General features: G+C 61.3%; 58 protein-coding genes. 24 read left to right on the top strand and 34 right to left on the bottom strand.

Annotation, left to right across the window (positions count from 1 at the left end):
* Positions 1-210 precede the first annotated feature (210 nt).
* From LGM71_RS29665 to LGM71_RS29705, 9 genes are all read right to left on the bottom strand, one after another.
* Positions 211-675, bottom strand: coding sequence for a hypothetical protein (locus LGM71_RS29665; protein WP_226117963.1), 465 nt, complete (start codon positions 673-675; stop codon positions 211-213).
* A gap of 81 nt (positions 676-756) precedes the next feature.
* Complete coding sequence (locus LGM71_RS29670; RefSeq protein ID WP_226117965.1) at positions 757-1,575, bottom strand: PRTRC system ThiF family protein; 819 nt, start codon at positions 1,573-1,575, stop codon at positions 757-759.
* Positions 1,575-2,210: a PRTRC system protein A gene (locus LGM71_RS29675; protein WP_226117967.1), complete on the bottom strand. Its 636-nt coding sequence runs from the start codon at positions 2,208-2,210 to the stop codon at positions 1,575-1,577. Before LGM71_RS29675 ends, LGM71_RS29670 begins: the two co-directional genes overlap by 1 nt.
* Positions 2,207-2,935, bottom strand: a complete 729-nt coding sequence (locus tag LGM71_RS29680; protein ID WP_226117969.1) for a PRTRC system protein B — start codon at positions 2,933-2,935, stop codon at positions 2,207-2,209. The genes LGM71_RS29675 and LGM71_RS29680 overlap by 4 nt, the downstream gene beginning before the upstream one ends.
* Before the next feature lie 11 nt (positions 2,936-2,946).
* Positions 2,947-4,089: a PRTRC system protein F gene (locus tag LGM71_RS29685; protein ID WP_226117971.1), complete on the bottom strand. Its 1,143-nt coding sequence runs from the start codon at positions 4,087-4,089 to the stop codon at positions 2,947-2,949.
* Positions 4,090-4,188: 99 nt separating this feature from the next.
* Positions 4,189-4,407: a PRTRC system protein C gene (locus LGM71_RS29690; protein ID WP_226117973.1), complete on the bottom strand. Its 219-nt coding sequence runs from the start codon at positions 4,405-4,407 to the stop codon at positions 4,189-4,191.
* Between the two features lie 11 nt (positions 4,408-4,418).
* On the bottom strand, positions 4,419-4,868 hold the full coding sequence (locus tag LGM71_RS29695; protein WP_226117975.1) for a PRTRC system protein E: 450 nt from the start codon (positions 4,866-4,868) through the stop codon (positions 4,419-4,421).
* Between the two features lie 81 nt (positions 4,869-4,949).
* The gene (locus LGM71_RS29700; protein WP_226117977.1) at positions 4,950-6,620 is read right to left on the bottom strand and encodes a PRTRC system ParB family protein; all 1,671 of its coding nucleotides are present in this window, start codon (positions 6,618-6,620) and stop codon (positions 4,950-4,952) included.
* 229 nt (positions 6,621-6,849) lie between these two features.
* Positions 6,850-7,887 carry an N-6 DNA methylase gene (locus tag LGM71_RS29705; protein WP_226117979.1) on the bottom strand — a complete coding sequence of 346 codons (1,038 nt, stop codon included), beginning with the start codon at positions 7,885-7,887 and terminating at the stop codon, positions 6,850-6,852.
* A 617-nt stretch (positions 7,888-8,504) separates the two neighbouring features.
* Here LGM71_RS29705 and LGM71_RS29710 point away from each other — a divergent pair.
* Entirely contained in the window at positions 8,505-8,825 is a 321-nt protein-coding gene (locus LGM71_RS29710; RefSeq protein WP_226117981.1) for a hypothetical protein, read from the top strand.
* Between the two features lie 24 nt (positions 8,826-8,849).
* Positions 8,850-10,076, top strand: coding sequence for a DUF1173 family protein (locus tag LGM71_RS29715; RefSeq protein ID WP_226117983.1), 1,227 nt, complete (start codon positions 8,850-8,852; stop codon positions 10,074-10,076).
* 164 nt (positions 10,077-10,240) lie between these two features.
* Here LGM71_RS29715 and LGM71_RS29720 read toward each other — a convergent pair whose 3' ends face one another.
* Complete coding sequence (locus LGM71_RS29720) at positions 10,241-10,690, bottom strand: hypothetical protein (RefSeq protein ID WP_226117985.1); 450 nt, start codon at positions 10,688-10,690, stop codon at positions 10,241-10,243.
* Between the two features lie 121 nt (positions 10,691-10,811).
* On the opposite strand from LGM71_RS29720, the gene LGM71_RS29725 reads away from it, so the two are divergent.
* The gene (locus LGM71_RS29725) at positions 10,812-11,273 is read left to right on the top strand and encodes a hypothetical protein (RefSeq protein ID WP_226117987.1); all 462 of its coding nucleotides are present in this window, start codon (positions 10,812-10,814) and stop codon (positions 11,271-11,273) included.
* A 119-nt stretch (positions 11,274-11,392) separates the two neighbouring features.
* A complete protein-coding gene (locus LGM71_RS29730; protein WP_226117989.1) occupies positions 11,393-12,064 on the top strand; it encodes a Lar family restriction alleviation protein in 672 nt (223 codons plus the stop codon).
* A gap of 231 nt (positions 12,065-12,295) precedes the next feature.
* Here the strand turns inward: LGM71_RS29730 and LGM71_RS29735 are convergent, their stop codons facing one another.
* Positions 12,296-13,438: an integrase domain-containing protein gene (locus tag LGM71_RS29735; protein WP_226117991.1), complete on the bottom strand. Its 1,143-nt coding sequence runs from the start codon at positions 13,436-13,438 to the stop codon at positions 12,296-12,298.
* Between the two features lie 1,161 nt (positions 13,439-14,599).
* On the opposite strand from LGM71_RS29735, the gene LGM71_RS29740 reads away from it, so the two are divergent.
* From LGM71_RS29740 to LGM71_RS29755, 4 genes are all read left to right on the top strand, one after another.
* Entirely contained in the window at positions 14,600-15,604 is a 1,005-nt protein-coding gene (locus LGM71_RS29740; RefSeq protein WP_012367198.1) for a PRTRC system protein D, read from the top strand.
* A 9-nt stretch (positions 15,605-15,613) separates the two neighbouring features.
* Complete coding sequence (locus LGM71_RS29745; protein WP_226117993.1) at positions 15,614-15,946, top strand: hypothetical protein; 333 nt, start codon at positions 15,614-15,616, stop codon at positions 15,944-15,946.
* A 121-nt stretch (positions 15,947-16,067) separates the two neighbouring features.
* Positions 16,068-16,223 (top strand): hypothetical protein, encoded by a 156-nt coding sequence (locus LGM71_RS29750; RefSeq protein ID WP_226117995.1) that lies wholly within the window; start codon positions 16,068-16,070, stop codon positions 16,221-16,223.
* Positions 16,220-16,462, top strand: a complete 243-nt coding sequence (locus LGM71_RS29755) for a hypothetical protein (RefSeq protein ID WP_012367201.1) — start codon at positions 16,220-16,222, stop codon at positions 16,460-16,462. Before LGM71_RS29750 ends, LGM71_RS29755 begins: the two co-directional genes overlap by 4 nt.
* An 82-nt stretch (positions 16,463-16,544) precedes the next feature.
* Here LGM71_RS29755 and LGM71_RS29760 read toward each other — a convergent pair whose 3' ends face one another.
* The 6 genes from LGM71_RS29760 to LGM71_RS29785 all read right to left on the bottom strand — a co-directional run bounded on the left by LGM71_RS29760 (position 16,545) and on the right by LGM71_RS29785 (position 20,666).
* Positions 16,545-16,769, bottom strand: a complete 225-nt coding sequence (locus LGM71_RS29760; protein ID WP_041490331.1) for a hypothetical protein — start codon at positions 16,767-16,769, stop codon at positions 16,545-16,547.
* 93 nt (positions 16,770-16,862) lie between these two features.
* Positions 16,863-18,008: a primase-helicase zinc-binding domain-containing protein gene (locus tag LGM71_RS29765; RefSeq protein WP_226117997.1), complete on the bottom strand. Its 1,146-nt coding sequence runs from the start codon at positions 18,006-18,008 to the stop codon at positions 16,863-16,865.
* Between the two features lie 405 nt (positions 18,009-18,413).
* On the bottom strand, positions 18,414-18,980 hold the full coding sequence (locus LGM71_RS29770) for a single-stranded DNA-binding protein (protein ID WP_226117999.1): 567 nt from the start codon (positions 18,978-18,980) through the stop codon (positions 18,414-18,416).
* A gap of 11 nt (positions 18,981-18,991) precedes the next feature.
* Entirely contained in the window at positions 18,992-19,783 is a 792-nt protein-coding gene (locus LGM71_RS29775; protein ID WP_226118001.1) for a hypothetical protein, read from the bottom strand.
* Positions 19,771-20,220 carry a hypothetical protein gene (locus tag LGM71_RS29780; protein ID WP_226118002.1) on the bottom strand — a complete coding sequence of 150 codons (450 nt, stop codon included), beginning with the start codon at positions 20,218-20,220 and terminating at the stop codon, positions 19,771-19,773. Before LGM71_RS29780 ends, LGM71_RS29775 begins: the two co-directional genes overlap by 13 nt.
* Positions 20,221-20,339: 119 nt before the next feature.
* On the bottom strand, positions 20,340-20,666 hold the full coding sequence (locus tag LGM71_RS29785; protein WP_226118004.1) for a hypothetical protein: 327 nt from the start codon (positions 20,664-20,666) through the stop codon (positions 20,340-20,342).
* A gap of 427 nt (positions 20,667-21,093) precedes the next feature.
* On the opposite strand from LGM71_RS29785, the gene LGM71_RS29790 reads away from it, so the two are divergent.
* The 8 genes from LGM71_RS29790 (at position 21,094) to LGM71_RS29825 (ending at position 27,315) form a co-directional block, all read left to right on the top strand.
* Positions 21,094-21,789: a nuclease-related domain-containing protein gene (locus LGM71_RS29790; RefSeq protein WP_226118006.1), complete on the top strand. Its 696-nt coding sequence runs from the start codon at positions 21,094-21,096 to the stop codon at positions 21,787-21,789.
* 229 nt (positions 21,790-22,018) lie between these two features.
* Complete coding sequence (locus LGM71_RS29795) at positions 22,019-22,456, top strand: hypothetical protein (protein ID WP_226118008.1); 438 nt, start codon at positions 22,019-22,021, stop codon at positions 22,454-22,456.
* A gap of 4 nt (positions 22,457-22,460) precedes the next feature.
* Entirely contained in the window at positions 22,461-23,711 is a 1,251-nt protein-coding gene (locus tag LGM71_RS29800) for a hypothetical protein (protein WP_226118009.1), read from the top strand.
* A gap of 51 nt (positions 23,712-23,762) precedes the next feature.
* Entirely contained in the window at positions 23,763-24,965 is a 1,203-nt protein-coding gene (locus tag LGM71_RS29805) for a FlhC family transcriptional regulator (RefSeq protein ID WP_226118010.1), read from the top strand.
* On the top strand, positions 24,952-25,131 hold the full coding sequence (locus tag LGM71_RS29810) for a hypothetical protein (protein ID WP_226118013.1): 180 nt from the start codon (positions 24,952-24,954) through the stop codon (positions 25,129-25,131). The genes LGM71_RS29805 and LGM71_RS29810 overlap by 14 nt, the downstream gene beginning before the upstream one ends.
* Before the next feature lie 12 nt (positions 25,132-25,143).
* A complete protein-coding gene (locus tag LGM71_RS29815) occupies positions 25,144-25,509 on the top strand; it encodes a hypothetical protein (protein WP_226118015.1) in 366 nt (121 codons plus the stop codon).
* A gap of 172 nt (positions 25,510-25,681) precedes the next feature.
* The gene (locus LGM71_RS29820) at positions 25,682-26,083 is read left to right on the top strand and encodes a hypothetical protein (RefSeq protein WP_226118017.1); all 402 of its coding nucleotides are present in this window, start codon (positions 25,682-25,684) and stop codon (positions 26,081-26,083) included.
* Between the two features lie 233 nt (positions 26,084-26,316).
* A complete protein-coding gene (locus tag LGM71_RS29825) occupies positions 26,317-27,315 on the top strand; it encodes a CAP domain-containing protein (RefSeq protein ID WP_226118019.1) in 999 nt (332 codons plus the stop codon).
* A 782-nt stretch (positions 27,316-28,097) separates the two neighbouring features.
* Here the strand turns inward: LGM71_RS29825 and LGM71_RS29830 are convergent.
* The 14 genes from LGM71_RS29830 to LGM71_RS29895 are packed head-to-tail and all read right to left on the bottom strand — an operon-like array spanning position 28,098 to position 42,706.
* Positions 28,098-29,315, bottom strand: coding sequence for a hypothetical protein (locus tag LGM71_RS29830; RefSeq protein ID WP_226118021.1), 1,218 nt, complete (start codon positions 29,313-29,315; stop codon positions 28,098-28,100).
* 9 nt (positions 29,316-29,324) lie between these two features.
* Positions 29,325-29,918: a type 4 pilus major pilin gene (locus LGM71_RS29835; RefSeq protein ID WP_226118024.1), complete on the bottom strand. Its 594-nt coding sequence runs from the start codon at positions 29,916-29,918 to the stop codon at positions 29,325-29,327.
* Positions 29,919-29,926: 8 nt separating this feature from the next.
* Positions 29,927-31,060 (bottom strand): type II secretion system protein, encoded by a 1,134-nt coding sequence (locus LGM71_RS29840; RefSeq protein WP_226118026.1) that lies wholly within the window; start codon positions 31,058-31,060, stop codon positions 29,927-29,929.
* Positions 31,057-33,306: an ATPase, T2SS/T4P/T4SS family gene (locus tag LGM71_RS29845; protein ID WP_226118028.1), complete on the bottom strand. Its 2,250-nt coding sequence runs from the start codon at positions 33,304-33,306 to the stop codon at positions 31,057-31,059. The genes LGM71_RS29840 and LGM71_RS29845 overlap by 4 nt, the downstream gene beginning before the upstream one ends.
* Complete coding sequence (locus LGM71_RS29850; RefSeq protein ID WP_226118030.1) at positions 33,303-33,881, bottom strand: hypothetical protein; 579 nt, start codon at positions 33,879-33,881, stop codon at positions 33,303-33,305. The genes LGM71_RS29845 and LGM71_RS29850 overlap by 4 nt, the downstream gene beginning before the upstream one ends.
* On the bottom strand, positions 33,874-35,205 hold the full coding sequence (locus LGM71_RS29855) for a hypothetical protein (RefSeq protein WP_226118032.1): 1,332 nt from the start codon (positions 35,203-35,205) through the stop codon (positions 33,874-33,876). The genes LGM71_RS29850 and LGM71_RS29855 overlap by 8 nt, the downstream gene beginning before the upstream one ends.
* A 4-nt stretch (positions 35,206-35,209) precedes the next feature.
* A complete protein-coding gene (locus tag LGM71_RS29860) occupies positions 35,210-36,820 on the bottom strand; it encodes a type II secretory pathway protein (protein WP_226118034.1) in 1,611 nt (536 codons plus the stop codon).
* Between the two features lie 5 nt (positions 36,821-36,825).
* On the bottom strand, positions 36,826-37,332 hold the full coding sequence (locus LGM71_RS29865; RefSeq protein ID WP_226118036.1) for a toxin co-regulated pilus biosynthesis Q family protein: 507 nt from the start codon (positions 37,330-37,332) through the stop codon (positions 36,826-36,828).
* A gap of 2 nt (positions 37,333-37,334) precedes the next feature.
* Positions 37,335-37,757 carry a lytic transglycosylase domain-containing protein gene (locus LGM71_RS29870; protein WP_226118038.1) on the bottom strand — a complete coding sequence of 141 codons (423 nt, stop codon included), beginning with the start codon at positions 37,755-37,757 and terminating at the stop codon, positions 37,335-37,337.
* Complete coding sequence (locus LGM71_RS29875; protein ID WP_226118148.1) at positions 37,754-39,040, bottom strand: TrbG/VirB9 family P-type conjugative transfer protein; 1,287 nt, start codon at positions 39,038-39,040, stop codon at positions 37,754-37,756. The genes LGM71_RS29870 and LGM71_RS29875 overlap by 4 nt, the downstream gene beginning before the upstream one ends.
* Positions 39,037-39,846 carry a transglycosylase SLT domain-containing protein gene (locus LGM71_RS29880; RefSeq protein ID WP_226118040.1) on the bottom strand — a complete coding sequence of 270 codons (810 nt, stop codon included), beginning with the start codon at positions 39,844-39,846 and terminating at the stop codon, positions 39,037-39,039. The genes LGM71_RS29875 and LGM71_RS29880 overlap by 4 nt, the downstream gene beginning before the upstream one ends.
* Entirely contained in the window at positions 39,843-41,102 is a 1,260-nt protein-coding gene (locus LGM71_RS29885) for a TrbI/VirB10 family protein (protein ID WP_012367228.1), read from the bottom strand. The genes LGM71_RS29880 and LGM71_RS29885 overlap by 4 nt, the downstream gene beginning before the upstream one ends.
* 9 nt (positions 41,103-41,111) lie before the next feature.
* Positions 41,112-41,993 carry a TrbG/VirB9 family P-type conjugative transfer protein gene (locus LGM71_RS29890; RefSeq protein ID WP_226118042.1) on the bottom strand — a complete coding sequence of 294 codons (882 nt, stop codon included), beginning with the start codon at positions 41,991-41,993 and terminating at the stop codon, positions 41,112-41,114.
* A complete protein-coding gene (locus LGM71_RS29895; protein WP_124664105.1) occupies positions 41,990-42,706 on the bottom strand; it encodes a type IV secretion system protein in 717 nt (238 codons plus the stop codon). Before LGM71_RS29895 ends, LGM71_RS29890 begins: the two co-directional genes overlap by 4 nt.
* A 314-nt stretch (positions 42,707-43,020) precedes the next feature.
* On the opposite strand from LGM71_RS29895, the gene LGM71_RS29900 reads away from it, so the two are divergent.
* From LGM71_RS29900 to LGM71_RS29910, 3 genes are all read left to right on the top strand, one after another.
* Positions 43,021-43,539 (top strand): hypothetical protein, encoded by a 519-nt coding sequence (locus LGM71_RS29900; RefSeq protein ID WP_226118044.1) that lies wholly within the window; start codon positions 43,021-43,023, stop codon positions 43,537-43,539.
* Between the two features lie 220 nt (positions 43,540-43,759).
* Complete coding sequence (locus tag LGM71_RS29905; RefSeq protein WP_226118046.1) at positions 43,760-44,320, top strand: hypothetical protein; 561 nt, start codon at positions 43,760-43,762, stop codon at positions 44,318-44,320.
* A 1,467-nt stretch (positions 44,321-45,787) separates the two neighbouring features.
* On the top strand, positions 45,788-46,669 hold the full coding sequence (locus tag LGM71_RS29910; protein WP_175712526.1) for a replication initiation protein: 882 nt from the start codon (positions 45,788-45,790) through the stop codon (positions 46,667-46,669).
* Between the two features lie 111 nt (positions 46,670-46,780).
* Here the strand turns inward: LGM71_RS29910 and LGM71_RS29915 are convergent, their stop codons facing one another.
* The 3 genes from LGM71_RS29915 to LGM71_RS29925 form a co-directional block, all read right to left on the bottom strand.
* A complete protein-coding gene (locus LGM71_RS29915) occupies positions 46,781-47,812 on the bottom strand; it encodes a ParB/RepB/Spo0J family partition protein (RefSeq protein WP_226118048.1) in 1,032 nt (343 codons plus the stop codon).
* The gene (locus LGM71_RS29920; RefSeq protein ID WP_175712524.1) at positions 47,809-48,468 is read right to left on the bottom strand and encodes an AAA family ATPase; all 660 of its coding nucleotides are present in this window, start codon (positions 48,466-48,468) and stop codon (positions 47,809-47,811) included. Before LGM71_RS29920 ends, LGM71_RS29915 begins: the two co-directional genes overlap by 4 nt.
* A gap of 965 nt (positions 48,469-49,433) precedes the next feature.
* Entirely contained in the window at positions 49,434-51,266 is a 1,833-nt protein-coding gene (locus tag LGM71_RS29925) for a phage integrase family protein (RefSeq protein WP_226118050.1), read from the bottom strand.
* A gap of 473 nt (positions 51,267-51,739) precedes the next feature.
* Here LGM71_RS29925 and LGM71_RS29930 point away from each other — a divergent pair, with 473 nt between their 5' ends.
* The 5 genes from LGM71_RS29930 to LGM71_RS29950 all read left to right on the top strand — a co-directional run bounded on the left by LGM71_RS29930 (position 51,740) and on the right by LGM71_RS29950 (position 56,540).
* Positions 51,740-52,018 (top strand): HU family DNA-binding protein, encoded by a 279-nt coding sequence (locus tag LGM71_RS29930; RefSeq protein WP_226118052.1) that lies wholly within the window; start codon positions 51,740-51,742, stop codon positions 52,016-52,018.
* A complete protein-coding gene (locus LGM71_RS29935; RefSeq protein WP_226118054.1) occupies positions 52,015-53,172 on the top strand; it encodes a PDDEXK nuclease domain-containing protein in 1,158 nt (385 codons plus the stop codon). Before LGM71_RS29930 ends, LGM71_RS29935 begins: the two co-directional genes overlap by 4 nt.
* Before the next feature lie 110 nt (positions 53,173-53,282).
* On the top strand, positions 53,283-53,702 hold the full coding sequence (locus LGM71_RS29940) for a hypothetical protein (protein WP_226118057.1): 420 nt from the start codon (positions 53,283-53,285) through the stop codon (positions 53,700-53,702).
* A gap of 991 nt (positions 53,703-54,693) precedes the next feature.
* Positions 54,694-55,929: a hypothetical protein gene (locus LGM71_RS29945; RefSeq protein WP_226118059.1), complete on the top strand. Its 1,236-nt coding sequence runs from the start codon at positions 54,694-54,696 to the stop codon at positions 55,927-55,929.
* Between the two features lie 218 nt (positions 55,930-56,147).
* The gene (locus LGM71_RS29950; protein WP_319000405.1) at positions 56,148-56,540 is read left to right on the top strand and encodes an AraC family transcriptional regulator; all 393 of its coding nucleotides are present in this window, start codon (positions 56,148-56,150) and stop codon (positions 56,538-56,540) included.
* Positions 56,541-56,661 lie beyond the last annotated feature (121 nt).

The raw sequence follows: 56,661 nt of genomic DNA on the forward strand, positions 1-56,661 counted from the left end.
CGAGAAACAAGATCAGTGTAGGACTACGCGCCAGCGCCGCGCGCCGAAATCGTCGCGAAAACCGCCCCGCTTTCCTCTGGACGAAAAAAAAGCGCCTGCCCGATCACTCGGGAGGCGCTTGTCTGCAGATGGATTAGAAAGCGCAACGCACGAGTGTCGCCACGCCGGTAGTTAAGGACGATGCCACCTCGAACGGACGGCGGCACCTCGTTACGACTCGCTCACCTTTAGCAGGTTGAGCGACCAAAAAGCCAGCACTGCCCCCATGAGAAAGACCGCGATACAAACACGCGGGTCATTCACCATGAGGCCATCGACGAAAGCCAACGCGCTCAGGAACGGTTTGAGCGTGTAGTCCTTCACTCCCTTTCGCACATGCGGCATGTACTTCCATTCGGCGCCCGTGGTCACCGCACGCACCAACCGCTCAACTCCACAGAAGAGCGAGCCAACCGCGACCGCGCCGAACCAGAGCGGAATCCATTTCGTTCCACCATCCCACCACGTCACGTAACGATAGACAGGCTCGTTCTTCAACACGGCAGCCACCTCCGGATGGCTCCCGATGGCAGCCAGCAGCGAGCCAAAGAGAAACATCGGGAAGACACCGTACAGCAGCACCACCAGCGCTCCCGCGGCCGATTTGGCATCGCGGTCAAACAACTTCTTGAACATCGAAATACTCCTGTATAGGCATCGTCCAGTTTTCAGGATCGACATTGAAATAAACCGTTCCCCATAAGGCGAACGGCATGTTTAGGCATCAGCTTTAGCCGTCGGGAGCTTGCGTGCCCGTGGCTTCTTCTGGGGAGGCGCGTCGTAGCCAAAGCGCGCCCATGCAGCAGAATCAATCGGTATCGGGCTTGTGCGGCCCGATTCCAGGTTCACGAAGGTGCCCGAGTACTTCAGCGAGCCCGTCCGGTATAGCGTCCAGAGCAGGTTGTAGGCCTGTACCGAAATCGCCTGATTGATGACCAACGACTGCTTGCGCAGCGCGTCGGCCATCGAGCACGACGGTGTGTCATCGCCCTTGTCGTTCTTCGCGTTCAGCAGGTCCGGGAAAAGGTCGCCCACATGGGGCAACCGGTCGTGCCGGGCCTTACCGAATTCGCCGAGAATGACCTGGCCACGATTCGTCTCGTTGCCGCAGTCGAGGTAGTAGTGACAACTCCCCCGCTTCGCTGCCTGCACAATGGCGTGCCGCGCGCGACGTGAGTCGACGCAACCCACCACGATGTCGGCGACGATCCGCACCGACGAATCGACACGCCGCGGCTCCGCAACCCAGTTGGTCCCCATCAGGTTGTTGAGCCGATTCACGAGCAGCAGCGCCTTGTAATGTCCGACGTCATTGGGATAGAACCCCTGCCGCCCGACATTTGTCTCACTGACGGTGTCGTCGTCGTACACCGTGCACTCGATCCCGCCAGGGTGGCCGAGCTCGATCATCGCGTGATGCAGCCGCGCGAGACTGGGAAGAAATGCGCTGCCGGTCCCGCCGGCGCCGACCACCACGACGCGCCACGGCCGGCGGATCATGTCGGCCGTAATATTGTGAGTGATCGCCTCGCTCATCACATCACCTCCATCGTCAACGCGACCGCCCACGACTCCGGCACGCGTTCGAACTTCTCGAAGATCCCCTTCGCGCAAAGCCGCAGCGCGACGGACGGCGTACGATCGCAATGGCCCAGCACGAGCGCAAACTTCACGTCATGCTGGTCATCCTTGTTGTCCGTGCGCGAGAAGAACGCGGGGCCCGTGCCATGGGAATGACAATCCACCACCAGCCATTCGCCGTCCGCAAGCCGCGGCCGCTCATAGACCAGATGCCCCGGCCCGTGCGACAGCGAAGGCAAAGCAACGATGCGGAACGTCAAGGTCACGCTGTTCCAGACGATCCACGCACCGACCTCATTTGGCACCGCCGCCCGAGCCATCGCATGAAACTCCGCGACGAGCGCGGCCGGAATCTGCCCGCACAAGAGCGCCGTCGTCTCTTCGACCTTCCCGTACGGGACAGCTGTCGAGACTTCGTACTGCGCGATGCGACGCACCGCGCTCAGCCAGGGGCGCAGGACTTCCAGATAGACGCCGTCCGATGCGATGAGCAGGCGCTCACCCGAACGCGTCATCGGGACAACGGCCTCCCGCGACGGAACCATCACCGACGGGAACGACTGCTGGAGAACGGTATCGAGCGGATTCATGCGACCCTCCCGACTTGGCCGTTCACCAGCTGCTCGAGCGTCCGTTTCATAGGCACCAGCGCGTTGAGCGGAAACGTCTCGCCGAACTTGCCGTCGAGCATGTCGCGCCAGAACGCGTACTCGCCGTCCTTGTACTCGATCCGTTTGCCGCCGGCGTTCGGATGCGTGAAGGCCGAATCGAAGAACCCGGCTTCCCACCCATCGATTGACGCCACATCCACACGCTTCGGCACTTGCGCACTGCCGATGCAGATCCGGCCCATGTCCCACGTGTTGAAGTACGGCGGTTCGAACAACGGCGTCTCGCGAACGGGGCGATCGCTGCATGCCACCGCGAACACGCGAAAGCCCTGATTCGAGGCCTGGAACACCAGCCCCGGATGCGGCACCACGGCGCTTCGCTTGCCAAGGTTCTCGCATTCGAAGAACACCCGGCGCATCGCTGGCGGACACCACCACGTGACTGCATCAGGCGAGACCCCGAGCACCGTCGGCGGCAAAAACTCCGCCCGCGGTGCGACGTGCTCCGCGAGCTGCAGCAGCGTTTGAACAAGTACCTTCCGGTCAAGCGGCCGACCGGCACCAATGATGGGCCGGCCGCTTTGGCGGTCAGCGATGACAGCGTGGGCTGTCGCAAAATGCGCACCGTCCTTGCCTGTATAGAGCAACAGCGCTTGCGACAATGCGACATCAGACCCGGTTCGACCGGTCGCGATACCAGACATAACAAACTCCATTAAGTGGGATGACTCACCAGCGCAAGAAGCCGGTCAAGGTGAGTGAGAATGCGAAACGCCAGTGCCAGGTCGGCGTACTGGCGGCGGATAGCCTTCGGAGTCGACGCCAAACGGGAAAATCCGCTGTAGGTGGTCGCATCACCGGATTGGGCTTCATTGTCGAAATGACAATCGAGAAGGTCGCCGACAAACTGGTTGTCCTCGACGATCACCGAGCAAAGCGCGTAAACCGGATTTGCGTTGTAGCTCACGTGAAGCAGATCTCGCGTTCGGCTACGCCGCATCAGTGCGCGGAGCTTGAGCACCTCGGTGCAGACGCGCCGGGGCATGCCCCTGCTGCGAGCGCGAAGCCGAAGCAGCTCCGGGTCCGTCAGGGCGCGTCGCTCACGCCATTCGCCGCCGCCAAATACACACGGATCAGCGTCATCCGGACAAAGCTGTGGCCGAACAACCGACGGCAGATACGCATTGCGCGTTTCAGTGTCGTCGTGGAAACGCTCCTTCAGCATTTCGTCCGCGTCCTCGTCCGAAATGTCCGGATCGCCGTCCCAGTACCAGCACGAAAATTCGTACATGAACCAGTCTGGCAGGCGGATGAACATCGTCCGAGCCGATGCGCGATACAACGCGGCCATCACCGTCCGGAAGAGCAACGGGTGGACCGACCGCAGTGTCGCGATCGCCCCTTCAAGGGAGTACACCCACTCATCTTCAAGGCCGAACCCGAAAAACAGCGGCGTCGGATCTTCATCGTTGTTCCCGTTACCGAGGCCATCGAGCACATCGCGAACCGCAAGCGCGTCGAACAGATGCGGCGTGAATCGGAGCCGGGAAAACCGCCCATGCTGGCGTTGCGTCCACGCATGAAACGCCTGCTGAAACGCGTCGCCGGCGTCGGCCGGATCGTGAACGTCGCCGGCTCGCAGCGGCCCGTACTGGAAATGCTTCAGGACCAGATCCGACAGGTGCACGTCTTCGCGCCACTTCAACCGCACCGCCCCCGGCACCTCCGTCGAGAAGGACGGAAGCGTCAGAAGATCAGAGGCAGGTCGACGTCGGGCAGCGGCAGCGCGTGGCGGTTGCCAGGTCGCGGCCGAGCCAGCTGCGACGCTTGAATCAGGGAGTGCAGGATCGAAGAACATTTCCGCATTTCCTCGTCATATAAAAAAACCGGCCTTTCGGCCGGTTCCTGTTGGTTGAAGCCACCATCCGGATCGGATAGGGCCTTGAGCAGAGCGTCCTTACGCATGGGCGCCTTTGGCGCCTGCCGCGCGAACGAACGTGTAGGACATGACCTCACCCTTGATTTGCGGGCCGTCGACGGCGGCCGTCGTCAGCTCCGGATACTGGGCGGTGTACAGATCCCGCACCTGATCGGGCGAGAACGCCACGCCGGGATCCATCAAGGCCATGCCGTTGTAGAGGAATTCACGAACAACCGCTGCGATGCTGATCGACATGACATATCTCCTTAATCGAGCAAGGACGCGAGATCGGTGCCGGCCGGCTTCGACTCGGCATCGGAGGCCTGCGGCGCCGACTGTGTCGGCTGAGTGCCGTCGTCGTTGTCGTCGTCCTCATCTTGCGGGCCGCTTGCTGCGCCGGCCGCCGGCACCTTCGAACCCTGGGTCAGGGCCTTCTGCGCCTTCGTCACCTGCGTAGCCTTCTGCTCGTCCAGGATCGCGTTCGTCGCCGCTACCTGCTCCTCGAGCGACTTGTGCGCCGCCGAGTACGAGGTGACCGCCGCGGCGAACCCTTCATCCAGCTCCGCAGCCGTCGCCTTCAGAATGAGCGGTTGACGCAGCGTGGCGTCCTTCCCGCCTTGCGGCGTCAGGAACACCACAATGTTGTCGCCGTCCATCGCGAGAGACAGCGTCAACTTACCAGCCGAACGAATCAGCGGTTCAAGTGCTTGAAACATGAAAATCTCCGGAAAATGAAAAAGCGCCGCACGACGGCGGCGCAAATGAAGGGAGGGAACGGCGCACGGCCGCCCTGTATGTCAGAACTTGAGAACCTTCGGGATCTTGCCGGCGTACTCGAAACCGCTGACGTTAAGCAGCGCCTCGATCACTTCCGACTTCGACTTCGAGAACACCTTCTTGAAGTCGTCGCCCATCGCGTTGCGCAGCCCGATTTCGTCGGCCACGACCATCATCTCGGCCTTGGTCAACAGTTCGAGGAAGGTCTTGTCGAGCTTCCAGTGCTTCGTCAGATCCAGCTTGTGTTGCTTGCAAAGCTGCGTCAGGTAGGACACCTCGAGACCTTCGATCGCGGAAAGCAGCATGCCGGTCACGAGATCTGCCTGTTGCTGCTCGCTCGTCGCTTGTACCAGATCGACCGCCTTCGGAAGATCGCCAGACGGCACCTTTTCCTCGGTCATCTTCTCGAACACGAGCCGGAAGGTGTCATCCTTGATCTGCCGGGCGTATCCGGCCAGGACGATCGCGATCAGGTACTGACGTGCGAGCACGCCGTTCGTCCCGATATCGCGGCGAAGTGCCTTGCGCCAGACGGCGACACGGTATTGCTTCACCTTGTCGGATTCCGCGACGACCGTGACGGCTGCCGGCTCGGACTTCGATCCGCCCGCCTTCGCGGCGCCCTTGCCGGTCGCGGCCCCCGCATTCGCGGTTGCCGCAGGCTGCTTCGCCGCCTTCGCCGCTTGAATCCGTGCCGCAACCTTCTTCATGTTGCACACGGTATCAAAGCACTGACCGCGAAACACCTTGCCGATGGAATCAGGCAACGCGCTCACCGCAGCACCATAGTTCTGGCACGAGTGACAGGCCTTCGCCTGGTCTTCGCCCACGCCGTTTGGACCGTCGACCGCAATTTGCACACGGGTGTGGTTGTCGCCGGGTCGCACGATCCGAACGAGCGGATACTCGTCGCGAACGCCGGTGGCGATCACTTCGAGTTGTTTCTCGGTCTTTTCGTTGTAGCAACCGCGGTTGGTGCAGTTGCCGTCCGCGATCGACTCGCCAAACAGTGCAGACTGCGTGGACGAGTTGTGCGGACAGCTGGTGCACTCTTCCTTGTCGAAGATCGCCGCGTTTAGCGAGCACGACACGGACTCGACCAGCTTCTTGACGTCGGCCACCGACCGCTTCTCAGCGACGATGACGGGCAACACCTTGTCCTGACTTTCTTTTGAAATTGCTGCGAGCAGCTCGGCGTGGCCGAGATTGATCTTCCGCGTATTGAGCGCTTCCAGCACACTCGCGCTGCAGTTCATGAGAGCGAGCCGGCTGTTGAGCGTCGGAAGGCTCCAGCCGATGCGACGGGCGGCATCTTCCCGGTCGCCCTTGCAGCGGCCGACCATCTTGGCCGCGGCGACCGCCTCTTCGCCAGGTGACATGTCCGCACGCTGGATGTTTTCCACCAGCGCGATTTCCTCGGCCTCGATCTCGTCGACGTACTTGATCGACACCGGCATGTCATAGGTCTCGCCGTGAACGTCCATCGCGGCTTTGTACCTGCGTCCGCCGGCGATCAGCTGAAACGTATCGTCGTCGAGCGGACGCACGAGCACGGGTGTATCGACGCCGCGCGCGCGGATGGACGCTCGCATCTCGTCCATCTCGGCGTCATCGAAGTAGGTTCGAGGGTTCGGACCGAGGACGATGCGACCGAGCGGAATGGTGGGTTGTTGAAGGTTGGCGTGTTGCATGACAGGTTCTCCAGAGTGGGAACCTGCCCCCTGTCGGGAGTGGTTCCCGATGGGGTTGATAGGCAATGAATTGCCGGCGGGGCCGGCGGGTCGATGCGTCAGTGACGCGTTGGATGGGACAACGATACCGCTCGAAATTCACGCCGGAGAGGAGAAAGCCCGGAATTTCGGCTCAGCTTTCAAAGAAAGGCCCGATCACAAGGATCGGGCTGGGTTCAAGAGATGGCCGCTAGAACAACGTCATCTGGTCGATCGCCGCAAAGATCGCGGTGGGACCCGTCTGCTCGACAGCGTCCTCGAACAGGTCGAAGATCGTCCGTCGGTCATACGTGCGTGCCGCAATCGCTTCCGGCTCCGCGACGGCAACATCGTTGTCGCCACCAACCAGTGGCCACGACGCGGCGGACTCGAGTGCCTCAACATCTGTCGGCTGAGGCTCGCGCGCATCTTCAGTCGGCGGAGTGACCGCCGCGGGCGCCTCGATGGCGAGCGCCGCTTCGGCCAGCTCGCGCTCGCGTCGACGCAGTTTCCATCGCCAGCCGCCCATGATGTGAGCCGGCGTATACCAAACGCCCCATACCTCGCCGGTGAGCGTGTTACCGTGCACGATGATCGCGGGGATATGCAGCAACGACAGCTGCAGATAGGTCATGTGTACGCAGACCGGGTCGATGTCGACGCAGGTCGCATGCATCGTCTGCTGATAGTTGTGACCCGCGGCCGCGAGCGACTCGGCCGTCGCGATGACCATGCCGCCGGCGCCGCACGCCGGTTCCTGCATCCGCACGAATCCGTGCTGCTGAATGTGCGGCTGACCGTCGCCGGTCGTCAGCATGGCCATCAGGCGCGACACGTGATACGGAGTGAAGAACTGCCCGGCCCGGGCGTTCCCCAGCTCCAGCATCATGTAGGTCTCGCCGAGAACGTCCGTCATTCCGTCAAAGACGGGTACCGAATCCGCTCCAGCTTTCTCGCACACCTGCATCCGATGCTCGAAGGACAGCGTCAGCGCGCCAAGCATGCGGGGAAACCGCTCGACGTCTTCACGCTCGTACTTACCGACGATTTCCAGGTAACGCTTCTCGCGCGCCTCGAACTGCGTGCGATCGACGCTGTTGCTGATCGACAGCGCGGCCAACTCGACGAAGTCGGCAAACACCGTATGCGTGTGCTGGCCGTACGAGAAAGCCTTGATCATTTGCACAAACTCGCGCTGATACGGGTCCGCGGTCTGGTCGTGCTTGCGTTCCGCGCTCTTGCGGCTCATGCAAGCACCCCGCAGGCGCAGATATGCAGATTGGACATGATGCTCTCCAGGATGAACGGGAGAGCACACCCGACGGGAGTGGTCCCGTCTGGGTGATATGGAAGGCCGCCGGCGGCGGACTCGTTCGATGCGTCAATGACGCGGTAGGTGGAAAGATCGTATCGCGTGTTCGCTCGTCACTGGCCGGGCAATGGGCGGGATATCGCACGGGCTTTTGCCAGCCACGCGTAGGGCAACGCGAGCAAGATACTCACAATTTCGCTGAACAACGTTGTGGAAAAGTCCCGGACGACCGCGCTGGGCATGACGGAGAGCCGCCTGCACATTTTTTAGGCAAACGCCATCCAGCTCAACCGGTTGATGGGGCAAACCCAGAAAGCTCGAGAAAAACGTATAGCTTTTGCAGCTTCAGCTGCCCTCCTATGACGGTACCGAGAAAGCTGACCGAATTGATGAGGCTTTCCGACTGAGCCCGTGGTGGCCACTGATCACAATCGAACTGGCAGCCAGTTACCTCAACGTTTCGTTCCGAGCAGTAACCATATTCCGATAGCCCGGCTGATCCACGCGCCAGCCGGCTTGCCTTCGGGAATCTCCAATCCGAGCCCTTAACCATCATGCATCGTCTTGTTCCAATCACGATCATCGTCATGCTAATCGCCGACCTTGTCATGGTATTCACTCGGCTCAGCGCCTACACCAGGATGATTTGCGGATGCGCATTGGCAGGAGTGTTCGCCTGCGGGTGGGCGATCGGGGAAATTCTTCGACTCATTGGACATTGGCGCGACCAACGCGACGCCAATGAGAAAATGCTCATGGAGCAGCGCTTCCCTTTTTGCCACGTCACCCGCCTGTCGAGCGGCCAATGGTTCCTGACCGAGAAGGCGACCGGTCGCGAATACAATCCGTCCGAACCGGCCAAGCCCAATGCGTGATGACCGATTCATCTGGAGCTCAACATGACCGATGTTTCCTTCGCCGGCGTGACCGTGCCGCTCGAGGATGTGCAGGAACAGCCCGCGAGTTTCGTGCGTCGCCTCGAGCAAGCCAAGATCAATCCCGGGCACGCGCACTGCCTTTGCCGAGGCGCCGGCTCGCCCCTCCGACTCCAGATCCGCCGGTATGGCAACTTGCTGCATCTCGCCGGCTGGCCCGAGGAAGGGCCGTTGCACGACCGATCGTCGTGCCCATTCCACAAAGATCCGACCGCCGGCGGAGCTGACGGCGGCCAAACTCTGCCCGGTATTGTCGCCACACCGATGGGATTGCGTGCGAAGCTCGACGTCGCATTGACGCAGCGCGAGGTCGGCTCGGGATCGAAAGCGGCGCGAAGCGGCAGGTCGACCGGCACCTCGCGACGCGCCGCGCCACTCCTCGGCTTCCTCCAGGCGCTATGGCAAGTCGCTGGACTCAATCGTTGGTCGGGCACCGAGCGCGTGCGCAACTGGGGCGTATGCAATGCGCGCATCCTCGCCGGACTGGGAGACGCGGTTGTGAACGGCGTGCCGGCCGATCAGGTGCTCCACGTGATGCGGCGGTTCCAAGAGGCGGACCGCGACGCGATCAACGCCGAGTTCGACGCCTTCCTCTCACGCGTGGGTCACCGGGACGGCGCGAACCATCGCGGCATCGTCGTCGGGGAAATCGCGGAGATCGGCACGACACAATACGGACGCTCGATTACGTTGCGCCAGAGCGCAAAACGCTATTACGCGAGCAGCGAGTTGGTCGCCCTCGCACAGAACAGATTTGCGCATGCGTGGCGCGCTCTGGGCGACCGCAACGCCAGAGTCGTCACGATCCTTGTCATCGAGCGAACGCCGAAGGGCCACCACGTGGTGCTGAACTTTGCCGCGATGCTCTGCTCGGCGACGTACATCGCCTGCGACTCCATCCACGAGGTGGCGATGGCGAATCGCCTAGTCGCTGAACACCGCGCCTTCGACAAACCCATCCGGCTGGAAGATGGCGCGGCGATGTTGCCCGACTTCGTGCTCACGGACACGCCGACGCCGACCCAGGTTGAGGTCTATGGCATGAACGGACAGCCCGACTATGAAGCTCGGAAGGCAGCCAAGCGCGCGCGGCGACTGCGCGACGGGATCCCGGCCGTCGAATGGAACATCGAGGACCCGCTCGAGTCGGTAACGCTCCCGCCGACCGCGCAACGCCGCCCGGCCGCCTGAGCACGGCCCATACGAAAAAAAGAACCCCGCCTTGGATCCCAAGTGCGGGGCGAGGTGGAGTACAACGAGGAGGAGGAAATCCCTATTCCATCCGGGTTTACGGCACGGTTCCCCGGGAGCTTGAGCATCCGGAACCGCCACGCGTCACCCCTTCATTGTTCTGCCTAGGCCGCGAGCGGCTCTTGCTCGCTCAGCGCCCCGGACGATTTACGCCAATATGCATTCACCTGCGCAACGATCCGGGCCACCGTCGCGCGCGGCGCCCGGCTCATTTGCCGATCGTAGAGCGCAAGCAACCCGCCGATCGCCCCTGCCGAGGATTCCGTTGTCACCGCACATCGTCCAGCGATCACCGCATCCGAGTCGATTTCGTTGATCGCATCCTGCGCTGCGGCAAACGTCGCCCGGCTCTCGCTTCCGTCACCTACCCCAGCCTCCAACAGAAAGTGCGCAGCGACAAGCGCATGGGTCAGCACAGCCAGCGTATGGCGATCGCCCTGACCCGCCCGCAGCGTGCTCAGCGCGAGATAGCACTCGAGTGCTATCCCGTCCCGATCCGCGGAAGGGATGGGCAGGAGATCGGACTTGGATCGGATCGCGGATTTCGGCTTCATGGAGGAGGCTCAAGCTGTTGTAATGTCCCGTGATTACGGCATCGCGCCGGGCACGCTTTAGCCGACCGGCGGCGACGAACCTTGACATTGCCCGGCGAACGGCAAGATGGATGCATGCTCAATGCCCATGGAGGCCGATATGCAAGGCAAATCACTCTTTCTCGACCGCGCAGTCTGCCGTTCACACGACTGGGCGCCGCGTTTTCCCGCCCTGTCAATGGCATGCCGCGAAGCCGGCTCGATCTCGCGCGGCCGCCAGGTGGTGGTCGCGGCCGCCGATGATGACGGCATTCGATGCACGTTCTTCACGAACCTCGGCGCGGTGCTGGAATTCAGTGCGACGTGGGCCGAGCTGGAGCGGGCGCGCACCTGGTGGCATTTTGTTCGTCAGTGGAATTTCTGGATCGTCGATCAGCCGGAATCGATGCGCCGGATTTTCCCTCGCGCGCCGAGCGACGAGCGCACCGTGACCATCATTCGAACGACCGTTACCCGACACGATACCGACGATTATCTTCGGTATCTGGAGCGCGTCGAAGCTGCCGCGCGCAGCACGGCCGTCTGGTCGCCTGCAACCGCCTGAGAGCGCATGTTGCCGAGTCGTGAATCTAATATTGGGGACAATCTCTGTTTAATTCCCCTTTGTCTGTCACACAAAAGCGGCAATAATGCGCCGGTCACGACCTTATTTTCATATTACAAATGTTGGAGCAGCTTTATCCCTGCGACCACTGCGGAGGGCGGGCCACGATCGGGCGATCGCAACGGCTGATCGATTGCCCGGAGAACCGCGCGTTTGATTTCAGCCAGTTCGGTCGCTTTGGCGGGCCGCCATGCCTGGGAGACGTGCTGCCGCGCCCGCCCGAAGCACCGCTTACCGAAAAGCTCGTCTGCATCCATTGCACCGGGTGCGGCTTGTCAACGCAGTGGGAACCGATCGGCGATGACGAGATCGCGGCCAAGACGCGCTGCGCGGAAACGTGGAACCGGCGCCTGAGTCGCCTGAAGGCGGACGAGAACGATCTGCAAACGCTTGTCGAACGCGAGCTCGGCGCATGCGATGCGCAGTTGGTCCTCGATCTGTTGTCTCGTGCCGAGGGCGACTGGGCATCGCTCGGCCCCGTCTTCAAGATGCTCGCGCAACGCGTCGTCGACGCTGCCGTCGTGACCCTCGACACGTGGCCGATCTCCCCGGTTCTCGAAGACGCCGCGCGATACCGGAAGCTCGTCCAGCTCGCAAAGTGGGTGGAAATCGACGGCCACGACTACGTCCAGTTCCCGAAGATTCCGTCACCGACCGAACACATGGACTTCCTGTTCGAAGACCGGATCGCGATGGCCGTCGACGCGATGCCCGATCGGGATCGCTGGTGAAAAAAAAGCCGGCGCGAGCCGGCTTGAAAAAAGTTCTAGCCATATCCGAGGGCCGAGCTAGAACCTGAGAGACAAGTCATCTTACCGAACGTGCCATCGGCCCAGCAGGCATAACACACCCTATTTCACCGCCCATTTCTCGCGCAACTCCATCGATTGCGGCGCTCGGTGGCTCGTCGATCCTCAGAGCGACGTACGTGCGATCCTCTACAACGGCGCCCTCGTCGGCGCTTACTTCCGATCCTGCGCCGACGCGAGCAACCGATAGAGCGCTTGCCTTGAAATCCCGAGCGCTGCCGCTGCATGACTTTTATTGCCGGCGGCGGCCCGCAACGCGGCCTCAACCGCATCCACGGTCGGCAGTTGCTTGCGCATTGCCTCCTGCCGCGCGAACGTCGACAGATAGGCATTCGCCTTCGATTCGCGGCTATGCCCCGCGGCCGCCACGACGCGGCGCTTCGCCTCTTCGTGCACCTGGGGATCGGGCCGCACCGACGCTCCCTTGATCGGCGCCGGGACCTCGGCGAATTGCTCGTACAGCGTCTGCAGGTATTCGTGACGCAAGCCGTGGCTCGTAATCCCTAGCCCGCTCTTCGTCACCCCATGCTTGCCGAGCACGTAGTAGTACCAATCTCGCCACTGCTTGAGCGTGCGGCCGGCCGGGATCGTCGACCCCGATGAACCATTACTGAGCCGAGCCGCCTCCTCCAGAATCGAGATCTTCCGCTCGATCGGCACTTCACGCGGCCGGCCACCCTTCGTGCCACGCGTAACGGCCAGTGTCTGCGGATTGCGCACCGCCTCAAGCGGTCGCAGCATGAAACTCTCCTCGACCCGCAGCCCGAATGCCGCCTGCAGCTTGAGCTGCACCGCCGTGTACGGGCAGGTCGCCGCGATTTCGTCGATCTTCGCTACAGCGTCCACATCATGCGCCACCCACGACTTGTCCTCAGTCGCCACATAGCTGCGCACCAGGCCCGCCGCTCGCCGGTCCACGTAATCTCCGAGCGTGCCGACCAGATTGGTCTTGCCCATCCACAGTGCGATTGCGCGCAGGTAGGTGAGCTTGTTCTCGATCCGACCACCCGACTGTCCCGCATCGACCCACCGCGTGACGAGATACTTCACGTGCTTTTCCTTCAGCGACCACGGGCTCTGCAACGCGAAGCCGCCTTCGCGCAGCTCAACGAACGCCTTGCACAGTGCAGCTGCGCGGTTTTCCTGCGTCCTGATCGAGAGTGCGCGGGTGCTGATGCGTGTGGTGCTATGGATAGCTGCGACGTGCTGATCGAAAAGCGCCAGCAGCGCGTCGCGAAACTCGGGCGGCAGTCGATAGCGGCCCACAACCGCTCGAACGTTCAGGATCACTGCCATGCATTTACTCCTTGCGGCCGACGCCGCACCTTCGTTGATTCGTTGCCGCAGCGCGTTCGCGGCGCCCCTACCTGACGCCGTGCCCGATCACGTTGCAGCTCATCCCGCTTCGCGCAATGCGCGGTTGCCGGATTCCGCCGGCTCGGTATTGCGTCTTCCTGTCCTTTAGCGATTTCCATCCGATCAGCCCGGTGCATGGGAAGTACATGCACGCCGACTGTCCAACCTGCTGCCTGAACAACTCGCCTCGCGCTTCGCGCAAGACGTCGCCATTCGCGCGCGCCCTCATCGGTCGCGCTGCGCGGAGAAGCTCCGCCCGGGTACAGCTTCGTGGCTACCCTGCAAGCCGACGCGCTCGCGTCGCGACACCCACCGCTTTCGCGTATGCGGACGCCGGGTTGAATGCCGGGTAATTCGTGTTGAGACCTTTCGGGCACGGCGGCTCAGACCGTTTTTTCTTCCTGTCAGGGAATCGCGATACCGGGCTTTTGCCGGTCGCATGATCTCCCCCACCCCCAAGCACACTCATGTCGGCCGCGGTGTATCGGGCTTCCTGAGTGCACCCAGCATCGATCGCTGAAAGGGTGTGTTCAGACACGCACGAGTGCTCGTAAAGCGTCCGGTGTCCGGGGCTCCACTTGTTCTCGTGCTGTCCTGTGGCGACAAACCGTCGCCGATCGTCTGGATATCGCACTGTCCAGCGGTCCTCACTGTTGACCGCTGTGTACTTGATCTAATTCACAAAAAGGCCGCTTCGTTGTGCGGCCCGAACACTTGACTGCGTTTGGGGGCCCGTTGCGGGCCAAGAGGACGAGCGAGTGCCTTGCACTCGGTTTCGATGCGTCGATGACGCGGTAGGTGAAAAGAAGAATAGAGCGATTTGCCCCGGCTCACCGGCCGAAAGCTGACGGGAACCGGCGCGCTTTCCGAAACTTGACTTCGCGCATCGCTCGATAGACTGGGTTCAGCAATCTCGGACTTCAACTCGGAGTTGTGGGCGACTCACTGCGCAAACTCCCAGATCAAGTCGGACTTTGGCGACGCTCATTCGACAAAGTCCGACTTCATGTCCGACTTCGCTTTCTCGCTGCGCTCAATGTCCGACTTCATGTCCGACTTTGATTTGTGGCACCGCCCCATTCGTCCCTATAGGAGTCGCCTTTGAAAACCGCAGTCTTCGCCGTCGATGTCGGCTATGGCAACACGAAATACGCTCACCGCGCCGCAAGTGGAACGATCGCGACCGGCATGTTCCCGTCGCTGACTCCCCTCGCCGCAAGCCGCACGCTATCGGGCTACGGCGAGAGCGTACTGACCGCGCGTAAGGTCTCGACGATCGTCATCGACCAGGTCGAATACGAAGTCGGGCCCGATGTGCCGCTTACCGCCGCCTATGGCAATACCGGCCGAGCACTGGCAGACGACTACGTGCTGTCCGACAACTATGCCGCCCTCTTGTTTGGCGCGATCCACTTTTCTGGCGTCACGCACATTGAACGGTTGGTGCTCGGCCTGCCCGTCCACAACATGAAAAAGTACTCGGCCGAGCTGAAGGAACGATTCGCCGGGGAACTGGATTTCGGGGCTGGCCGGGTCACGGTCGACAAGGTCGTGGTGATCCCACAGCCGCTCGGCTCGCTGGTACTCGCGTCGAGCAATCGGCAGCACGAGTTCGGGCGAGACGTCGCCCACCTCGTCGTCGACGTCGGCTACTTCACGACCGACTGGGTGTATGCGAACGGCTTCACGATGGATGACAACCGCAGCGGCGGCATGCCGGGCGGCGCATCGCAGATTTACCAGCGCATCGCCAGCCTCGTCGCGCGCGACCAGGGTGACGAAGTCGAAGACATCGAACGTATCGATAAGGCATTGCGGGAGCAGACGCCGTTCTTCTTCTACGGAACCAACATTGATCTCGCGCCGTACCTCGAGCAGGCCCAACCGCTGATTTCGGGCGTCGTCAAGGAAATGCAGAACAACGTCGGCCGCTTGCCGAACGTTCGGTCGATCATTCTTTCCGGCGGCGGCGCAGCGCTCTACGCGGCGGTCATCCGACGCGCGTTTCCGCGTGTGCTGATTGAGGTGATCGACGCGCCGTGCCTCGCCAACGTGCGCGGCTTCCTGATGGTCGGCGAAGCCGGCCTTGCCCGCGAACGTCGCTAAGGAGACGGCATGAGCGACAAGATCGAGATGACTGTCACGATCAATCCGCTCGTGTCGCCGCTGCTCTTCGAGCGACTGAGCGCGTGTACGTCGGCCCGCCATCGCGCCGCGATTCTGAAATCGCTGGCGGAGACCACGCTACGTCAGGAGCTGACCGGATACGTTCACGCGCCTGCTCAGACGAAGACGCAAGCGTATTCGCCCCCTCCCGCGGCAGGGGCGCGCGCGGCGGGGGGCATCGACAACGAGGGATTCCAGGTGCTTCGGGTGGATGACTCGGGGCACGAAAGCGCTGGCTTTGGCGACGAGCTTGGCGGACAACTGGCGGGCTACTTCGAATGACAGGGCCGCCGCAGCACGCTACTGCAGCTTGACTTTGGGTTGGAACTGCGAAGATGGATACATAACACCGGTGTTCATGGCGCGCATCGCGCTATGCACCGGTGCATATAGGATGCACACCATGCTGGAACTCATCGACTGGATTCGTCACGGCGAGCTGATCCACAAGCTATCGTCGCCGTACCTCTGGCTCAGCTTTGTTGCAATGCGCATCGCGATCGAATACTTCCTCGCGGGGCTCGCGAAGATGGAACATGTCTCGGGAGATCACGAATGAACAACAAGGTAATAGCGATCGCGACGGAAGCTCACCAGTTGTACAAGCGCTTGCCGTTCCTGGTCCGACGCATCATCCTGGCATACGCATTCGCCTTCGTCTGGTTCTTCGGCATCTTCCTGCATGCGCGCCACTTTGGGAGTCTGGCCGAGCCGTTCCTCATCGGCGGAGCGATTGGCGCGGTATGGGCTTCGGGTGCCTATAAGCTTTTCCTGCTGGTCCTCCGGATCGTGCTGTAGGTTCAGGAAGCTCGTTGCCGATGCAGAATCCATGGACGAAAAAAAAGCGGCTCACCAAATGGTGAGCCGCTTCGCTTCAAGTTCAATGTCTGCGACTGGCCGCCTTTTGCGCGAGCCATGCCATACAGAAGTCCACAGCCGGTTCGAACGGCTCATCCCGCAATACATAACGGGCCTCGCCCTCGCACTTCCGGTCGATGACGTCGAACGCTTGCGCTTTCGACAACACCGTCGGCTGCCCGCCATTCGCCGCACCCGTGGTTGCGACGATCTCGAACTCTCCCAGCAACATACGAAAGGCCATCATCAGTCTCCGAATGAGGCCCGGCGCAATACGGCCCGGTGGGGACGTATCCCCACCGGGCAAACAAACCAATGCCGGCGATCGCCGGCGTTCAAGTCAAACTACACGGCACACTTTGCTTCCATCCGCGAGCGCGAGATTCCGCCGACGCGCCTCATCGCGCATCGCCCGTCTCGCGCGCGCCCGCTCGTAACGTTGCGTCCTGCGCTTGTACTGCTGAGCCCACACGTCGCAGAAATCCACACCTTCGACCACCGAACGGACGATCGAGACGCGCTTTCCGAGGCTACGAACGCGATCAGCAAGGATATTGGCGTGATGCTCGCCCGGCCGATAGCCGTGGCGCGCATCGACCCGGTCACGGTCGGCGTAGATGATCACGTGGTCGTAATCGTCCCAACGGATGTCGGCACGCTCGAGGCCGCCGCAGTTCAGCAGGCTGCGAACCTCGATGCGATTCTGATACCGCGCGACCACCGCGAACCCCGTCTCCGAACCCTCGACCAGCGCGAGGGTCCGCGACCGTGTCGTGTTGAGCAGCACCGACGAACCAAAACTTCCGTCGGGCGCGCTCATCTCCAGCTTGGCTCGCTGCTTCCCTTTCTTCGTCAGGAAGGGAACCTTTGTGCCATCAGCCGTGAGATAGGTCCGATGAAGGCGACGCGGCTTTCCAGCCAGCGAACGCGCGCGCAGCAGCATGACGGGAAACTTTCCTTGCTTCTTTCCCGATGCATCGACGTACTCCATACCGGGGTGGTAGCGCACATCTTTCCCGATCCATTCGATCTGCAGCCCGGGAATCCGCGTCGACAAATACGTCCATACCGGCGACTCCGCCGTGACCGGCCCAGCACCATCCCATGCGACCTGCATCTCGCGACACTTCTGCTCGTCGCTTTTCTCAGGCCGGACCGGGACAGGTTTCACCTTGCGTGCCACCTCGACGGGAATGCCACCGTTATAGTTTCCGGTCTCGAGCTCGTAGTAGATCTCGCGATACGGCTTTCCCGTCACCTCGTGGATGAGCTGCACGCCCGTGCCACCCTTCGCACAGCGGGCGCAGTACCAGCCGCCCTTCGGATCCTTCTCGGGCGAATAGAGCCGAAACGTCTCCTCGCCTTCACACAGCGGGCACGCCCACCAACGCTTCTTGGCATCCCCCAGATAACGACTGTCGAGGTAATGCGGAAAGATGTTTGACCAGTTCAGGTCCTCGAGAACCAGCTTCTTCAGCTCTCGCATGATTCAGCCTCCTTTTGCGCTCTGGCAAAAACGTACGAAGCAGCTGCCCCATCAATCGATGCGGAAGCAACCACCGGTGGATCAAGCGCCCTCTCACATCTCACGCCCCCCCCGCTGTCGCGTCGAATCGACGTGACATGGAGAGCACTGCGCTGCGCGAAAGGTGAAGCCACTTCACATTCATAGGCACTCTCCTGTTTGGATTGCGGTTTTGGTCGATGCCTGAGACAGGCGCGGAAACGCTTGCTCAACCAAGCCGCGCGAGCGCGTCGGCTTGGTTCAGCAACGTCGTGGGATGAACAGAGGGGAGGAGAAGGTTCGCGTGTGATGTGCCGCGAGGCACATCACACGCGAAGGTGAGAAGAAACGGGAGACGTGTAGACGGATCGGTGAGGGTTTCCGGGATCAGATCGCGGCCCACGCTTTGCGCGGGTACCACGATTCGAACGGAATATCGTCGTCCATCTCATCGAAGCCGCCACCACCACCGTACGACCTCGTCTGATCCGGCGGGGGAGCCGCAGGCCGCGGGCCCGAGCCATTCGTGCGAGCCGGCGCGCGCGCCGCATTGGCCGGAGCCTGTCGGCGTTCGCCCTGCTCGAATCCGTCGTCGCCGCCATCACGCTGCGCGTTTCCGCCGCGGCCGCCGAGCATCTGCATCTGGTCGGCAACGATCTCGGTCGAGTAGCGATCCTGGCCGTCCTGGCTTTGCCACTTGCGCGTGCGGATCCGACCTTCGATATAGACCGACGAACCCTTCTTCAGGTACTCGCTGACGATTTCGGCGAGACGGCCGAAGAACGCGACGCGGTGCCACTCAGTCATTTCCTTGAAGTCACCACTCGCCTTGTCCTTGTAGCGATCGGTGGTTGCGAGACGGATATTCGCCACGGCGTCGCCGCTCGGCAGGTAACGGACTTCCGGGTCAGCGCCGAGATTGCCGACGAGGATGACCTTGTTGACAGATGCCATCTAAAACTCCTTTATTGAGTAATCGACCAGAGCCACTTGTCCCACATGACTTGCTGGCCATTCACGATCTTGGGTGAACCATCCGATCGCATGGCCGGCACCTTGATTTTCCTGAGACGCTTGACGCTCACGGTGTCGCCAAGGCGGCAACCACATTCCGAGATTGCTTCTTTCAAGCCCTCGCCTTGCAGCGTGCGTTCACCATACGACGTATCGAGACGGATCGCGAAGGACTTGTAGAAGCGTGAGCCGTTCGAACGACGGTCGGGGAATTCGTCCTCGCCCCACCAGGTGATGCGACCGACCACGGCCGCAGACTTGGCGGATTCGTCGCGGCGCGGTCGCGCCGGACGTCGGGACGAGTCGCGCGGGCGCTCGAGCTCATCGGCCGGCGCCACCTCCATCGGCGCAGCCTCGGCTGACGACACATTGGAGCCGGTTGGCATTTGGATACCGGCCGCACGCCGAATGGCGGTTGCGATCGCATCCTTCAGCGCAGACCGGTGCTCAGCCCGCATCGCCCAGTGCGGTTCAAGGTCCGGCAGGATCTTGAGACCGAACATCGTGTCGCCGGTGTGATCGTCGAAAGCCGGTTCGAATTCGACGATACAGTCGCCCTCGTCAACGAACAGGTGGGGAATGCCGTCGATCGTGACGTGGGTCTCGTTCGACGCGCCCTTTCCGACCACGCGCTCGCGATCCGGTGTGCACGCACCCGGAGACGACGGCTTGATCTGCTTGCGCCCTTCGCCTGGGAACGCATTTGCGAGCACGCGTGTGATAAACATCGTTACGCTTGCCATTGCGCCTCCAGGGACAGTTGCCCGCTACACCAGCGGCTAAGCCGCATGTAATCGAAGTTGAGCAACGGGTTATCTCGGATCACGTCCTGCATCGAGCGCGACCGAATCCGGCCGAGCGAACAGACGAGCGGATACGGGATCGCGCCGGACCAGAGTTCCATGATCCATCCGAGCGTCGCGTAGTAGTCGGCCTTGTCGACGGGACGATTGCACAGTCGATCCCGGAGGATCTCCGCACAATCCATCAGTGCTTCCGGCACGCTGTCACCGTGGCGGCTGTCGACCGCGAGGAAAAACACAGCTTCGGCCAGCTGCTCGCGAACGTGCGGTGCCCACTGGGATGGGTCGGGAAGCGGGTCGGGTTTCGGTGGGGGGATAACGATCGGCGACGCGTCGCCGAACATGTCGAGCTGCCAGGCAGCCACATGCGGTTCCATGAGAATGCTCCGGTCGTGCCGGGCAACCTCATCTCCGGAAACCGGGAACGGGGTTCCCGGCGGGGGTGAGGCGTTGACCGCGCGAATTGCTTCGCACGGTCAACGGAACGGCAGGCGCCTTACTTGGTACCCGTCTTGATCGGAATGACGACAGCCGATTTCGCATACTGCCGCTTCGGTGTCGATTCGGCTGCGTCGTTCGCCGCAGGTACTTTTGCGGCGCGATGCAACTGTTGAGCAGCGTCCGATGCAGCCGGACGTTCGGCAGTTTCGGGCGTTTGCGCCGCCCGGCAACGTTTGTCGAATTCAGCCTTGGCCCAATGGGCAACCGCCAGCATCACAATGCCGGCAACGAAGAACGACGTGGTCGCGACATACACCACCAGGCAAAGCGCCAGCAGCTTGAACGGCGATCTGAACGCGCCCTTGAACAGTAGCGTCAACATCTCTCTCTCCAGAAAGGTTATTTACAGAAGGTTGTCCGGACAACGTCCGGCGGTTTCGATGCTCGAGACGAGCAAGGAAATCGGCGCGAAGCGCTTTCGTGCGCGGCCGTCAGGCCCGCGCACGAAAATGCTCGGCGTCGATCAGAAAAAGATGCGGGTTGGCCGCAAGAGGCAAGACCGATAGGTCCGGGAGGTCGATGCGTCGGGGAAACGCGTAATAGGCCTAGCGTATCGGGTTCGCATGCGGCGGGTCGTCCGAATGCTCGGCAATCGCGTACAGCTTTGGCGGCCCGCAGCCAGTTCAACCGGTTGAGGGGCTTAACCCGGAAAGCTCCAGAAAAACGTATAGCTTTTGCCGGTTCCGAGGACTTGACTTCGCAAATCGCGCGGCAGACTGAAAGCGTCACTTCACTTCAAGGCGCTCATCATGTCTTCCATTCTGATCTTCGCGTTCATCGGCTGCTCGCTCTACATGGCGTTTCGCAAGCGGCGCCCCACTCGACCGAGCAAGCCGCCCGTGACGCGCAGCCACGCATCGGGCGACGCCGGCGAAGCACGCGTGCGCACGGAACTCGAACGCGTGCTCTCGTGGCTCTGCGGCGACGATTACTACGTGCATCCGACGGCGCTGCTGCTGAATCACGCGCCCGGCACGGACTTTCCGACCGCCGAGGTCGACCATCTCGTCATCGCGCCATTCGGGATTTTCGTAGTCGAAACTAAACACTGGGCCGTTCGCGTCGCACCAGGCAGCGACGCGACCACGTTGTTGTGCCATCTGCCCGGCGGCGGGCTCGAGGAGCGGCGCTCCCCGCTGAACCAGAACCGGTCAAAGGTTGCATTCCTGCGCAGCATGCTGCCCGCTATGTGGGACGTTCACGGTGTCGGCGTGTTTTCCAGCGACGTCTGCACGTTGTCGCCGGCGCTGCCCATCGATCTTATTCGCGCTGCGGACCTGGGGCACTGGCTGCGCGAAAAGAAGAATCGACACGCGCTCTCCGGCCGGCCTTCGATCAAGGTCCAGCGTGCCCATGACGCCATTCGCCGACTCAGCGTTGACGATCCAACGGGGGCGGCTCTCGAAATCCATCGCCGCAAAATTCAGCAATCTTTACCGATATGAGGAAGTGCTCCTAATGTTTCGGTCAATTCTGCCGACAAATTCATAATACGTAACAATTCGAGTCCGTTTGAAAGCGGGGTGGTTTCGTGCAGCTTTTCGCCAGGACTTCGTGAAAACGCGGCGTATGCTGGGTTCGCCACCCGCCCAAACTACTTGTCGCCATTGACGCGCAGCCGAGGAATCCGACTGCGCCGGCAATGGCTCCAACCGGACATTTCGGAGAGGAACTGTGTCCAACCATCCGTCCAAGAAACCCGGCCTCGACGAGGCATCTGCATCGACCCGAGAAGACGCGCGCAGTCCCCTCGACCCCCGATCGGGTCGTGATGCGACTGTACAACGCGAACAGCAAGAGGCAGCCGGCCCGTCTTTGGTGAGTCTCTCCAACGATATCCTCAGCGGCGTAATCCGCCATAGCGAGGACGTGGCGTCGATTCTGGGTAGCAAGCTGCAGGAGTACCTGCGCATCGGCTACCACTTCTCCGCCATCCGTGATGCCATCGTCAGTGGTTACGTGGCGCAGCATGGCAATACCCCAGCGACGCGCGAAAGCGCGCGGAAGGTCGCCTACGACTTTCTGACGCGGGAATTCCACAAGCCGAACGCTACGGTTCGGCTCTATATCCGCTGCTACCAGAAGCTGGCGAGCAACATCGCATTGGGGTGAACACGTGTCCAAGAATCTGCCCAAACCCATCCAGTCTGACGACGATTTCAACCCGACCGTTCCTGATGGTGGTCGCACGCCTGCCGACGACGTCGAATCGAGTGCCGATCTGACAGCGAACTTCGCCCACATTCCGACCCAGCTCGAGCTCGGCACCGCCGCACGCGAAATGTTCGCCGGCCTGCCCGACTCGCTGATCCGCACGATCATCGAGGAAAGCGAGGAAGTCGCGCACTCGACACGCAAGATCCTGCTTGAGCACATGCGAATCGGCGGCAACTTCGTGCACATTCTCACGGGCGTCGTAGGTCATGAGGTAACGCACAAAGGTGACACTGTCGCCGTGCGGAACCGCGCGAAGGAACTCGTCTACGACTACCTGACGAAAGTGTTTCGCAAGTCGAAGTCGTCGGTTCGGCTGTACATCCGCTGTTACGAGAAGTTCGCGAACAACATGCGCGCCGTCGAGATCCTTTCGCACAGCGACATGGCGCTACTGGTCGGTAACGACATTGGCAACGAAGTGGTCGACATGGTCATCGACGCCAAAAGCGAGAACCCGAACCTGAGCAAGCGACAAGTCGAGCAGCTCATCGCGAACTATCAGGACAAGCTCGCCGAAAAAGCCAACCAGGTTGAGATGGTCACGACCGACCTCGCGAACACCGTCGGCCGGCTTGATGACGCCCAGGCGGAAATCGATCGCCTTGCGGCGGAACTCGATCGAACGCGGCAAGAGCAGGCTCGCGAGCGAGAGAGCTCGCAGGCCACCTCCGTCGAGTTGGCGAACGTCAGCAAGCAGGTCAGCACGCTGCAACACGAACTGGCGAAGCGAGAGCACGAAGTCAAGCAGATCACACATGACCTTGCCCACCTGAAGGCCAACCCGCTGAAGGAACAGGTCCCGGTCCCCACGGTTCCTGATGAATTCACGAATCTCGAGGATGCGCTCGCAACCAAGCTGGCTGAAGTGAAGGAAGCGCGCGCCAGTCTCGAATCCATTCAGGCAGAAAAAGAGGCGCTCGAAGCCGAACTTCAGCAGCAAAAGGCGGCGCTCGAGGCTGGTGAAGCACTGGAAAAGAAGGTCCGGGCGCTGATCGAGAAATTCGGCGCATTCGCCCAGGACTATCACAGCGCGCAGTTGCTGGCGACCGCAGACGGCCGTCCCGCGCGCTTCCAGCCGCTGTTTGCGGCGCTCGGCGACCTGATCGGCAAGTTTCATGGGGAAGTGATGGCTGCGACACGCGCGGCATGATGGTTCGGGAGCGGCCGCTCCCGAATTGGCAGGGAAACGAGAGAAATACAAATGGAAAAAAAGAATGTCCGGGAGACCTACCGGTCCGTCGAACGCCTTTACGTGCCTCAATGGCTGACGGAACGGATCCAGGTCACGAATTTCGATCTGGTCGACCACATGAAGTGGCTGCTCCAGAAAGATGGTCGGTTTAACGAGATCCTCGCGGTCGAGCGCAAAGAAATCGAGCACTTCAAGCACAATGAGTCGTCGCTGCGGAACTTGCTCCACACGCCGTTCCTGATGGTGGCGCCGACGCTGCAAACGGTGGAGGACTGGCGCTGCTTCATCGACGAGACCGCGACGACCGTCGCGGTTGACGAGCTGCGCCGCAAACTGCCGGAGCTGGATGCGCTGTCGACGTACTCGGTGCAACAGCACAACCGCATGTTCCTGGACCTCGTCACGAGCGTGATCCACATGAGCGTACTCGCGGCGCCCCTGCTCGGCATTACGACCGAGCTGGCCGCCTACCTCGTGTCGGTGCCGACGTACAAGCTGCGCCTTGCACTGGGGCGTATGCGTGGTTTGCCACTCTTCCGCTGGCGTTTCAATTCGCCGACCTTCTGGTATCAGTTCACGGCAAGCACGTTGACCGACGAAATGGTCGCGCACCTGATCATGGAAACCTCGCCGATTCGCGTCGGGGAACTGCCCAGCAAGGCGGGATGGAGCGAGCTGCGCCTGCCGCGTGAACGGAACGAAACCTATGCATACGCGATGATGGCCTACCGGTGCCGGGCGTCGACGGCCGCGGCCCTGTTTCGCCTGAACCAGAACGCGATGCGCCAGCGCTACGTCGAGATGCACGGCGTTAGCTCCCCTTGCGGGAACGTGCCGACGTCGCTGACGTGGTTCGTCGAGACGCCGCACAACCGGCTGCATGCCACTTTCTACACGTGGCTGTACCGCGCGGGGCTCGCCGCGGGTGGGAACGCGCCGGAGGCGCTGATCGCGACAAACGACATCTACCAGCAACTGTTCGGCGGCAAGCCGGATATTTCTGCAGATCGCGGCTGCAACCTGACCCGTTCGATGGCGGCCGATTCGCGCCTCACGATTGCCCCGTGCCGCTCATGCCGAACCCATTATGTGGTCAGCAACAACGACGCCAAGATCGAGATGCACCAGAGCTTCGACTGCCCGGCCTGCAACCGGCAACTTGGCGAGAAGAAGCGTCACGCGCGTGCACGGGCCGGCCATGGAAAGTCATGAACACGAACCGACGCTGCCTGCAGGCCTCGTCGTGTTCAGTGCGGACGGCCGTGCCCAGTTCGGTTGGTTGAATCCCGAAACGGAGCAGTACTGGTCCGAGGCAACGGGCGAGGTGATCAGGGATGCGGTCGGCGCGGTGCCGTGGGTGGCGGACCGTGCACACTGAAGGGACTCTGCGATGGACGATTACGCTTATCTAGTGGCCGAAAGCAACGCCGCGTGGCTTTCCGGGCGAGGTGACGGGCGCTTCGAGCGCTACGAGCAGTTCTATCGCACGCAGTGCGGCGCAGGCGCCGACGGGTTCGATCTCGAGCGAACCAACGAGGAGTATGGCGAATGGGTCCACCGCCAGCCGCCGCGTCTGCTTGCGTTATTGGCCAAACCCGCGATCGGTAAAGTGTTCGTCGCGATTTTCTGCGTGTACATGGCCGCCCAGTTCGTTCCGATGGTGGCGGGACAGGCACCGCGCGCCAGTGGCGTACTACTCGGCGCGACCTTTGTCGGCCTTCGGATCTTCCACTGGCGACACCGCAAACGAAGGTGATCGATCCGACTGACGCCCGCCCTCCTGGCGGGCCTTTTACTGGGCGTCGCATAGGTCCCGGCCAGGCCCCATGCAGGTCGAGGCGATCTGCAGCCGGAAAACACATATGTGTCGGAGCGTCTGCCGATACCACTGCGGACGCAGTTCTACTGAAACCTTGGAGACCAAAAAATTGAATCGAAAGCTCAGGCACTTGGCATTGGGAGTCTGCCTGCTTGCATCGCTGTCCGGCTGCAAACAGTCATCCGTCGATTCGCTTGAAGGCGAATACGGCGTCGCAGAAAAAGGAAAGATCGTTCCGTTAATCAAGGTGGAGAAGACCGACAACGGGTACGTCTTCGACGACTATCAGGGCGGCAAGTGGCGTGCCGGCACTGAAGTCGCGCGCCCCCTGAAACGGGAGGAATTCGAGCAGATCATGGGCGCAAAGCTCCAGGGCTCGTTCGGTGGACTTCAGACAAAGATGGCGATGTTCGCGAAGGTCCAACCGGGTTTCACCGCCGGGGACTTCAAGACGTCGACCGGGTACATGATGGCTTTTGCGCTCGGGCCGATCGAACTCACGAAGATGTGACCGTATCCTGCCACCGGGCGGGCAAGTGGATTCCACGGAGCCCGCCGTCCCACCGTACTCCCAAATTCAAGTCATAACCAGAAGCGGCCGATATCAGGAACTGGCGATCTTTTGGCTCGTCCCTGCCGGACTAGGGACGACGATCGGCGGCGCAGACTTGACTTCGTCGGGCGGTCGATAAGATGAAATTAAGGGTGTGCAAGGGGCGCGCCCAACAAAACGAGGAAATAAAAATGAAGAACAATTCACGCATCGGCCTCACGACCCTGTCGTTGGCCGCGATTCTGGCGCTCACTGCCTGTGGCGGCGGTGGTAGTGACGGCGGGGCGGCGAACAATAACTCGGGATCCGGGGGTGGCGGCAACTCGCCGTCAACCGCACTCCCGCCCGGAACGCAATCGACCGCTCAATATGCGTCGGGCAGCATCGAACTCGCCGCCTTCAATCGCGTGAATCAATACCGGATTCAGTGCGGATTTCCGGCCGTCCAGCAGAACACGCTCCTCGATCAGGCAGCCGCGGCTCATGCAGCGTACGGCCTCCAGAACAATGTAATCGGCGACACTGAATCGTCCACGAACCCGGGCTTCACCGGTGTCACCTATGCCGATCGGGCGACGCATTTTGGCTTTCCGCAGTCGGTTTACTCTACCGGCGAAAGCGTCGGCTACTATACGGGCGCTACCCTTTCGAACGACCAATATGGCAACGCACTCATCGATGCGCTGATTTCTGGGGTCTATCACATTGCGATCGCGTCGTGGCCGATCACGGTTGCAGGAGTCGGGGTAGCCCAAACCACATTCAACGGCTACCCACAGATTTCGGCGTCCCTCGCCATTGGAGGCTTCCGATCGACTCAGGGGACGATGCCGCTTACGTTCCCCTGCCAGGGCGTGACCGGCGTCCCGTACTCGTCATTTGGCGAATCCCCGACCCCGCCGAACACATCCGGCCCGTGGGGAACGCCGGTTGCGGTAGCTGGCAACCCGACCGATACGATTCTGATGCAATCGGGCACGATGACCGATACGTCGGGCAACGTTATCAGTCTCAAAGTGCTCGACTCGGCCACTGACCCGAACAAGCTTCTGCCGAAGTTTGAAGGTGTCGCCTATCCGACTTCGCCACTTCAGCCAAACACCATGTATTCGGTATCAATCACCGGCACGGTGAACGGTACCGCGTTCTCGCGCAACTTCACCTTTACGACCGGTAACGTCATCGGCTAAGTGCCCTCGGCGAAGCCCGCCACTGCGTCGCGCGTGGCGGGCTTGTACTTACACGCTCAGTGTCCGCCTCCGCACGGCCCTCCTGTTGCGTTTTGAGACTGAGACAGTACAAATCCAACAACCTGTGTCGTTCCCGGGTTCAGCATGCAGGCAAACACTTGGGTACTCGACCCATAGCCGTTACTGTCCGTGCCAAAGCCGAATTTGTATACATCGTATGGACCGTTGGTAGGGGGCCACGTTCCGTAAACTGAACCACCAAAGCTACTCCCCGGCGCCTGACAGATTATCGGAGGCGGCTGCGTGTTGATGTCGTTGGCAACTTGATTAGTTGTCTCGGACTGCGGACCGATAAACGCTGACACCGGACTAATATACTTTCCATAACCCGCCGCTACGTTCGCGCAAGCCTGCTGCTGATCGGCGCGCGTCGTCGGCGGGGCGCTCGGGATACAAGTTGGAGGAATCCAGCTCGTACCACTCCACGACGGTGGGGCGACTTGAACGTAACCTATGGGGCAAGATGGCGGGGCCTGGTAATTGCATTGTGGCGTGCTCCAGTGCGAACCCTGCCAGACCGAAGCGGAATCCGTTGTCCAACCAGCCCCCGTCGAGCACTGCGGTTGCGGAATCGGCGCCGACGAGATGGGTGTGGTGCAGGTCGAATCCTGGTTTCCGTATGAACAACGGGCCGGCCCCGCGAATGCCGTACTCACGCTCACTGCCGCTGCAGACAACAGCGCCGCACGCACCCCTGTAAGCAATGCTTCCAAATTCCGCTCCTAGTAAGCGCAGTACGTCGTCGCGACGGCGTTGACCCAAACGGGACTGCCGCTACCATCGGTAACGACAACCGTCCAAGGTCCCGCGCCGTTCACATTGAAGTTCAAAGCGGCGGTCGGATCGATCTGGACGCCCTGCGGAGCGAGCAAAATCTCCGGCGTCCCGCCAGCGTTACAACTGGGCGCTGGCACCCACGTTCCATACGAGACCACATATCGCGCGTACTGTTGCCAGGAGCCGCCGATCGGCAGCCACACGCGCGCGCCGCTGATCGGATCTCGTTGACAGGAAAACGGCATCCCCGACCCGTCATACGCCGATGCAAAGCCGGTGCCCGCGCACGCGGCCCGCGGCACCGCGACGTTCCCCGCCGTCACAGTGCCCGTGACGGTCGCGTTGCCATTGACGGTCGCCGCCCCGGTGTTGATCGGCGCTGGCGCCGTACCTGCCGCGTTCTGGACATTCAGCGTCCCCGGCGTGCGCACCGCGTTGCTGACCGCGACGTTCGAGGCCGAAAGCGTCGGTGCTGCGATCGTTCCCGTCGCGTCGATGCTGTTGACGTTGTGGAGGCTGACACCATTGACGTTCTGATCGCCCGTCCACGTCAGCGAGCCATCGCGCCGGATGTAGACCGCATTGCCATCCGTCGCCGGTCCATTCGTGGCCATCACGAGGGCAGCCGGTGCGCCGGCTAAGGGATTCGATGCATTCCACGCGCCATTCAACCCATAGACCGTCGACGAGTTCTGTGTCTTCGAAAAACCGAATCCGTTGCCGGCTGCCTGCGCGACGACACCGGCGCCCGCGACATCGGGCTGCCCATTCTTCGTGACCGGCTTGGACGGGTAAAACAGATAGGAAACCTGACACGACGATCCGCCCGTCGCGCAGCCGGCCGGCCCCACGCTCATCTGGATCATGTAGGTGCCGCCCCAGATCGGGCCCGCCGCGTAGTTGACCTTCAGGTAGCCGCCCGACTGCAGTTGCGCCAAAGTGGGCGGCGTCACTGCCGTCGGCCCCGGCGCGACCAGCTGGGCAACGAGTGCACCGTAGTTATCCGTCACCCAGTTTCCAAGCGCAGCGTTTATGACCGCCTCATTCTGGCCTTCGGCCGTCAGCATCGCCGTTCGGCGCTTCGCCACGTCGACCTTGATGCCCTGAATGGTCAGCAGCGCCATCGCAACGAGGACGATCGCCATCTCGATGATGCTGAACATGGCCGGTCCTTAATTGTCGTGGGTCGCGTACATCGCGATGCTCGCCGTCGCGCCAGCGGATGCACACGCCTGCCCCACCGTCGTCCCGTTGAACGTGGTCGATGGGCCTGAGACCGTCGTGTTGTTGACCTTGACCATCGTGTACGCCCCCGCGATTGCTCCCGCCGCGAGCGTACACACGGTCGCCGGCACCGGGTACGTCAGTACCATTGCGTCGTTGGCCGACGCGACTGTGCCGGGTGCCGCGCTCACCGAACCACCGAAGATGCCCGTCAAGGTTCCGGATGCGACATTGATCCGCGACCCTGCCGAATCGAACGCGTGATTTTGCGCGAGCGTCGTCAGCGACTCCCCCGAAAAATCGATGTCGCCCGAGGTCGCGTCCTGAATGCCGCTGCGGAACAGTTGAGCCTCGCTCTTGAACTGATGCGCGTGGATGCGATCCATCACATAACCTCGCCCCTGATAGACGATCAAGGCAAGCAGTGCTGCGCCGGCCATCACGGCAGCGGCTTCGATCATCGACAGCTCGCCCTTCTCCTTGCGGCGGCGGACGATTCGGGAATAGTGATTCGTTCGTTTAATCGGCATGTTGTTGTTCATGATCTTCCTCAGAAAGATTTCGCAGCAGTTGATGGAGCACTGTCGAAACTCACCGCGCCGGTCGCGACATACGAGCCGAGGCCGAGGGTGAGAAACGCGAGCGCGGCAAAGCCAAGCAGCACGTAGTGGGTGATCTTCGCGTTGCGGCGCACGGTCTCGACCACCCGGTTGAGCGAGTTCTGGCCGAGATCCTTGATCGACTCGACGAACTGGTCGCGCCCAGCCGCGTCGGTCATGATGTCGATCGTCGCTTCCGAGAAGATCCCGGTATCCAGCGCACGCATGGGCTGATCGGGATTCGCGGTGAGCCGCGCGCTCATGCGGCGCAGATGCCACCGCAGCCACGGGTCGGCCGACTTCGTCAGCCTATCCAGCGCGGCGCGTAGCGTGAGGTTCGAATCGAACAGGCCCGCCAACGACACGATCAACAGCGCTGCACGCAGGTCGCGCCGATTGCGCCACATCAAGGGCATCGCATCGATCCGATTGCGGACATGACCGACCCAACGCTTGAGCGTGTGGAAATATGCGACAACCAGCCCGGCCACGATAGCGCCCGTGAGCCACCAGTACTGCGCGCAGAACGTGTCAATCGCATAGATGATCTGGCCCGCCTCAGACCATTGGTCCAGCGGCTTCACGTCGCGCGCTTCCGGCAAAATTTCGGAGCCGAACAACACGCAGAACGCGTACAGATAGACGAGCAGAAAGGCGGGATACGCCATCTGCAACGACGTGGTCGCCGCCAGCACGCCTTTCGCGTGCGCTGCCATCTCGGCCAATTCGAGCCCCCGTACCGCCGCGTCGTCGCGCGGCGATTGGCCGGCCAGGTCCAGCAACACATATTCGTCGTTCGGAATAAACGACTTGATCGCGGTCGCGAAATCGTCACCCGCCCGCATGCGCTGCGCGATCTTCTGGAACACCGGCCACACCCAGTTCTTTCGGGCGCGGTGGCGCTGTTCGAGCGTCGTCAGGCGCTCCAGCAAGGTCTCGCTGTTGCGCAGTCCTTTCTTTGCGACGTCCAGCCGGGTTTCCCGATAGAACATCTCGCGCATCTTCTTGAAGCGCCATGTCGCGAGCTTCATCCGTTCACTGGCGGGCAATGCCATGAACATCGAATAGATGATCGACTTGATCATGACGGCAGTACCCCGTCTTCATCCGCGAACACGCGGTATGTCTCGAACGCGCACATCGATTCGTCGATGAAGCGTGGATCGATGAGGCCGCGCGCGGCCTTGTACAGCGCATGCTCGTAGACCGTCTTGCCGGTCATGTCCGCGTCGCCGAATTCGGTCTTCCGGCTCGTCCGGAACACTCGCTCCGCCCCGCGCCAGTCCCGCTCGACCACGCGATCGAGGAACTCGGGCGTCGGCTGATACAACTCCATCGCGAGCGTCTGCCCCTTGATCCCGGCCGCCACCTTGCCCGCGCGCGTGAGCAACCCCGGTCGGCGGCAATGCTGGCACCCCTCTTCGTCGCGGCAGGCCATGTTGGACGTGTCGAGCCCGAACTTTGTCTCGAGCGTCGCGAGCTGCCGTGGCGACAGCACGTCGCGCGCCGGCCGCTTGCAGTGCGGGCACAACTTCGGAATCAGCTTCTGATTACCGACGGCATTGAGAAACTTCCCGGACGCCACCTCATCCATCGGCAGGTTCAGGCGCCCGCCCACCAACCGCATGACCGCGCCGATGATGTTGTCCCCGTGCAGCGTCGCGCGCACCGGGTGGCCCGTCAGGGCGAGCTCGGCAACGAGGCCGGCGAGCACCGCGTCGCGCACCTCGCCAATCGTCAGATCGTCGGGATCCATGCGCATCAGCGTGCGAATCACTTCCACGATCTTGCGGTTCGCGTCTGTGTCCGTCTCGCCCGGACGCCGCTGGAGCGAGATATCGGACAACCACGGCGCCGGCACTTCAGACGGCTCGTTGACGGCGAACTGCTTTTTCAGATCCCGATTGGGCAACAGATACGACAGCGCACGCAGCAGCGTCGTCTTGCCGGAACCCGTTTCCCCGGTCAGAAATGTCGCTCCACCGCTGACCTTGCCGAGCATCTCGATGATCGCCAGCTGACTCGGCTCCAGTCCCATGTCCTCCGGGAGCAGAACCTTATAGTTCTTGAAATTGCCGTCGAGCAGGCGCAGCGCGACATCGAACCCGCCGACGAGCGGCGCGCTCTGCCAGCGAATGTTCACGATATCCATATGTGCCACGAGCGGAATCATCGCGGACTGCGGCGCGGTCGGCTGGAACGTCTCGCCCGAGTTGGTATTGCGCAGGACCAGGTCCTGATATGCGGCGGACAGCGCGCGGCGCACCAGTGCCTTTGGCATCTTGCGGTACGAGTAGAGATCGCCGTCGACGCGCAGGCGCAGCTCCACGTCGTCGGCGTAGTCCCGGTACTCCCAGTGCACGTCGCTCGCCTCATAGGCGTGCGCGGCCTCCAGCACATCGCGGAACGTGCCGATCGCGCGGGATGACTCAGGAACCACGTTGGCCGCGCGCTGCCGCTCCTTGTCGTAGAGGGCCGCAATGACGTCCTCGTCCGCGACCATTTCTTCGTGGACGGCGATATCCGCGCGCGCGAGATCCTTCAAATATGTCGCATACAGCTGGCTCTCATGAAAGCGCTGCGTCGTCACGACAATCGAGATTCCTGCCTGCAATTCGACGGCGATGAATTCGCGGCGCGCCGCATCGGTGATCCGGAGCGCTGCGTTCGGATCGCGCTGGCAGAGAATCCGCTTGAACGTGAGCGCCTCGGCGGAAATCAACCGCGGCAGGCCACTCCCAAGTTCGATCGCGGGGGAGTCGACCAGATCGACGCCGACGCGGCGAATCGTCGGCGGCTCATCGGCGGTGGACGTTTGACGTCCCACCCGCCCTTCATCCGTGCGAACAGCAGCGTCGGGCGAAACCTCGGGTATATGGTGGGTCGAGTCCACCCGATCGGCTTCGTGCGGGGCGGCTGGCTGCGACTCCGGCGAGCTGACATTGATCGATGACGCGCCTTCAGCAACGTCGGTGCCTGTGACCTCTGGGGCGCAATTCGGCTGCCCGTCATCACGAACCGGCGCAATCGGCGCGTCTTCAACGGCAGTGACATCCTCGATTTCCGCCTGCGCCATCCGCAGACGCATGCCCATCGTCATCGGCTGACCTTCAGCCGCCTGACGGGGATTGACTGGCTTGCTGGTGGACTTGAACCGGGGTTCCCTCGGTTCGAACGAACGCGGGGGTTCGTCGGCATCCACGGGGACCTTGCCCACGATCGGCATCGCGGCGGCCGAGTTCTCCACGAAGCTAGGCTTCAACGCCTTGAGCCGACCGAACAGGCCCCGCTTGGCCGGTTCCGGCGAGTCGATTTCCGAGAACATGCTCATTGCGCACCCCCGATCGGCGTGCCGGGGATCGGGCCGCCGGACGGCAAAGGCGAGGCAAGATCGATCAACGACCGGACCGAGTTCGTCGACGCGGACGGTACCGGGACAGCGGCACGGATCGGCTCTTTCCAGGTGCGCTTGCCTTCGGCGACCGTGACGGAATAGCCGTCAACCGCTTTCACGTTCCAGCCGTTGAGCAGCGTCGCGCCGACGCGCGCGGGGTAGATTGCATCCTGAAACAGATACAAGACGTACGAGCCCGATTCGTCGCGCGATGCACCGAGAAACGAGACCGGTTCGGCTCGCGCATGCGTCCGGGTGGCCGGTTTCGTCGCTGGCCTCGCTGGTCCTGACACAGCAGCGGCGCTCGCCACGGTGCTGGGTTGGGGCGTCGTCATCCCGCCGACGTTCGGCGACAGCGTCGAGGAGCCGGTAGCGCCACCCGACAGCTGGCGCACAATACTGGCCCGCGCTACCTGATCGATGTCGTCGATCGACAGTCGAGGCGTTGCCGGTTCCGCATAAGCGGTCAGGGCCAGCCCGGCGCCCGCCGCGACGAGTGCGTGCTTAATCAAGAACAAAATATTTCCCCTTCGCGGTGAAATGGACGCCATAAGGCGCATCGCCCGTGTCGCTGCTCGTCGTTGCCCCTGCACCCTGGTTGAGGCGCAGTTCGACCTTGAGTGATTCGAGCGTCATGTTGGGCGGCAGCTTCGCGAGCAACGGTGCTTGCCACCGAAAGCCCTCGATCGTCCAGTCGCCCTGCTTGATGATCCGGGCGATCTGGCCACCCCCTTCGCCCGCTACTGGAGCCGGGATGAGCGGGCGCGTTTCTCCCAGCGTGACGGTGTAGCCGTAGGCGCGGATTTCGAACGGCTGGGATGACATGCGCTGCGGCGGTGTTTGCACCGCCTCGATGAATGTCTGTTCAGACGGCCATTGGGACGATTCCTTCGCCGACAGCACGTCGACCTTCGGAACCGCCGGCCCGCGTGCGTTCGACGTCAGCCCGTCGCGCGAGAATGTCACTGGGCGCATCGCCGCGGTCGCCGCGCTTTCAAAATCGGCAAACGTGCCGCCTTGCCGCCGGAAGGTCATCGTGCAATAGCCGGCCGTCGGGCAGTTCGCTTCCTTGAAAACCCATCCCTTGCGCACCGATTCATTGCCGCCAACCGCCGTGAGCAATGCGGGCCCCAGTGCGGACGCACGCGGGAGCGCGCGGGCGAACGTGCTGCGCACGGCAGCCGCGTAGCGTTCCGCATACGTCGGGACGTGCGGCGGCGGTGGCGGTGGCGACAGCGCGTCCATCAGCTTCGCGCCCCCAACGATGGTCGCACCCGCGATGAACAGGAGCGGAATCGCAGCCGGGATGGAGACCGGTACCTTCGTGATGCGGCCAGCCTTGCGGTTCCCGAGTAGCTCGCTCGCCTGAAACGGCTCGTCGATGTCGCCGATCCGGTCTCCGGCGCCGAGGGTGTCGAGCGCCAGGTTGCCTTTGAGACATTCCTGCTCGATCTCGAGACGGCGCGCCTGGGCCGTTTCCGGGGACAACACCTCGTCGCTGCGCACCGCGCCCCGCACCACGAACACGGCGTGCACGCGCAGGCCATCCTGCAACAGCACCAATGCCGCGGGTCGGTTCTTGATCCGGTCATGCAGTGCGACGCGTGCCGCGCCTGAATACAGTCGCGCGCCCTTGACGTCGGCAGATTCGGGCATCGCGAAGCCACCGATCAGTTCTTCGCCGACCTTGTACTCGACGAAATGCGTCGCGCCGAATGCGTCTGCGTAGCGGCGACGCTCGGCCCGGCCACCTTTGACCGGATAGGCCCGCCAGTCGAGGCCGAAGACGAGCCGCGCGCGCTTGTCGGTCGGCAGGGGTTCGGTGATGTGCATCATCGCGTCACATCGACGGTACGACCGTCGCCTTCAGCATGATGATCTGGAACGTCTTCGACTTGTTCCACGACCCGGTGAGCCCGCCGATGCCCGCATTCGTCGTGCTGTCGGCGTGATCGGTCATCGCGCCGTACAGAACAACCGTCTGCCCATCAGAGAGCGCGATCGTCTGATCGTCCTTGGTGCCGATGGTGTGCGCCAGCTGGATCTGTTGCTGTGTCTGGCCCGAACCTACCCCCGCGCTGGTGAAGGGGCCGTTCAGCTTCGAGCTGTCTGCCCAGTACGCAAGCACGATCTGGTTGTGGTCATTGACCGCCGGCAGCACGTTGACGAAGTCGCCCGTGGTGATCGTGCCAGGCGTCAAGCCAGGCACACCGCCCGACGTCGCGTTCAGCGTGCCGGCTGACGGCGACGTCGAGCGCAGGTAGTCATCGCTCTGGAACGAGGCGACCGACACCGGCAGCCCGTTGAGCGTCATCTTGGTCATCGTGTTGTCCTGCACGGTGCGGCCGTACTTGTTTAGCGCATTGATCGCCGCGTTCGTGCCAGAGAACGGGGCGTCCGGGCGCAACACCGAGACGCCGACCGAGCCGCCGCCCGTTGCCAGCGACGTCGGCGAAGCGAAGCTGATCGCGTAGCGCGCGAGACCTGCATGCATCGCATTGAATACGACATCCGCGTTCGCGCCCGCCTCACTGCCCTTGCTCAGCGAAATCTGGATCGTGCGCACCGTGACCGCGACCTGGCGCGTCGAGATTGCGTTCTCGTGCTGCAACAACTTGCCGATGTTGTCCGCCGCCTCTTTCGTGTCGTACACCATCACGAGGCGACTCTGCGGGTTCACGCTGACGCGGCCCATCGGCGACTTCAGCTTGTCGATCTCGGCGGTGATCGAGGCAATCTGGTCGAAATCACCCTCGCGACCGGTCGACGTCTGCGCGGAGAACGAGCCAGTATTGCCGCCCGAACTGCCGCCGCTGCCGCCACCCGATTGATTACCGGTCGACGTGTCCATGCCTTTGCTCATCGTCGACTTGATCGAAACCTTGCCGGGGATCGCGGCAATCTGATACATCCGCGTCACGAATCGGGACACGTTGATTGACCCGCCATCGAACGACCAGTCCAGGCCGAGATCGGTGCTCATATTGCGCATGTACAGGCCGACCTTGCCGGTGAAGGGCTGCCGAAAGACCGGCTCTTCGGTCTTCGCGGCGACATTGCGGGTCTGGGCCTTTCCGTCTCCCTGACCAGGCACCAGCGAGTCGCGCGGGACGAAGACATCCGGGCTCAGATGAACCGGATAGCCCGTTGCCGTCGAGATCAGCGTCGCAATCTGCCTGATGCCGAGGTTCGCCGGAAGCGTGACGCTTTTCTCGCGGAACACGGCCGGCAGCGTGGCCTCGTACGCGAGCGGCACGAGCCTGTCGCCGAGGAACGCGGTCGGCACGTCTTCTACGAGTGCCATCGACTCCGGGCCCTTGGCCAGCGCGTCAGAAATCGTGCGGTGCGCGGCGTCGTAGCTGTCGTTCACGTCCTGCTGCGTCACGGCACAGCCCGTGGCCAGCACGGCGGCAGCAATCGCCACGGCGGATTTCAATGGGTGCATGCGCATGGTTCTCAGTCCTGGCAATTGCCCGCGCGCACGATCACGCGGATGACTTGATTGGTATGGCGGCACGCGCGCGTCGGCGTGCGCATGTGGTTCGTCGCCTTCATGACCTGTTGCAGCACGGAAGTGAAGTCGCCGGTGAAGGTCGCGTTGAATTCCAGCGGCAAGTCATCGTCGATCTTCCACGCGAGCTGCCAGCCCTGCTGCTGCAACCACCGATCTAGCGCGTCGCGCAGGTTCACGTCCTGCGGCGTCACTGAAAACGTCAGCGTGCCGGGTGTGGGGGGTGTGCTGGCACGGGGCAAAACCACGGCGGCGACGTCGGTCGAAGTCGACGGTGCAGCGGGCGCAGGGGTGTTGCTGGTCGCCGGCGCCTGCAGCGTGACCTTCGGAACGGAAGCCAGGATCTGCCAACCGTCGGGATCGACGGCTGCGCGGACATTCACGGTCGTCGCGATCAGGATCGCGGCAACAAGAGCGCGCGTCAGCGCGCGGGATCGGTGGGTGATCAGCATGGTTATTGGCCCTGCATGAGGCGGCGGTAAATCGCGCTCGCATAGACGAGCTGCTTTGAAGGCGTGACCGCGTTGTACGCACCGACCGCCTTCCAGTTCGGCCCGAATTGCTTGATGTTCGCGGCGAGTATCCATGCGCCGACGTACGCGCTCACGCAGGCGTTGAACAGGTGTTCGCGACGAATCCCGTACTGCGAGAGCTTGGGCAGCCAGGACGAATTGATCTGCATCAGGCCGATGTCCTCGCTGCCATTGGAATTGCGGTTGATCGCGTTGGCGCGCATGCCAGATTCGTGCTGAGCGATCGCGCGCAGCAGCCGCGGATTCAGCCGGTGGTACATGGCCGCGTCATCGATGCAGTCGGCGCGGCACACCGCGGCCGCGCCAAACAGCACGCACGCGAGAATCGAACGAAGGCTGATCACGATGCCGCCCCTCCCTTCGATTGCGCGACACTCGGTGCCGCTGCCGGAGCCGCCGACGGCACCTCCCGATAGGTCACTTCGTGACGACGCTTCACGTTGACCACATTGCCGTCGGCGGTGACGACGAACTGGTCGTCCGTACCTTCGAACATGTAGTAGCGGCCCTTCTGCTCGCCCACGCCGAGATGCCGCGTGTCGGTCACGCCGACCTTCACCACGGATTCCGCGAACTTGAAGTACGTGCGTCCATCCTGATCGAACACGGCTTCGAGCCGCGCACGGTTTGGCTGCTCGAAGTCGTAGACGGTCTTCGCGTCGCGGCTGACTTCGACGCGATTGGATGCGTCGGCCACGACGACGCGCTCGGCACGATCGATCGTCATCACGTTCGTCGTGGGATCCCAGCCCGGGTGCAATGACTTGCCGCCCAGGGTCAGGAAGGTCACGTCCTTGCCCGGCCGCGCGGCGAATCGAATCTGCGTGTGCGTATCGTCGCCATCGCGAATCGCTTGCGCGCCGAACCGTTCGGCCAGCTGCGATACCTGCGCCGGCTGCGCAGAAACGTTGGCGACGACCGCTTCCAGCCCGGCCTCGTCGGTCCGGCGCTCGCTTGCCGCATAGTTCAGTGCGGCGGACTTCGGCACGTCGCGATGCAACCGAATGTGGCGCGCACCGAAATCGACGTCAGCGTACAGACCGGTCTGCGTCAGCAGCCGATCCAGCGCCTGCAGCCAGTTTTCGCCGTCACGCGTGTCGAACGCAGCCGCATTCGTCAAATCGACGTCCTTTTGCGCGGCACCGGTCCACCCTTGCGGTACCAGTGCCTTCACGACGTTCGCGACGGGCGTTGACGTGTGCAGAGGGCGAACGGGCTCGAGCGCACCGCGCGTGCCAATAATCGTCAGCCGGTTGGTAAAGCCATCAAACCCGGCCGGCTGATCGTCGTGCAGCGCGGCGAGCGTGCCGGTGCCGCCGATGAACGTGTTCGCTTTCTTCCAACGCGCGGTCGCCGCGCGCCCCGCGACCTTGTAGCTGATTGTCTGCGGCGTGCCGTCGACCACCACATACGGTCCTTCGTTGTGGCCGCCGTCGGCGGTGATGACCTGACCGGCGCGGGGCTGGATATAGGTCTTTGCGCCATCGTTGAAGATCAATGCCGGACGCTCAGCGATGCCGCCCATGATCTCGTAATCGAAATCGAACGGATCGGTGTTTGCCCCGTGAGCGATCCCATAGGAAAGTGCGACGCATGCGCAAGCGAGGCGTGTGAGCGCGCGCTTCATCGGCTTGCCTCGATCATGGAGAGATGACGCACGAATCGCGCGAGATAGGCACGGCCCGGCGTCGGGTTCGCGCTGTGGTAATAGGCAATCGCCTTCTCCACGGAACCAGTGCGTGCGTAGTTCTCGTTCAGGATCTGCTCGGCCACACGCACATTGGTCGCCGGCGCGAGTGCGTCCCAGGCAGAGGCGAAGCGCTTGCCATGAAAGCACCAATTAATCTGCAACAAGCCGACGTCAAAATCGCACCGGCCCCGCGCGATCAGCATTTCGATCGCCTTATAGGCGTCCATCCGGGATTTGAAGAACAGCCCCTGACCGGCAACGTTCAACGTCCACGGCCAGGGCCGGCCGTTGTAGGCCGATTCGTTCAATGCGATGCCCGCCAGTACCTTCGGATCGACACTTGTTTGCAGCAGCTCGAACGGTGCCACGGTCGGCGCACATGCCCAGCCACCCCGCCCCTCGGTCACCGCGGCTTGCGCGTCGTCCGACAGCACGGGGGGCTGCAGCCAGCCGCGATCGGCGAGCAGTTGCTCGAGCGAGACATCGCGGCCGTCGATCGTCACGGTGATGCCTGTGTCCGGCCCGCTGCGCACCGGTTGCCCGACAAGGGGCGCCGCCCATTCGATGAACGGCTGGAGGCCGCAGAAGTACACCGGCTTACCAGGCAACGTGACAACCTCGCGGGCCTTGCCACTGGAGATCACGACGCTCACCGGACTGATGACGTTAGAAATCGTGGTCGCTGCATGCGCGCTCGAGACACCGAGCGCCAGCGATGCAATGAAAAGGAGTCGCTTCATCATGGGCGGTACGGCTCCAGGACCATGTCGCGGTTGACTTTGAGCATGAAGTGGCGCTCGCCCGGGTCGGAGGTGATGGTGGGCGGGATGTTCTGGTAGCGGCTCAGCACGGATTGCGTGGTTTGCGCGGCGACCTGCCCTGCCGTACTGCCGACTTGGGTGACGCCGAGCGGGCCGGTGGTCGTGGAGCTATCGCCCCCGTCGAAGCGACGTAGCAGGATGGCGGTCAGGAACGACGCACCGTAGATCTTGAGGAAGTGGTTGTTGACATGCCCGGAGAACCCGGCGGCCCCGTTGCCGTCAGCACCCTGCGCGCCGTAAAGCGGCACGTGCTTGCCGTTCGGCAGGCGCATTTCAGCGCCGGCGACAAGGATCGACTCCTGACCGGGTTGGACGTCCGAGCTGTATGGCGCGGTAATGGTCGTGCCCCACGGGATCACGAGGCAGGTGCTGGTGAGGCTGTCATAGACGTCGCGCTCGACGACGAGCGAAGCCGTGCCGGGACGATCGGAGTTGAGCGCCTCGGCCGACAGCACGGGGATTTTGGCAGGCGGCGACAATGTACAACCGCGCGACTGGCCGACGAAGCCCGTACGGGGAAAATCTCGACCGTTCTCGCTTTGCAAGGCGACGTTGCGCATGAACTCGTTATCGCGTTGCTGCGTCGTCATTGCGCCGGGCGCTTGTCCGCCCTTGGCAGCGGCCGCAGCCTGTGCGATCGCAGCGTTCGTCGCTGCCTCTTGCGCGGCCGCTTGCTGCAGCATCTGCTGCGGTGTCAAAACACCGTTCGGCACTTGCTGTTGCTGCTGGGCATTGGCGGCTGGCGTTTTCAGGCCATCCTTGAAAATAGGCGACGCGTAGATATTGTCCTCAGCCGTTTTCGCCTTGAGGTCCGTGTTTCCTTGATCCGGAACGAGCGAATCCGCCGAGAGATTCGGCTTCTTGTCGGCGACCGGCGCGGAAGCGGCACGCGCGGCCGCTTCGGAGGCCGCGCGTCGCGCAGCAGCCTGCTGATCGGCAATGATCTTGTCGACGTCTTCCGGACGATTGCTCTTGTCGATGCCCTCCGCCGCGCGCTCCTTCTTGAGCCGAAGCGCCTCTTCGTCCGCCTTGCGACTGTCCTGCGTCTGGTAGTAGAAGCCGATCGCACCAATTGCGATGGCAGCGATGCTGCCCACCGCGATCAGGGCGTTACGGGGCACCTTTCCCTTGACGAGCGAGGCTTGTTCCGGCGACAACGTGTCGGTCTGTTTGGCCATGTTGCGCGCTCAGAAACCGAACAGGCCGCGGCGGCCACGCTTGATCGTGACCACTTCGCCCGCGCGCGTCAGCGTGATTTCGTCCGCCAGCTGCTGGACAACGATGTATGGCCCACGCCGGATAAAGTTCGGGCTGACGATGTCTCCGCCCTCTCTTACCGTGGGCACGGCGAACGGCGCGTTTTGAGGCAAACGAATCCAGACGAACTTGCCGTCGTCGAACACGGTCTCCGGCTTGATCGCGCCGGACCCGGACAGGGTGTACTCGAAATTCAGCTTGTCGGGCGTCACGCCGATCGGGCCGGAGTCGGTTTGCGAAGCAACACCGGACAGGCTGCCTTCCGCGCTGTCACTGCCGCCGCCCTCGCGCGCACGGACTTTCGCCATCAGCGAATTCGGATAGTTGAAGCGGACTGACTGGTAGAAGAGGCCACCGACCGGCGACGACACGAGCGTCATGTCGTACTCGCGCATGTTGGTGGTCAAGTGCAGCGTGTTCACGAGGCCCGGTTTGGTCGGCTTCACGAAAACGTGATTCGCGCCGTCGGTATCGAGCATCCATTGGATGGAGTCACCGAGCGCGGGCTCCGCGGTCAGCACCTCGCCGCGCGCGAGCTCGATCGTTGTCACCTTGAGCGGTGCCGTCATGACGCGGAAGATCTGGTCGCGGCTGTACGGAAACACGGCCATGCGCGCATCGCCCGGCATGGTGATCGGATCTGTGCCCGAGTTGTACGGATTCACCGGACTCATCGGATCGCCGATGATCGTCGCAAAATCGAAGTTCGGTGTCGGTGGAAGCACTGGCGACGCGGGCTTTGCCGCAAAAGCGCTGGCCGTCGCGATCATCGCGACCGCGCCGCACGCAGCAAGGGTACGGAATCGTTTCATGCGGCGGTCTTCTGCAGTGTCCAGAACGGGTAATAGACCCCAAAAGGGTTGTTACCGAGTGCGTCCTCTTGGGTCGGCGCAACGATCTGGTAGCGCACCGTGAGGGCGTAACGCACAACGACGGGCTTGTCGGACGGCGTCTGGGTGGTGGACGTGGTGAATTCAATGATTGCCGTGGAGTCCTCGAGGAGGGACACGTTGGTCACGCGGGACTCACGTACGAGCTTCGGGTTCGTCGTGATTTGCTGGAACGGCGCATCCTGCTTCAACCAGTCGGCAAACTGATTGCGGGCGTTGCCAGTCATCTGCTGCTTGACCGCGTTGATGTTCCTGGCCATGCGCGACGACTGGATGTCATCGGTCAACACCGGCTCAATCGTGAACCAGCGTTCGACGGTTTCGCGCAGGGCCTTGCGCTTTGCCTGGTCGTCTGGCTTGTAAGAGGTCAGTTGCGTCACGATGGGGTTGCCGCCGGCATCTGACGAAACACCGTAAGCCTTGACCACGGAAGGCGCAGGATTGCGGGTGTACACGGCACCGCCCGCTACGATCGCGAGGAGGAAACAGAAGGTCTTCCAATGGTTGGCCTCCACGCGCAGGCGCGTGGACTGGTCGAAGATGATCTGCTCAGGATCCTCGTTCGAGTAGAAGCCCGGCGCAGGCGACAAGGCGACCTGCTTCTTGCTTCGTGGGAAGAGTCGAGGGAAACGCATCGCGGAGATTCCAATTGGGCCGGTTCAATTGGAACAGCCGTGCCAGCAGCGCAACGCGGCAAAAGAGGTGCGATTTGGGATACCTTTTTTCCTTGCCCACAATCCCACCGCGAATTCGATACGCTCACGTCAACCGGTTGAGGGGGTCAAACCGAAATGATGTGCAAAAACACCCCTCTTTTGATCCTTGCTGTCGATTCGAGGTGCAATAGACTACTCGCGAGCAGTTTCACAAATTTCACGGCAGATGAGCGTTGGCTTCCGACAACTTGGTCCGAATAGACATCGAACGCGAAAGGCAGCGAGCAGCTGCGATGGAGATCCACTCGATGCTTCGCAAGGGAGGCGTCTCACCTGTAGAGCTGGGCCGGTTCTATCGAACGATCCTTGACGATGGAATCTGCTCGAATCAAGTTGACCTTGCCCGGCTGTTCTCCACGTCTACTGGTGTTGTATCGAAGGCCCTGCACGCGTCTACCTTGCCTGAGCCTGTTATCACCGCATTGGGAGGTTCCGACCGAGTTACCTTCCGTGTCGCCGAGACGCTCGCAAAACTCTTGACTTCGCTTGGCAACGACGTTGTCTGCCGAAATGCCCAAAAGATTGTCGACGGCAGGACGCTCCCGATTGCGGTAGTCCTGGCCGCGCTCGCCGATGGGAGCGCGATAGTACACGGCGGCCGCCTCGTATCGGTCTCGGTCGCGGCCAGCGGGAGATATTTGAAGCTCGAGGTCGAACCGAGAGCGATGGCGCGCATCCTGAGCCGCATCGCTGAGTTCTCCGAGGCGATCGACATGTCGGCACGAAGGATATGTTCGGTGAGCCGCCCATAACGGCTCGATAAGCCCGTGTTGCAGAAATTTCGCACGGTGCAGAACGACGTCGTGCGAAATGCTTTGTTAATTCAACGGCTTGGACGGGGGTATTTTTAGTACCCCCCTCAACCGGTTGAGCGGCAGGGAGGTAGTCGCGACAACGCACGCTACCTTCTTTCGACCCAGACGACGGCTCGATCTTCATCGCGCTATCGCAATTTTTCCCACGTGACTAGCCATGAATAAAGGCGAAATTTCGAACTTCCCGGATTTGGATACGGCGATAGCAGCGCATAGAGCGCTCGTGGCCGCGTTCGCCTCCCCGGTGCGAATGGGTCGTTTTTATCTGAAGGTGCTGGAACAGAATCTGTGTCCGACGCAAGCTGCGCTTGCGAGGACGCTGAATGTGTCGCCTTCAAGAGTCTCGCGATCGATTGCGGCTGCTTTGCTTCCGATGCGAGTTCTTCGATCGTTCAGTGATGAGGATCACATCACGTTTGAGATCGCCGGCGCGATCTCGAGGTTGATTCGACAGCACGGCAAGCAGCTCGTGACCAGCCGTGCTCTTAGTGTGCCGGGAGGCTCATCACCTGATGTCGTGAAGTCGATATTGTTGACTGGGAAGATCCAGGCCGAATGCCTTCGGAGTGAGGAGGCAGTTTTGTTCAGCCTATCGGTCTGCCGCGGTCATGGTCGTCGATACGTGCGATTGGATTCGCCAAACATTGATCGCATCGTCCCAGTCCTTGCGAGGCTGGAAGATCTGATGAGGGCGTTTCTTCCGACTTTGATACGGTGACGGTCGCAGAATATGACGATCGTGCCAGCATCTGGTTACTGGGAGTACTGATCCGCTTTGATCTGCTCTAGAAATCCTGGACACAAATGAGTGTTCGTGTTTCGGAGGCAATTTTCCCAATAGGAACGGGAGGTTGGCGATGAAGCGCAAGCAATAAGATCACGTCCACTTTATTGACCTTGCGTCAGCTTGATACGACGATCACTGCCACCTGAAGGAAGAATGATGAAGGGAAGCAAGCCATCCCTGAGTCACATTCCATTCGCCAGATGGAGACATCTCAGCATCGACTCGCCTCATATCGACCTCGTGGTTCCCCATCTTCCCCTACAGCAAGATCTGCTGAACGCTCTCCTTCCGTCGGTCCTTCCGCGCAGACGCTGACGGTATTCGGTAAGCGGGTGACAGATTCCGACCCGGGAGGTGTCGCCACACAATTGGTGACATGATCCGACCCAGTTCTGCCCGCCGCCGGCTATCACGATATTGGCCGTCCCAAGGCAATGGTGACGTTTTCCGACCCAAGATATGTGGACGGGTGACATTTTCCGACCCGCAGCTACGCTTCTCAAAGGTGACGAATTCCGACCCACCGACTCCCCAGCGAATAGTGACAAATTCCGACCTCCTGATTTCCCGGCCTCAAAAGTGACGTTTTCCGACCCGATGTGCTGCTCGAAAGGTGACACGTTCCGACCTGCACGGGGAATGGAAGGTGACAAATTCCGACCCGGTTGGCGCTCTGAGAAGTGACATATTTCGACCTGAGGCAGAAGCACTGGCTCCTCTTTCGTACGCTGGCATTCGCTCCAACAGTGACATTTTCCGACCCGAGGTCTCTCCCTTTCTATGACATTTTCCGACCCTCCGCGATGGCTTCTTCTTTGTGGGCCCCTCGGTCATAGGCTTAGCATTCATAGCTCGCCAAAAAGGTGACGTTTCCCGACCCGGCAGTCCGAGGCGTCATTGATACAGACGCCTTTCTGGTTAAAAGTGAGTGAGTACTTAGTGTCTTTTGGTCAGTGAGGTCGGAAAGCGTCACCTTTTGGGACGTCAAACCAGCCTTTGCCTCCCATGAGGAGCGGATCGGAGGGACCGCAGACGCGTTGAGGTCGGAAAATGTCACTTTTGACCTGGGCGACGAGCGTCGGAGGCAGGTGTGGGGTGGGTTTTGTTGTATAGGAGCAACTTTCTAACGGTGCTCTTTGTAAGACAGTTTATAGAACCGTTTGTAAAACCTTTTGTAAACGCTGTGCCCTACTCCGCACAGGCTTGCCAGTTAAGGCTTTGCCGGGGGTCACAGGCGAGAAACTGTGACGTTTACCGACCTCGAGGTGACGCAATCCGACCCTAAGTAGACACAAAGCGGGCCAGAGGTGACAAATTTCGACCGTTATCCACAACGGTGACTTGCACCCTAAGCATGTCACCTTATAATTGTGTCACTTCCCGCTGAAGGTCACCTTTGTGAACAAAAAGGCAAAAAATCAGCCCGAGCCGGCTCAGGTCGAGATCGTTGAGATCGAACCTCTCCAAATCGAGCCGTTGGACGAACCGCCTCTGGACGGTGATGGTCGAGTGCGGGGCACTGTTGCCATGAGCCGAGCGCTGGTGAATGCCCAACAAGGGCTGACTCTGAACGAGAAGCGAGTCATGATGGCGGCGCTTCGATGCATAGACAGTAAGAAGTCACCATACTTGCATGGTAAGGGTAACGGCTATGTGAGCGTTCGTGTTCGAGCCGACGAGTTTGCTGCCCTCGCAGCTCTTGCTCCCAGGTCCGGCGAGAAGCAGGCAACCGCTGCATACGAGGGGCTGAAGGAAGGCTGTGCGAGTCTTCAAAAGCGCCAATTGACGTATATGGATGGCCCAAGGAAGGTGGTACTGAATTGGGTGTGGAAGGCGGTTTACCACGAACGAGAAGGATGGGCCGAAGTTTCCTTTTCTCCGGATCTAACGCCTCATATCTTCATGTTGCAGCGGCGTTTCGTCTCGTATCAACTTGAGTTTGCCCGAGGGCTACAGTCACTTTACTCGTGGCGGCTCCTCGAACTGCTGATGCGAGAGCGAGATCGGGGCCGGCTCCTGATCACGTTGGAAGATTTCCGGCACGTGCTTGAAATTCCGGCGACGTACCGCTTTGCCGACATCAAGCGTCGGGTAATCGAAACCGCAGTGAACGAACTGAACGCGAAGGCGGATCTTGTTATTTCCTGGACGCCCGTGAAGCTCGGCCGCGCTGTGAATTCGCTCGATTTCAAATTTATCCAGAATCCGCAAAGCCGCCTGGCTTTGGACGGCGAGGTACCCTTTGCGGAAACAGGTGCTGAGACGACTGCCGAAGGCTGATGCGTAAGGGCTTGGCTGCGGTCGCTGCCTGCTTGCCGGCAGTCCGCCGCAGCATGAATGCTACCCAAGTGCTGTTTCCACAGCGGCGGGTGGCGCCGGCGTATCGCATGCCTACTTCAGTTGGTGCCCATCCTCTGCAAGGAGCTTCTTGAAGGCCGCGACGTACGCCTCGGCTTTTTCCGCCGAACCGAGGACGAGATCCACACGGACTTTCCCGTCACCCCATTCCTTGATTGCGCCAATCTCGTTTCCGTCGTCAGTTGACACTTTGTACTGGCGCGAAAGAGACTTCCGTGGAGCCCGGCCATTCTCGAGGCTTTCGCGGATAGCCTTCACCTTCTGAAACGGTAGCTCCTCGTCACGAATGCGCTCTGCAAATGCCAAGGTGCGCTTCTCATCCGATGCCTTAAGGTACAGGGTGAGTTCATAGCTAGTCGAGACGCCGAATTGTTTGGGGTGCGAAGCGATCACGTCTAGTACTGGCTGCGGAAGATCCAACAGCGCGAGAATCTTGCTGACCTTGGATTTGCCCTCCTCAACCAAGACCGCCAGCTCATCGTTCGATTTTGCATGGCCCTGATCGAGTAGCTTCTTGTACCCGAGCGCGACGTCCAAAACGGTTTCTTGTTCGCGTTCGTTGTTTGCCGCTCGAGCGAGGCGGTAAAAATCGATCGGATCTAGGCCTTCGAGCAGTTTCACGTCCAGCGTCTCGGCGCGATTGCGGAGCGCCCCTAGCTTTCGAAACTGGCCGTCGATCAAGATTGCGCGATCAGGGAATTCGGGATGGCGCCCGGCGAGTACGGGGACGAGTTGACCGTCTCGCGCCATTGAGGCTGCGCGGGCTGCGATCAACTCTTCCTTATAGATCGTACGACTGTTGAGGGGGTTATCGTCGATAAGGCTGAGCGGCATGGTTATGTACCGCGCCTGTACCTTCCCTGCTTGCTCCAGGTTTGCCAAGTAAGCGTCTGCTGCGGATTGCACCGGAGCGGCAACATTTTCCTTGGGCTGTTCCAACAGGCTGCTTCGGCCGCTCAGTGCTTCGTCGACACGGTCGAACCTAGAAGGCGCAGCTGCTTCGCGCATCGTCTGGTCGCGCTTTACGCCGGCATTAAGCGCAGCAGAGAAATCTTTCTTTGTCATGCTCGCACCTCGAGGACTTCGAGAATTTCGTCGACAAGGTCATTCAGTTCTTTATGAGCGGCTTTCGCCGAGCGCAGTTGGAGAACCGTCGCTCCCGATACCTCTGCTTCTTTGTACGCAGTGCGGAAGCCGAGCTTCGTTTTAAGCATGGGGAGTTCGTCGTCGCCGGCCGCAGCTTCGAAGATCTGCTTCACGATCGTGACGTTTTGATTCATGTTCGCGAACGATCGAAGTTTGAGGTCTGGGTTACGGATCTGTGCTTCCATACCCAATTTCTTGGCCTCTTGGACCGCCCAGAGGTTGCCCCCCGAGGCTGCAATGGGAATAAGGCCCAGATCTGAAATAAGCAGAGCAACAGAGGGCGCTGCCGATTTGATGGCCGGCGGACAGTCGATGACAATGAAATCGTAATCATTGACGTACTTCGCAATCTCCCGATCGGGACGGGGGCTAAGTGCCAAGTTTGAAATGGCGGCGGGATATGGTCGATCATCCGGGGCTGCGCCGACCGAGAGTGTCGCAGTTCCCTGTTCATCCAAGTCAACGAGCATGGTTCGGTAACCTCGCATGCCGAAAGCACCTGCGATGTTGGTGGAGGTCGTTGTCTTTCCCGACCCCCCTTTCTGATTGAAGACGGCAATAATTTTCGCTGGCATGCATTCCCCTTATCCATTCAGTGCCCGGGATGGGGCAGTTTCTACGTAGAAACTGCCCAGGGCGGCTGAGGAGGATATTAGGATGGCACCCGAAAAACATCAAGAAAAATGGCGGATTCGGAGGGCATTTTGTAGCGAGCTATCAACAAATGCCGTCACGGAAGGTCCGCTTTCGGAGGTTCGATGCTCGCTGAGTTTCTACGTAGAAACTGGAAGCCGGGGTGAAGGCCTGCAGTTGCAGATAAGGTCTGAGTCGAACTTAAGTCATTGGATTTCTTGATCGAGCACTTGCGTCACCGTAGCATGACGTCCGCAGTTCTCTCTGGTACGGACCAGTCCGGAGTGGCAAGTTTCTACGTAGAAACTTGCCCAATGGTGATGAGTGTTGGGTGACTTGATGTGGTCAACGCATATCACTCCCGGCTCAAACGGAATTTTTCTTTGGACCGCCTCCGAGCAGTTTCTGCGTAGAAATCGGCATTACTTTGCGCTGCGAGACGCACAGGCAACATCTTGTCTTTGTGTTGTGCGTGTATTGTGACCGCCCGGAGGGGCTAGTTTCTACGTAGAAACTGAGACGGGGTCTCCCATGGGGTCCGCGTCCGCCCCTCTGCCCTCCGTCTATCACCGTGCGTTGCAATGTATCCATCGATATCTCGAGGTTCCGACAGGTCGCGACAGGAACCACCGACGCCAAGCTCCGCTTTTTTGCCTTATATACTGAATTTTCCTATTGCGCCTGGTCGGCTAGGCCTGATGGGATGAACGAGGCGTTCAGAGCGGAGGGGGCGACGCGAACTTCCGGATAATCTGGGAGTTTGAATTTGTCTGGGCGGCTAACTACCAGATTAAGTCCGACTTTGGACTTGAGCGCGCTTCAAAGTCGGAGTTTATATAGGAGATTTGGTTGACAGGGCTCGGTTGGACGGGGCAGGGCCACGCCATGTCGGCGGCCATAAGTGCGTCTACTCGTCAGGAGGAGCGGCTAACCGTTTGCCAAAATACCGTGACGTCTCTTCGATCATCCGCTTTTGTGCGGCTTGCACATAGATGGAGGTCGTTTGCAGTGAAGCGTGGCCCAGTACTCTCTGGACAACGTCGAGCGGGACGTCATTTGCTACGGCAAGTGTTCCAAAGGTATGCCGAAACGAGTGGGGAGACAGACCAGCCAGCGACGCGCTCGTCTGCGGGTCAATGTCGATGAGCGCGGTGATGAGTTGCTTTCGCACCCACTCCATTAGATCGTTGAGGCCGTTTGGCGAGTACGGTTGGCGCTCCGTGCCTCCGTGCTTGCGTTGTGCGTGCTTGGTGCGCGGAATTCGCACGGGTGAAATCAATGGACCGAACGCGGCCGTATCAAAATCCTCGCCACGATCGCGCCAATGTGCACGCAGCGCCTCGACCGTATCGGGGCTGACGGGTACCGTGCGCTCTCTGTTGCGCTTGCCAACTACGGACAACTGCCAAACGGCTTGGTCGGACGCAGCATGTGGAGATCGGGTGATTGCGTCACGATGCGCGTTGGCGACTTCTTCGCGGCGCAAGCCTGAGTCCCCCATCAATAGCATCAAAGTCAGCGCAACTCTCCACTGGGGCGGGGCAGGGCGTTTGTCCGATGGATCTGTAATTCCGGCGGCCTGGCTTGTTGCATGCGCACGGATCCGGTCCCAGAGCGCTTCCGGCAGCGCGCGATCCACCTGCAGTTTGCGCTCCCGTGCTACAAGGGGCGGGTCGTTGACTGCTGTCCACGGATTACCCGCCAGATAGCGGACTTCAACGAGCCAGGCGAAGGCCGCTCGCAATGTGCGCACGGCGTAGCGCTGGGATGAAGCGCTGAGGTGCCCATCAACGAATGGGCGCCAACGGTGAGACGTGCGAGGCGCCCGCGGACCGACGAATTCTTCGGAGGGGGCTTTAAGAAACTCTTTGTATGCTTCGCAGTCGTCGACGAGAAGCGAACTGAGGGGTTTGCCCCTAATTTTTACCGCCCAAAGGAGAAAGCGCTCGAGCTCTTTTGTGTACGCGCGCAGGGTCTTGGGCTGGTCGCGGTACTGATACAAATACGCGCGCACTGCCGCGAGATCGTTCGGGGCCTGGATATACGGGAATAGGGCAGCCCGGTTTTCGCCACTGCTGCCGGACAAGGGATGGGCGACTGTCATACGATCGAGCGGCGCGAGCACCCTGTCTCGACCCCCGACCTCCACGATCTGTCCATCTGGCGCAGTAAGCGGATCGCGAGCGTCGACGTCTGTTTCGACCCGGCCGATCGTGGCCTCGTGCTTCCGAAGCCACGCAACGATACGACGTGCACGCCCTGGGCCGATGCGCGGCACCGCGCGCCACCATGTACCGCCGCGGGAGTTGCAAAACGCTACAAGCTCCGCGAGAGTCATGATATGCCGTGCCTTCAGGCGCACGGCAATCAGCGGTCGGAACCACATCCCAACTGCATGGCCGGCTTCCGGTTTGGCGACGGCAAGCTGGGCAGCTTGTTCCACCATCTTTAGCGATACCGCGGCAAGTCGTGCACTCCCGTGCTTCTTTGCAGACGCCTTTAGATGCTCGGCTAGTACTGGAGAGCCGTGTTCCATGGCTAGTGCGACCAGATCGGCTTGCATGTCGCGCATTCGACGTTCTACTGCCGATGCCGTAAGCGGATCACCGTTCTCGTCGTCCCCGAGATACAGTCGGCCAATCGTCGCTGGGGGAACGTGTTGGACAAATGCCCGCAGGGCCGCGAAGTCGTTTCGGGTATAGGTGCGCTGATGCGCTACGGGTTGGGGCTTGTTGGCCATCTAGCTCGGTTCGCTCGTTGGTTTGCCGCAAGATCAGTTCAGCATGTTTGGTCGGGGGATATGCTGGGCGATAGCCCTGCACCGGCTTGCTAGAAGGGCATTCGGCTGGTTCTGTGCCCCTTATCCAGCAAGGCGTAAAGCGCCGTACCCCTATTTTATGCCATTAAACGTAACCGTGATAATATGACTTATCACGGTTAAATTAATTAGGGTCTGATTCATGGGGCGATCGTCCCTGTTCGGGCCACGCTGTCGGCGCGATGGGGCGGCGAGCGCCGGCCAACGACGCGTGCCCGATATCGGCAACAGCGTGTGCCGGGTGTCGGCCTGGTCGCGAAGCGTGAGGCGCAAGCCTGGCTTCTGTGCGGGGGCAGGCGGTCGCCGGCGCCGCCACCGTATTGACTCTCCGAGGTTTGCGTGTCGGCCGTGGTGTGCGGTAGGGTTCGGCTTTGACTTGGTGAGCAGGAGGGTTCATGAACAAGCAGGAACTCATCGACGCCGTTGCTGCAGGTGCCGGCGTCAGCAAGAGCGAGGCAAGTAAGACGGTCCAGGCGATGTTGGACGTCATCACGGAGGCCGTGAGCCGTGGCGAGGCGGTGCAGCTCATCGGCTTCGGCGCGTTCTCGCGGGGGCAGCGCGCGGCGCGGACCGGTCGCAATCCGACGACGGGGGCTGAGATCGCGATCGCCGCAGCGAACACGGTGAAGTTCGCTGCCGGCAAGGCCTTTAAAGATATGGTGAACGCGTCGTGACGCAGCGGGAGGTTGAACAAGCCACTTACGCGGGCCTGCACCGTGAGATTGCTGAGGTGGTCGCGTCCACCCGCGCGGCCGCGGCCCGCAGCGTGAACGCGCTGATGACGGCGACGTACTGGGAGATCGGGCGGCGGATCGTGCTGTTCGAGCAGGGTGGTAACGAAAGGGCGGCCTACGGCGAGGCTGTGATCCGGCGCTTGGGTGCAGACTTGTCGCAGCGGTTCGGCCGTGGCTTCGGGTGGCGCAACATTGCCCAGATGCGTGCTTTCTATCTGGCCTGGCCGGCCGATCGGATTGTGCAGACGCTGTCTGCACAATCCACCGCCTCCAAAATTGTCCCGACACCGTCTGCAAAATCGGCCAAGCGATTATCCGTTGCAGGGGCCGAGGCCACGCCGCTTGAACTCAGCACGGTCGCGCAGGCGTTTCCGTTGCCCTGGTCAGCCTATGTGCGCCTGCTTTCGGTGAAGGCGGCCGCTGCGCGTGATTTCTATGAAGCCGAGGCGCTCCGTGAAGGCTGGTCCGTGCGTCAACTCGACCGTCAGGTGAGCAGTCAGCTCTACGAGCGACTGGCGTTGTCCCGCAACAAGGCGACTCTGCTCGGAAAAGCCGCTGAACCGGAACCGGGAGAGTTACTCACACCTGAGGAGGCGATTCGCGATCCGTTCGTCCTTGAGTTCCTCGATATGAAGGACGAGTACTCGGAGTCGGATCTCGAGGCCGGCTTGATCCAGCATCTCGCCGACTTCCTGCTGGAGCTCGGCGATGATTTTGCTTTCATCGGTCGGCAGCGGCGCCTCCGGATCGATGACACCTGGTTCCGTGTCGACTTGGTGTTTTTTCACCGACGACTGCGATGTCTGCTCATTATTGACCTGAAGGTCGGGCGCTTCAGCTATGCCGACGCCGGACAGATGCACCTCTACCTCAATTACGCGCGCGAGCACTGGATGAAGCCCGGGGAAAATCCACCGGTGGGTCTCATCCTATGTGCCGAAAAAGGCGCCGCAGAGGCTCATTACGCGCTCGACAACTTACCGAACAAGGTTCTCGCGGCTGAATATCAGACGGTATTGCCAGACGAAGCCACGTTCGCACGAGAGCTCGAGCGCACCCGAATTGAGCTGGAGCGGCGCGGGCGCGGCACATGAGTTTGCGATACGAATCCGGTATGAAGGGAGCTTAGTTCCGCGGCAAGAATCTCCCGCGGATCCCGAATCCAATGTCATTTCGATCTCGAGTTGAACGCCGAGATCCATTTATGCGAAAACACTCAACCTTGCGTCGTCGGCCGCTCACGAAGGCCCAGCTTCTACCCCTTCCGGCGGAACAGATACGGCGCCTTGCGCTCAAACACCATCTCGCTCTTGCCGCACTCTGTGAAGGCCGCGGCGATGTCGATGCCATCGTTACGTTGTCCAACGTGCTGGCTCTCGCCGTCTGTTTATCTGCTGACGAAGATGCGGAGCCGTGTCGTCGAGCGGGCAACGCGCTTGCTGAATGCATTGCACGCGCCGAGCATGGTGACCCGTGGACTTTGAACGACTCAGAGCGTACGGTGCTCAAGGCGTTGGTCCTTCTCCATGATGAGCAGCTTTCTGTTGTTCCAGTCCATCGCTACCTCGATGCGATGGAGCAATTGCAGCGCACTAACGTACCGGACGTTGGTTTGGCAATTTAGCAGGATGCGCGACCAGTCATCCCGCAAATGCTCTATAAGGTCCTCACAGACAGCCGGAGGAATCCACTGGGCAAAGCGACTTTCTAGATCAGGCGCATCGGAGTGCTTCCCCCAGCTGAAAGTTTCTACGTAGAAACTTTTGCTATCTACGCAAGGAGGTTCGCCGGGCAGTGCTCGCTTGTGTCTCGGACCGCGCTCGGTTTGCCATGCGAAGGTGGCCGAGTCGTTGGCGGCAGAAGTGAAGGGGTCGATAGTAATGACTATGTTACCCTTCATTTCGGGACATCGTATGAAAGCGCTACGCTCGCGGCGCACATAACTAAAGTACGCGTGCCACGATCGCATTCCAAATGCCAGCGCGTCTCGCAGTTCCGCCGTGTCTGATCCGCGGTGGCAAGCGCGTGCGAAACCGGTCGGCCGTTCCGGCCAGTCTCACCGCTCATTCCAGAAATCATGACGAGGCGCCCTCTCGGGGCAATAAACAAGTCGGTCATCGGTCGCCGGGGCCGTGGCCATCGGTCGATCACCGATGTGGCGGGCAGGGAGGACCAGTGCCTGACCACTCGGTCGCTTCTTCGGTCATGCCGTCCATTACCTGCACGTTGCTATACGCTGACGCGCTGTCCGGTGAGTTGCCGCACCCGGCACGCGGTCGTTGGGTAGCGTTCACTGCCGCTCTCACGCGAGAATCGTTAATCGTGCTAGCGGGAGAACGTTTAGCGGTCCATCCCTCAATACATGAGCATTTCATGGGGTTACCAGCAACAGGCGGCGAGGGGAAGAAAGGCTGAGAGCGGCCGAGTTACCTTGTGCTTTTTTTGCACGCGCTCTTCAACATAAGGGGCGTTTTGCCGATATCGGTAAAACCCGACAAAAAAGGAAGCGCACCATGTCAGATACGGTTAGCCGCTTTGCCGGCGCACCCGGCGACCGTCCTCGCGCGCCTGGATCTGGATCGCCCGATCACGCTAACGGAGCAGGCGGAGAGGCAGTGGAGGAATCACCCCAGGGCGAAAATGCCTTTGTCGCCGCACCGCAGCGAAGCGCTAGCCAGTTTCGGCGAGGGTGCCTCGCGATGGCGATGATTGTTGCCGTTGCGTTATTTCTGTGGACAGTGCTCTGGCCGAAACTCGACGGGCACTACCTCGGAGACGCGGGCAGAATCCGCGTTGATGTGGCGTTCGATAACGACCAGACGCACGTGATGCTCTCAGACGATGCCGCTGAAGACAGTGCCGGGCAGCGCTTCGATGGCAGCCGGAGCACGACAACGGTCAGTTTTGGAAAAGACGTGCTCCAGCGCCAGTCGCTGGAATTTCACCCGTTCCGCGGCGGAGCTGGGCAATACACGCTGGTCAGTGGATGCCGCTCGATCGCGCTCTACAAGATCACGCCTGGGACCCGCTTCGTTGCGGCACACCCGTATCTGACGATCCTCGTCGTCACGGCCGGCGTCCTGTTCTTCATGGGCTGGGTGCTGAACCAGAAGGCGATGGGCGAGCCTGAGGCGATCTTCCCGATGTGGCTCGCGTTTTTTGTCGCATTCTTTGCCAGTACCGGGGTGCTCGGCTGGGCCGGCAATGCGGGGATGTTCGGGTTCGACGGCGTACCCCGAAGCCCGGTGGCGCAGGTTATTGTCCAGGGCGCTGAGTGGTTCCTCGCTGTGAACGATGAATGCACGCTCCTGCTGGGCATCCTGGCTATGTTCGTCCTGCCGCAATGGTGCGCATATCTCGCCGCGGGCGCCACCGGCGCGGCCCGGCGCTCGCGCTTTGTGGTCTTCGCGTGGAGATGGGGCGCGCTGTTCATCGCCAAGGCCTTCATCAGTGCATCGGCCGTACTGCTTGGGATTGTCCTCGTCGGCAGCTACTACGCGTGGCTGAACCCCGAGCCGCTCAATGTCTGTGCGAATGCCATGACCGCCCTATTGCTGCTGATCCTCGGAGTGGGGATTTTTTGCACCGTCCCGCTCAAAAAGGCGGAAGGGCAGACTGTTTCGCGCCGCGTTCGGCGGATCCACAAGTGGATGCGCCGCAAGCTGCGCAAGCCTAGGGGAGCGGTCGCGCGGCAGATCGAACTGGAGGTCCGTGAGGCTGCGCGGCGAAAGGACGATCGTCTGTCGTTGGCCTCTGGCGCATGTGGGCGTTCCCAAAGGATGTGGAAGGAATCGCTCGCTGGCACGGCGTCACGGCGCCGGAAATTTCTTCGCGCGCAGCGCCGCCCGTAGGGGCCCGCTCACCGGCGAAGCAGCGGGTATACCTCGCGGCCGTGCTCAATCGCTGCCTTGTAGAGGCATGATTCCGGGCGCTTGCGAGTCGAAACTGCTCTGAAACGAGAACCGTTACATCCGAGCGCGGCAGCGATTGGCCAATAGAATGATCTTCGGCGAAAATCGGAGAACCGGCTTACCAGCGTGGAAGCAAAACTGAAAAAGTGGTGGCCGTGTTGCTGGACCAACTGGCAGAGGCACCTGTCCAGCAATTGCATCTGCCGATTTCGCAGGCGCCGGCTATCAGACGCATGCTGGAAACCCTCTCTGCGGACCCATCTGATCGCACAACGCTTTCCCAGTGGGCTGCCCGACTTGCGATGAGCGACAGAACCCTAGCCCGACTCGTGGTTCGCGAGACGGGCTTGACGTTTGGACGCTGGCGCCAGCAACTGCATCTCATTGTCGCCCTTCGGCAACTGACCGACGGGACGTCGGTCCAGCAGGTGGCGGGACTTCTGGGCTACGACTCGGTGACGGCGTTTATCACCATGTTCAAAAAGGCGCTGGGCAAGTCGCCAACCCAGTATTTCGCCAGCCTGCGCAACCGCGACCCCGAAGCCCCGTAGGCATCCGCGCTCTGCATCCAACGAATGAGCGGGTTTTCACCTACAGGTCGGTATTTTTGTATTCCTTGACAGCGGTTCGGCGGCGCAACTAAGATCGATTCACATAAAGTACGTGTACGTA

It is taken from the genome of Burkholderia sp. AU33545 (genome assembly GCF_020419685.1).
Classification (GTDB): Bacteria; Pseudomonadota; Gammaproteobacteria; order Burkholderiales; family Burkholderiaceae; genus Burkholderia; species Burkholderia diffusa.

Excerpts from the sequence above, each read along its gene's own strand:
- LGM71_RS29720 (WP_226117985.1), bottom strand. The coding sequence starts at position 10,690 with ATGAAGCCGAAATCCGCGATCCGATCCAAGTCCGATCTCCTGCCCATC.
- LGM71_RS29785 (WP_226118004.1), bottom strand. The coding sequence starts at position 20,666 with ATGTTGACGCTACTGTTCAAGGGCGCGTTCAGATCGCCGTTCAAGCTG.
- LGM71_RS29940 (WP_226118057.1), top strand. The coding sequence starts at position 53,283 with ATGCGAAAACACTCAACCTTGCGTCGTCGGCCGCTCACGAAGGCCCAG.
- LGM71_RS29805 (WP_226118010.1), top strand. The coding sequence starts at position 23,763 with ATGGAAAAAAAGAATGTCCGGGAGACCTACCGGTCCGTCGAACGCCTT.
- LGM71_RS29695 (WP_226117975.1), bottom strand. The coding sequence starts at position 4,868 with ATGTTTCAAGCACTTGAACCGCTGATTCGTTCGGCTGGTAAGTTGACG.
- LGM71_RS29675 (WP_226117967.1), bottom strand. The coding sequence starts at position 2,210 with ATGAATCCGCTCGATACCGTTCTCCAGCAGTCGTTCCCGTCGGTGATG.
- LGM71_RS29900 (WP_226118044.1), top strand. The coding sequence starts at position 43,021 with ATGGAGATCCACTCGATGCTTCGCAAGGGAGGCGTCTCACCTGTAGAG.
- LGM71_RS29815 (WP_226118015.1), top strand. The coding sequence starts at position 25,144 with ATGGACGATTACGCTTATCTAGTGGCCGAAAGCAACGCCGCGTGGCTT.
- LGM71_RS29665 (WP_226117963.1), bottom strand. The coding sequence starts at position 675 with ATGTTCAAGAAGTTGTTTGACCGCGATGCCAAATCGGCCGCGGGAGCG.
- LGM71_RS29710 (WP_226117981.1), top strand. The coding sequence starts at position 8,505 with ATGCATCGTCTTGTTCCAATCACGATCATCGTCATGCTAATCGCCGAC.
- LGM71_RS29810 (WP_226118013.1), top strand. The coding sequence starts at position 24,952 with ATGGAAAGTCATGAACACGAACCGACGCTGCCTGCAGGCCTCGTCGTG.
- LGM71_RS29680 (WP_226117969.1), bottom strand. The coding sequence starts at position 2,935 with ATGTCTGGTATCGCGACCGGTCGAACCGGGTCTGATGTCGCATTGTCG.
- LGM71_RS29915 (WP_226118048.1), bottom strand. The coding sequence starts at position 47,812 with ATGACAAAGAAAGATTTCTCTGCTGCGCTTAATGCCGGCGTAAAGCGC.
- LGM71_RS29760 (WP_041490331.1), bottom strand. The coding sequence starts at position 16,769 with ATGATGGCCTTTCGTATGTTGCTGGGAGAGTTCGAGATCGTCGCAACC.
- LGM71_RS29700 (WP_226117977.1), bottom strand. The coding sequence starts at position 6,620 with ATGCAACACGCCAACCTTCAACAACCCACCATTCCGCTCGGTCGCATC.
- LGM71_RS29685 (WP_226117971.1), bottom strand. The coding sequence starts at position 4,089 with ATGTTCTTCGATCCTGCACTCCCTGATTCAAGCGTCGCAGCTGGCTCG.
- LGM71_RS29715 (WP_226117983.1), top strand. The coding sequence starts at position 8,850 with ATGACCGATGTTTCCTTCGCCGGCGTGACCGTGCCGCTCGAGGATGTG.
- LGM71_RS29755 (WP_012367201.1), top strand. The coding sequence starts at position 16,220 with ATGAACAACAAGGTAATAGCGATCGCGACGGAAGCTCACCAGTTGTAC.
- LGM71_RS29765 (WP_226117997.1), bottom strand. The coding sequence starts at position 18,008 with ATGCGAGAGCTGAAGAAGCTGGTTCTCGAGGACCTGAACTGGTCAAAC.
- LGM71_RS29735 (WP_226117991.1), bottom strand. The coding sequence starts at position 13,438 with ATGGCAGTGATCCTGAACGTTCGAGCGGTTGTGGGCCGCTATCGACTG.
- LGM71_RS29780 (WP_226118002.1), bottom strand. The coding sequence starts at position 20,220 with ATGGAACCGCATGTGGCTGCCTGGCAGCTCGACATGTTCGGCGACGCG.
- LGM71_RS29750 (WP_226117995.1), top strand. The coding sequence starts at position 16,068 with ATGCTGGAACTCATCGACTGGATTCGTCACGGCGAGCTGATCCACAAG.
- LGM71_RS29930 (WP_226118052.1), top strand. The coding sequence starts at position 51,740 with ATGAACAAGCAGGAACTCATCGACGCCGTTGCTGCAGGTGCCGGCGTC.
- LGM71_RS29905 (WP_226118046.1), top strand. The coding sequence starts at position 43,760 with ATGAATAAAGGCGAAATTTCGAACTTCCCGGATTTGGATACGGCGATA.
- LGM71_RS29895 (WP_124664105.1), bottom strand. The coding sequence starts at position 42,706 with ATGCGTTTCCCTCGACTCTTCCCACGAAGCAAGAAGCAGGTCGCCTTG.
- LGM71_RS29690 (WP_226117973.1), bottom strand. The coding sequence starts at position 4,407 with ATGTCGATCAGCATCGCAGCGGTTGTTCGTGAATTCCTCTACAACGGC.
- LGM71_RS29865 (WP_226118036.1), bottom strand. The coding sequence starts at position 37,332 with ATGCTGATCACCCACCGATCCCGCGCGCTGACGCGCGCTCTTGTTGCC.
- LGM71_RS29890 (WP_226118042.1), bottom strand. The coding sequence starts at position 41,993 with ATGAAACGATTCCGTACCCTTGCTGCGTGCGGCGCGGTCGCGATGATC.
- LGM71_RS29875 (WP_226118148.1), bottom strand. The coding sequence starts at position 39,040 with ATGAAGCGCGCGCTCACACGCCTCGCTTGCGCATGCGTCGCACTTTCC.
- LGM71_RS29825 (WP_226118019.1), top strand. The coding sequence starts at position 26,317 with ATGAAGAACAATTCACGCATCGGCCTCACGACCCTGTCGTTGGCCGCG.
- LGM71_RS29925 (WP_226118050.1), bottom strand. The coding sequence starts at position 51,266 with ATGGCCAACAAGCCCCAACCCGTAGCGCATCAGCGCACCTATACCCGA.
- LGM71_RS29725 (WP_226117987.1), top strand. The coding sequence starts at position 10,812 with ATGCCCATGGAGGCCGATATGCAAGGCAAATCACTCTTTCTCGACCGC.
- LGM71_RS29745 (WP_226117993.1), top strand. The coding sequence starts at position 15,614 with ATGAGCGACAAGATCGAGATGACTGTCACGATCAATCCGCTCGTGTCG.
- LGM71_RS29830 (WP_226118021.1), bottom strand. The coding sequence starts at position 29,315 with ATGTTCAGCATCATCGAGATGGCGATCGTCCTCGTTGCGATGGCGCTG.
- LGM71_RS29670 (WP_226117965.1), bottom strand. The coding sequence starts at position 1,575 with ATGAGCGAGGCGATCACTCACAATATTACGGCCGACATGATCCGCCGG.
- LGM71_RS29770 (WP_226117999.1), bottom strand. The coding sequence starts at position 18,980 with ATGGCATCTGTCAACAAGGTCATCCTCGTCGGCAATCTCGGCGCTGAC.
- LGM71_RS29845 (WP_226118028.1), bottom strand. The coding sequence starts at position 33,306 with ATGAGCATGTTCTCGGAAATCGACTCGCCGGAACCGGCCAAGCGGGGC.
- LGM71_RS29775 (WP_226118001.1), bottom strand. The coding sequence starts at position 19,783 with ATGGCAAGCGTAACGATGTTTATCACACGCGTGCTCGCAAATGCGTTC.
- LGM71_RS29835 (WP_226118024.1), bottom strand. The coding sequence starts at position 29,918 with ATGAACAACAACATGCCGATTAAACGAACGAATCACTATTCCCGAATC.
- LGM71_RS29790 (WP_226118006.1), top strand. The coding sequence starts at position 21,094 with ATGTCTTCCATTCTGATCTTCGCGTTCATCGGCTGCTCGCTCTACATG.
- LGM71_RS29705 (WP_226117979.1), bottom strand. The coding sequence starts at position 7,887 with ATGAGCCGCAAGAGCGCGGAACGCAAGCACGACCAGACCGCGGACCCG.
- LGM71_RS29860 (WP_226118034.1), bottom strand. The coding sequence starts at position 36,820 with ATGCGCATGCACCCATTGAAATCCGCCGTGGCGATTGCTGCCGCCGTG.
- LGM71_RS29920 (WP_175712524.1), bottom strand. The coding sequence starts at position 48,468 with ATGCCAGCGAAAATTATTGCCGTCTTCAATCAGAAAGGGGGGTCGGGA.
- LGM71_RS29880 (WP_226118040.1), bottom strand. The coding sequence starts at position 39,846 with ATGATGAAGCGACTCCTTTTCATTGCATCGCTGGCGCTCGGTGTCTCG.
- LGM71_RS29885 (WP_012367228.1), bottom strand. The coding sequence starts at position 41,102 with ATGGCCAAACAGACCGACACGTTGTCGCCGGAACAAGCCTCGCTCGTC.
- LGM71_RS29730 (WP_226117989.1), top strand. The coding sequence starts at position 11,393 with ATGTTGGAGCAGCTTTATCCCTGCGACCACTGCGGAGGGCGGGCCACG.
- LGM71_RS29855 (WP_226118032.1), bottom strand. The coding sequence starts at position 35,205 with ATGATGCACATCACCGAACCCCTGCCGACCGACAAGCGCGCGCGGCTC.
- LGM71_RS29840 (WP_226118026.1), bottom strand. The coding sequence starts at position 31,060 with ATGATCAAGTCGATCATCTATTCGATGTTCATGGCATTGCCCGCCAGT.